At 42.7% G+C, this 42,806-nt stretch carries 41 protein-coding genes and 1 tRNA gene (1 of these 42 only partly in view); 14 read left to right on the plus strand and 28 right to left on the minus strand.

The features are described from left to right. Positions 1 to 417: the 5' end (the start) of a beta-N-acetylhexosaminidase gene (nagZ, locus tag GX654_05150; protein NLD36240.1), read on the minus strand. 666 nt of this gene lie to the left of the window's left edge; 417 of the gene's 1,083 nt are visible here — the first part of the coding sequence; its start codon is at positions 415 to 417; the stop codon falls past the left edge of the window. Positions 418 to 559: 142 nt separating this feature from the next. Between nagZ and GX654_05155 the strand changes: the two genes are divergently transcribed. Continuing rightward, a complete protein-coding gene (locus GX654_05155; GenBank protein NLD36241.1) occupies positions 560 to 1,468 on the plus strand; it encodes an NDP-sugar synthase in 909 nt (302 codons plus the stop codon). Positions 1,469 to 1,788: 320 nt separating this feature from the next. Next, positions 1,789 to 3,474 carry a DEAD/DEAH box helicase gene (locus GX654_05160; GenBank protein NLD36242.1) on the plus strand — a complete coding sequence of 562 codons (1,686 nt, stop codon included), beginning with the start codon at positions 1,789 to 1,791 and terminating at the stop codon, positions 3,472 to 3,474. Positions 3,475 to 3,525: 51 nt separating this feature from the next. On the opposite strand, the gene GX654_05165 is transcribed toward GX654_05160, so the two are convergent. After that, a complete protein-coding gene (locus GX654_05165) occupies positions 3,526 to 4,482 on the minus strand; it encodes an alpha/beta hydrolase (protein NLD36243.1) in 957 nt (318 codons plus the stop codon). 71 nt (positions 4,483 to 4,553) lie between these two features. Next, positions 4,554 to 5,690 (minus strand): MFS transporter, encoded by a 1,137-nt coding sequence (locus GX654_05170; GenBank protein ID NLD36244.1) that lies wholly within the window; start codon positions 5,688 to 5,690, stop codon positions 4,554 to 4,556. A gap of 280 nt (positions 5,691 to 5,970) precedes the next feature. Here GX654_05170 and GX654_05175 point away from each other — a divergent pair, with 280 nt between their 5' ends. The 5 genes from GX654_05175 to GX654_05195 are packed head-to-tail and all read left to right on the plus strand — an operon-like array spanning position 5,971 to position 10,082. Further along, positions 5,971 to 7,650, plus strand: coding sequence for an alkaline phosphatase (locus tag GX654_05175; GenBank protein ID NLD36245.1), 1,680 nt, complete (start codon positions 5,971 to 5,973; stop codon positions 7,648 to 7,650). Positions 7,651 to 7,705: 55 nt separating this feature from the next. Continuing rightward, a complete protein-coding gene (locus GX654_05180; protein ID NLD36246.1) occupies positions 7,706 to 8,188 on the plus strand; it encodes an RNA polymerase sigma factor in 483 nt (160 codons plus the stop codon). Beyond that, positions 8,181 to 8,753 carry a hypothetical protein gene (locus GX654_05185; GenBank protein NLD36247.1) on the plus strand — a complete coding sequence of 191 codons (573 nt, stop codon included), beginning with the start codon at positions 8,181 to 8,183 and terminating at the stop codon, positions 8,751 to 8,753. Before GX654_05180 ends, GX654_05185 begins: the two co-directional genes overlap by 8 nt. A 2-nt stretch (positions 8,754 to 8,755) precedes the next feature. Continuing rightward, entirely contained in the window at positions 8,756 to 9,091 is a 336-nt protein-coding gene (locus tag GX654_05190) for a hypothetical protein (protein ID NLD36248.1), read from the plus strand. 52 nt (positions 9,092 to 9,143) lie between these two features. Further along, positions 9,144 to 10,082 (plus strand): hypothetical protein, encoded by a 939-nt coding sequence (locus GX654_05195; protein NLD36249.1) that lies wholly within the window; start codon positions 9,144 to 9,146, stop codon positions 10,080 to 10,082. 228 nt (positions 10,083 to 10,310) lie between these two features. On the opposite strand, the gene GX654_05200 is transcribed toward GX654_05195, so the two are convergent. Both GX654_05200 and GX654_05205 read right to left on the minus strand, forming a co-directional pair. Further along, positions 10,311 to 10,475, minus strand: a complete 165-nt coding sequence (locus tag GX654_05200; protein NLD36250.1) for a hypothetical protein — start codon at positions 10,473 to 10,475, stop codon at positions 10,311 to 10,313. Positions 10,476 to 10,569: 94 nt separating this feature from the next. Continuing rightward, positions 10,570 to 10,830 carry a hypothetical protein gene (locus GX654_05205; protein ID NLD36251.1) on the minus strand — a complete coding sequence of 87 codons (261 nt, stop codon included), beginning with the start codon at positions 10,828 to 10,830 and terminating at the stop codon, positions 10,570 to 10,572. A gap of 234 nt (positions 10,831 to 11,064) precedes the next feature. On the opposite strand from GX654_05205, the gene GX654_05210 reads away from it, so the two are divergent. The 3 genes from GX654_05210 to GX654_05220 all read left to right on the plus strand — a co-directional run bounded on the left by GX654_05210 (position 11,065) and on the right by GX654_05220 (position 12,591). Then, complete coding sequence (locus GX654_05210) at positions 11,065 to 11,943, plus strand: hypothetical protein (GenBank protein ID NLD36252.1); 879 nt, start codon at positions 11,065 to 11,067, stop codon at positions 11,941 to 11,943. Positions 11,944 to 12,064: 121 nt separating this feature from the next. Beyond that, positions 12,065 to 12,403: a hypothetical protein gene (locus GX654_05215; GenBank protein ID NLD36253.1), complete on the plus strand. Its 339-nt coding sequence runs from the start codon at positions 12,065 to 12,067 to the stop codon at positions 12,401 to 12,403. Further along, positions 12,391 to 12,591 (plus strand): addiction module toxin, HicA family, encoded by a 201-nt coding sequence (locus GX654_05220; GenBank protein ID NLD36254.1) that lies wholly within the window; start codon positions 12,391 to 12,393, stop codon positions 12,589 to 12,591. The genes GX654_05215 and GX654_05220 overlap by 13 nt, the downstream gene beginning before the upstream one ends. Before the next feature lie 265 nt (positions 12,592 to 12,856). Here the strand turns inward: GX654_05220 and GX654_05225 are convergent. The 7 genes from GX654_05225 to GX654_05255 all read right to left on the minus strand — a co-directional run bounded on the left by GX654_05225 (position 12,857) and on the right by GX654_05255 (position 19,489). Then, a tRNA-Leu gene (locus tag GX654_05225) sits at positions 12,857 to 12,944 on the minus strand. Between the two features lie 140 nt (positions 12,945 to 13,084). Next, on the minus strand, positions 13,085 to 14,146 hold the full coding sequence (locus GX654_05230; protein NLD36255.1) for a CehA/McbA family metallohydrolase: 1,062 nt from the start codon (positions 14,144 to 14,146) through the stop codon (positions 13,085 to 13,087). Between the two features lie 18 nt (positions 14,147 to 14,164). Next, positions 14,165 to 15,859 (minus strand): hypothetical protein, encoded by a 1,695-nt coding sequence (locus GX654_05235; GenBank protein NLD36256.1) that lies wholly within the window; start codon positions 15,857 to 15,859, stop codon positions 14,165 to 14,167. Beyond that, positions 15,834 to 16,592 (minus strand): ABC transporter ATP-binding protein, encoded by a 759-nt coding sequence (locus GX654_05240; GenBank protein ID NLD36257.1) that lies wholly within the window; start codon positions 16,590 to 16,592, stop codon positions 15,834 to 15,836. The genes GX654_05235 and GX654_05240 overlap by 26 nt, the downstream gene beginning before the upstream one ends. Beyond that, positions 16,585 to 18,096, minus strand: coding sequence for a transglutaminase domain-containing protein (locus GX654_05245; GenBank protein ID NLD36258.1), 1,512 nt, complete (start codon positions 18,094 to 18,096; stop codon positions 16,585 to 16,587). The genes GX654_05240 and GX654_05245 overlap by 8 nt, the downstream gene beginning before the upstream one ends. A gap of 229 nt (positions 18,097 to 18,325) precedes the next feature. After that, on the minus strand, positions 18,326 to 18,982 hold the full coding sequence (locus GX654_05250) for a histidinol phosphate phosphatase domain-containing protein (protein NLD36259.1): 657 nt from the start codon (positions 18,980 to 18,982) through the stop codon (positions 18,326 to 18,328). A gap of 6 nt (positions 18,983 to 18,988) precedes the next feature. After that, entirely contained in the window at positions 18,989 to 19,489 is a 501-nt protein-coding gene (locus tag GX654_05255; protein ID NLD36260.1) for a bifunctional nuclease family protein, read from the minus strand. Between the two features lie 130 nt (positions 19,490 to 19,619). Between GX654_05255 and GX654_05260 the strand changes: the two genes are divergently transcribed. Next, entirely contained in the window at positions 19,620 to 22,175 is a 2,556-nt protein-coding gene (locus GX654_05260) for a hypothetical protein (protein ID NLD36261.1), read from the plus strand. 19 nt (positions 22,176 to 22,194) lie between these two features. On the opposite strand, the gene GX654_05265 is transcribed toward GX654_05260, so the two are convergent. The 6 genes from GX654_05265 to GX654_05290 form a co-directional block, all read right to left on the minus strand. After that, on the minus strand, positions 22,195 to 22,518 hold the full coding sequence (locus GX654_05265; GenBank protein ID NLD36262.1) for a hypothetical protein: 324 nt from the start codon (positions 22,516 to 22,518) through the stop codon (positions 22,195 to 22,197). Positions 22,519 to 22,570: 52 nt separating this feature from the next. Next, on the minus strand, positions 22,571 to 23,185 hold the full coding sequence (locus GX654_05270; protein ID NLD36263.1) for a class I SAM-dependent methyltransferase: 615 nt from the start codon (positions 23,183 to 23,185) through the stop codon (positions 22,571 to 22,573). Between the two features lie 303 nt (positions 23,186 to 23,488). Continuing rightward, positions 23,489 to 24,103, minus strand: a complete 615-nt coding sequence (locus GX654_05275) for an HAD-IA family hydrolase (protein NLD36264.1) — start codon at positions 24,101 to 24,103, stop codon at positions 23,489 to 23,491. 162 nt (positions 24,104 to 24,265) lie between these two features. Further along, positions 24,266 to 25,159, minus strand: coding sequence for a hypothetical protein (locus GX654_05280; protein ID NLD36265.1), 894 nt, complete (start codon positions 25,157 to 25,159; stop codon positions 24,266 to 24,268). Further along, positions 25,156 to 26,079, minus strand: a complete 924-nt coding sequence (locus GX654_05285; GenBank protein ID NLD36266.1) for a site-specific DNA-methyltransferase — start codon at positions 26,077 to 26,079, stop codon at positions 25,156 to 25,158. Before GX654_05285 ends, GX654_05280 begins: the two co-directional genes overlap by 4 nt. A gap of 676 nt (positions 26,080 to 26,755) precedes the next feature. Further along, positions 26,756 to 27,460: a FadR family transcriptional regulator gene (locus GX654_05290; protein ID NLD36267.1), complete on the minus strand. Its 705-nt coding sequence runs from the start codon at positions 27,458 to 27,460 to the stop codon at positions 26,756 to 26,758. A gap of 239 nt (positions 27,461 to 27,699) precedes the next feature. Here GX654_05290 and GX654_05295 point away from each other — a divergent pair, with 239 nt between their 5' ends. Next, entirely contained in the window at positions 27,700 to 30,198 is a 2,499-nt protein-coding gene (locus GX654_05295; protein ID NLD36268.1) for a pyruvate ferredoxin oxidoreductase, read from the plus strand. Further along, on the plus strand, positions 30,195 to 32,264 hold the full coding sequence (locus tag GX654_05300; protein NLD36269.1) for a CoA-binding protein: 2,070 nt from the start codon (positions 30,195 to 30,197) through the stop codon (positions 32,262 to 32,264). The genes GX654_05295 and GX654_05300 overlap by 4 nt, the downstream gene beginning before the upstream one ends. A 307-nt stretch (positions 32,265 to 32,571) precedes the next feature. Here GX654_05300 and GX654_05305 read toward each other — a convergent pair whose 3' ends face one another. From GX654_05305 to hisA, 10 genes are all read right to left on the minus strand, one after another. Further along, complete coding sequence (locus GX654_05305) at positions 32,572 to 33,633, minus strand: transcription termination factor Rho (GenBank protein NLD36270.1); 1,062 nt, start codon at positions 33,631 to 33,633, stop codon at positions 32,572 to 32,574. Between the two features lie 211 nt (positions 33,634 to 33,844). Beyond that, positions 33,845 to 34,603, minus strand: coding sequence for a hypothetical protein (locus GX654_05310; protein NLD36271.1), 759 nt, complete (start codon positions 34,601 to 34,603; stop codon positions 33,845 to 33,847). 44 nt (positions 34,604 to 34,647) lie between these two features. Next, positions 34,648 to 36,282, minus strand: a complete 1,635-nt coding sequence (locus tag GX654_05315; GenBank protein ID NLD36272.1) for an ABC-F family ATP-binding cassette domain-containing protein — start codon at positions 36,280 to 36,282, stop codon at positions 34,648 to 34,650. A gap of 218 nt (positions 36,283 to 36,500) precedes the next feature. After that, positions 36,501 to 36,932 (minus strand): cyclic pyranopterin monophosphate synthase MoaC, encoded by a 432-nt coding sequence (gene moaC, locus GX654_05320; GenBank protein NLD36273.1) that lies wholly within the window; start codon positions 36,930 to 36,932, stop codon positions 36,501 to 36,503. A 21-nt stretch (positions 36,933 to 36,953) separates the two neighbouring features. Further along, the gene (locus tag GX654_05325; GenBank protein NLD36274.1) at positions 36,954 to 37,313 is read right to left on the minus strand and encodes a molybdenum cofactor biosynthesis protein MoaE; all 360 of its coding nucleotides are present in this window, start codon (positions 37,311 to 37,313) and stop codon (positions 36,954 to 36,956) included. Positions 37,314 to 37,322: 9 nt separating this feature from the next. Beyond that, a complete protein-coding gene (locus GX654_05330; GenBank protein NLD36275.1) occupies positions 37,323 to 38,603 on the minus strand; it encodes a glutamyl-tRNA reductase in 1,281 nt (426 codons plus the stop codon). After that, entirely contained in the window at positions 38,600 to 39,442 is an 843-nt protein-coding gene (ccsB, locus tag GX654_05335) for a c-type cytochrome biogenesis protein CcsB (GenBank protein NLD36276.1), read from the minus strand. Before ccsB ends, GX654_05330 begins: the two co-directional genes overlap by 4 nt. Positions 39,443 to 39,449: 7 nt before the next feature. Continuing rightward, the gene (locus GX654_05340; protein ID NLD36277.1) at positions 39,450 to 40,118 is read right to left on the minus strand and encodes a bifunctional precorrin-2 dehydrogenase/sirohydrochlorin ferrochelatase; all 669 of its coding nucleotides are present in this window, start codon (positions 40,116 to 40,118) and stop codon (positions 39,450 to 39,452) included. A gap of 155 nt (positions 40,119 to 40,273) precedes the next feature. Further along, positions 40,274 to 41,431, minus strand: a complete 1,158-nt coding sequence (locus GX654_05345) for a radical SAM protein (GenBank protein ID NLD36278.1) — start codon at positions 41,429 to 41,431, stop codon at positions 40,274 to 40,276. Between the two features lie 2 nt (positions 41,432 to 41,433). Then, complete coding sequence (hisA, locus tag GX654_05350; GenBank protein ID NLD36279.1) at positions 41,434 to 42,213, minus strand: phosphoribosylformimino-5-aminoimidazole carboxamide ribotide isomerase; 780 nt, start codon at positions 42,211 to 42,213, stop codon at positions 41,434 to 41,436. Positions 42,214 to 42,436: 223 nt separating this feature from the next. On the opposite strand from hisA, the gene GX654_05355 reads away from it, so the two are divergent. Then, positions 42,437 to 42,806 (plus strand): TrpB-like pyridoxal-phosphate dependent enzyme (locus GX654_05355; protein NLD36280.1); only part of this gene is annotated, 370 nt, incomplete at its 3' end.

The following is a 42,806-nucleotide window of genomic DNA, read 5'->3' on the forward strand; positions in this document are numbered from 1 at the left end:
TTTCACATCCATTACCGGGGCCAGATCCATATTAAGCCCCACCATCCGCATCTCTTTTGCAGTTATCCTGGCAAACTCCTTTGCCATCTTTAAGGATTTTGAGGATTCACCGATCGCCTCATTACCGGGGAATATGGTAAAAGGCCCTTTAAGCCTGGCGACCATTCCTCCCTCCTGATCAACTGCAATTAATATGGAATTACCATGATATTTCATAGATGCTGCCTGTATGGATCTGCACAGCTCTGCTATCTGAACAGGGTTATCTATATTCCTTTTAAAAAGGACAATACCTCCAATATTGTATTCCCGTATCAGTGACTCTGTCTCTTCATCGAGATATAAACCTGGCATCCCGATCATAAACAATTGACCTATACAGGAGTCAATCTCTGAGTTATCAAGGATGGTGTTCATTTAATGGCCTCTTTAGTATTAATCCTTTGACATCGCACATAATTACTTATAATCAGATACCGGCAAATGCAACAGATATATTTTTTAATGTCATTCCCAGGCTTGACCGGGGAATCCAGGGCTTTTAAAAAGGGTTTAACCAATGAAAGCAATGATAATGGCAGCAGGTTTTGGTACAAGGCTTAAGCCCCTTACTGACCATATCCCAAAGGCGCTTGTGCCTGTGCTTAACAGGCCCATACTCGAAAGAAATATAGAGTATCTGGCCGAATACGGGATAAAGGATATCATTATAAATGCCCACTATCATATGGAGCAGATGGAATGCTATATAAAAGGATGTAAAATACCGGGTGTGAACCTTTCAATAAGCCTGGAGCCCGATGAGATACTTGGCACAGGAGGTGGGCTTTCAAAGTGCAGACCATTTCTAAAGGATGATACCTTCATACTTATTAACAGCGATATCCTTACAGATATTCATCTTGATCAGGCCATAAAAAGCCACATGGGATCAGGGGCTATTGTAACCATGGTGCTGCACGATTTCCAGCGTTTTAACCAGGTAGAGGTTATAAACAACACTGTTACGAAAATACATAGGGATATTGCACCGGGCAGGTTTGCCTTTACAGGTATACATGTGCTCTCGCCTCATATTTTTGATTGGCTTCCGCCAAAGGGCTATTCAGATATAATCTCTGAATGCTACACACCCATGATAGAATCAGGCAAAACAATAAACACCCATATGGCAACAGGCCATTACTGGCATGACACAGGTACTATTGAAAGTTACAAAATGGCAAACAAAGACCTCCTTGAGGTTGAAAACAAAAGATTCATTAAAGGTAAAAATACCTGTATTGATCCATCGGTCAAACTCATAAACTGGGTTATAATCGGTAATAATGTTTGCATAGGTAAAGATACAATCATAGAAAATTCAATAATATGGGATGATGTCGCCATAGGAAAGGAGATGTACATTAAAGACAGTATTGTTATATCAGATGATGTAATTATACATACATCTCAGGGTAGCAGGTGAAGAGATAGTCAACATCGTTATACTGGGCAGACACTCAGGTCCGCCCCTGCGGCTTTAACGACCAATGGCAGCAAGCAAATCCTTTCCAGATTATAACAGCAATTATGAAAATATTTTTAATAAGAGCCTTAACCCGAATAAAAGAGATCGGCGGAAAAAATCCGAATAATGATAAAAGACAGATCAAGCGATTATATCTTTGCTTAAAGACATTTATAATGTTATAAACCATTTTATTTATTGGATATTAGACCCTGATTTTATTGGAACTGGTCCAGTGGAATCCGGGTTTTTTTATTTTCTGAAAGGAACAGTGTTAAATGATTTTTGAAGATTTACAATTGAAAGATGAATTGTTGCAGGCCGTAAGCGAGCTTGGATATACCACCCCTACCCCCATACAGACAGATGCAATCCCGGAAATTATCAGCGGTGAAAGAGACTTTATAGGTCTTGCCCCCACAGGCACCGGAAAGACCGCCGCCTTTGGTCTGCCTATGATTCAATTGATAGACTTTGACCTGAAACAGACACAGGGGCTTATACTCTGCCCTACCCGCGAACTCTGCGCCCAGATCACCGGCGACCTGAAAAAACTGAGTAAGTATGTAAAGGGCGCAAAGATCGTTGCCATTGCTGGCGGGGCAAGCATGGAAAACCAGATCAGGGATATTAAAAAGGGTGTGCAGATTATTGTTGCCACACCCGGCAGGCTGCTTGACCTTATCAACAGGAAGGTCGTCAAGCTGACTAATGTATCCTATGTTGTACTGGATGAAGCGGATGAGATGCTTAACATGGGCTTCAAGGAGGACCTTGACTCCATACTTGAATCAACACCCGATGATAAAAGGGTATGGCTTTTTTCCGCCACCATGCCTGACGAGGTAGCCCGGATTACAAGGCAGTACATGGATGAACCGGTAACAATCACTGTAGGTGGAAAAAATAAAAGTGCAACCAATATAGAACACCTCAATTATATTATTCATGAAAAGGACAGGTATCAGGCATTAAAGAGGATACTGGATAATGCACCTGACATCTATGGACTTATATTCTGCCGCACACGCATGGAGACCCAGGAAATAGCAGATAAACTTATCAAAGATAACTATGATGCTGATGCCCTGCATGGCGACCTGTCACAGGCAGCAAGAGATCATGTCATGAACAGGTTCAGAAACAGGACACTCCAGATCTTGGTTGCAACCGATGTTGCGGCAAGGGGGCTGGATGTAAAAGAGATAACACACGTTATAAACTACAGGCTGCCTGATGAACCGCAAGTTTATACCCACAGGAGCGGCAGGACCGCAAGGGCGGGTAAATCAGGCACATCCATAGTTATCACCAACCTGAAGGAAAAGTTCAAGGTTACACAGATAGAAAAGAGTTCCGGCATCAAGTTTACCTATGCAAAGGTGCCGGGCGGCTATGAGGTGTGTGAAAAACAACTCTATGCGATGATAAACAGGATGGTAGAGGTTGATGTAGATTATGAAGAGATAGCCCCATTTTTACCACCAGTGTTTGAAACCCTTGAAGGACTTTCAAAGGAGGAGCTGATCCAGAGGTTTGTCTCTCAGGAATTTAACAGGTTTCTTACCTATTACAAAGATGCACAGGATATTAACGCCCCTTTAGGAAGGGCAAGGGATGAAGAGAGGGGTAAAAAGAGGTCAGGGAAGGAACAGGGAAACCTTAGCCAGGGTAAATCCAGACGTCTTTTTATAAATGCAGGGGCGCTGGATGACCTTACCAAAAAAAACCTTGTAAAATCCATTTGCAGCATAAGCGGGATATCCTCTCAGAAGGTAGGCTCCATTGAGATCATGAGGGAGTTCTCATTTGTTGATGTAGATGCAGCCGTTGCAGACAGGGTGGTAAACTCCATGAAGGGTGCAGAGCTGGATGGCAGGGAGATAAATATTGAATATGCAGAGAAGAAAGGCAATAAAGACCGGGGCGCATCTAAGGGTAAAAAGTTTAAGAAAAAGAGATAAGCTGTAGAGATGGGTTTAAAACCCGTCTCTACTCCAGTAAGAGGCAAAACCTTATTTTAAAGCCCTTTTAACCGCATTATCCCTCTCCGCGCTAAACCTTTTTACTACAGATGCAGAGATAATGGAATCAAACCCGTGTGTGGCCCCAGGGTATACATGCAGCTCAGTCGGGACACCTGCCTGCAACAGCCTCTGTGCATACTCTATATCCTCATCAAGAAACAGGTCCAGTTCGCCCACAGCTATATAGGCTGGCGGCAGGCCCGATAGATCCTTTGCCCTTGATGCAGCAGCATATGGAGATACAATGCCATCTTTTATCGAATCACCTAAGTATGCCTTCCATGCAAAGATATTCTTTTCACGATCCCATGTACGCAGGTCTGTTATGGCATGGCTTGAAGGAGTAATGTTACGATCATCTATCATGGGGTAAATGAGGAGCTGAAATGATAATGCTATCTCTCCCCTGTCCCTTGTCATAATTGCAAGCCCTGCTGCAAGCCCGCCACCTGCGCTCCCTCCTCCTATGGCCACCCTTGTTTTATCTATGCCCAGGCTTTCCGCATTATTTACCATCCATTTGAGGCTCGCATAACAGTCTTCAACAGGCGCAGGGAATGGGTTTTCAGGCGCAAGCCTGTAGTTTGTGGAGACCATAACACACCCGGTATTTACACACATCGAGCGCATGGTGTAATCATCCGCTGTAAGGTCTCCAAGCAGATACCCTCCGCCATGTATCCAGAGCATGGCTGGTCTTTTCCCAGTTTCTGCCTCTGGTGTATATACTCTTACAGTAATATCCGGTGCACCCTTTGGTCCGGGGATTGATAAATCCCTTGAACTGACACCTTTTACAGCAGGCATCATCGATACCATCCGGCCAAATATCTCATCACTCATCTTCCTTGCTGTATCGAGATCATCAAAATTTAAAGAGCCATCCGCAGGGATCATCTCAAGCGCCGGGGCAAGCTCCGGGTCTATCCGTTTCATAAGATCCATAACTATTCTCTCCTCTTTTAGATTCTAACCTTAAACCGTAAACCTCACACCGTAGACCTCAAACCGTATTTTTATACCTCTTTCAATTTCCCCACAAGCATACACGCTGCGACAATAATCACCCCTGTACCGAGTATGCCTGCCTGAAAGCTCCATCTATCTGCTATTGCACCTAAGACTATGGGTGAAAGCCCCGGTCCTATGATCCCTGACATGCTCATCAGTATGCCCGTAAAGACACTGCGTTCACTCAATGTTGTAAGCCTTGATATGGCAACTAACCCAGCAGGGAAAAACACAACACTGAAGGTCGCCTGAAGGAATAATACTGAGCTTAAGAGCCAGGGGGCGCTGATTACTGCTATAGCTATTGTTGTTATTCCCGCTGCAAACAGCAGGACAAAAAGCAGTTTTTTGAGGTTGAACCGGTCTATAATAAAACCCACTGAGATCATGGCGATAAACCCACCGATCCTGGAAATACCGAATATGGTGTTGGCAGTCTCTATCGGGATCCCCCGCTCCTTTACCAGGAACAGGGGAATAACATTGAATATACCCATGCTGGCAACTGCGCATGAACTCCACAGTGCGGTCATGATCCAGAAATCCTTACTTTTTACAATCTCCATCATACCGCCCTTTTCTATCTTTTCCGGTCTCGGGTCAGGGGATGTAACATGGAGTATGACACCAAGTATCAGGCATGCAGCGCTCATGATCAGAAAGATATTTTTCCAGTTCATTACAGAGATGATCATGGTAACCATAAACGGGACAGTAAGCATGCCGAAGCCTGCAGCAGTCTCATGAACGGATATTGCCTTACCCCAGTTGTCACGGCTGAAGACCGCGGTTATGAGAGGTATTCCGCATGGTAGGTAAATGCCTGAAGCGAGCCCCAAAAGAAAAGCAATTGAGGCAAAGGATACATAGGATGTGGCAAAGCGCATTATAATAAAGGCAATGGTCATACCGTAAAAGGAGACCAAAATGGAGCGTTTGTAACCTATCTTAAGTGACATGAAACCGGCATAAAAGACAGATATGGTATTCCCTATCCAGAAACAGAAAAAGAGAACGCCTGCCATTGCATGGGTAATGGCAAATTCATCCTCTATCAGTGGCATCAGTGGTGAGGTGATGGATTTAGCGATAAAGTTCACATACCACAGTGTCCAGAACAGGAGTAAAAGAAAAATCTTCATAAAAATACTCAAGAATGAATTGACGAAAATTAAAAAGCGCTAATTTTCACCACGGAGGACACGGAGGTCATGGAGAGCTAATTTTTTATGTTTTACTCCGTGCTCTCCGTGCTCTCTGTGGTTAAAACAAAATCTAATTTTTTACGTTATTGTACACTTATTAATAATAATATCTTTATTAGTTGACCCTGTATCTCTTTGCAAGGATATTTATGGGGTTGACATAATGAATAATAATTTTATTTAATGAATCATTTTAAATAAGGAGAATATTACAAAAATGAATGTAAACCGGTTTTATCTTTTCACTGTTCTTTTACTTACGCTTTCTATTTCAGGGTGTACAAGTCATATTACTATTACTGGTAAAAATCTTGAAAACACGGAGAAAAAATATAAAAATGTCATAGTCATGGTGCCTGATGGCTGCTCCATGAGCATACAGACACTTGCCCGCCTTTATAAAGGCGCGGACATAAACCTTGATAAACTCCTTACAGGTTCGGTTAGGACATACTCTGCCAATTCTGTTATTACTGACTCTGCTGCTGCTGCCACTGCCTTTGCAACAGGCCATAAGACCACATCAGGATTTATAGGCGTAGCGCCCCGCGCCAAAGACCTTTTGCCCTGGGTTACCCCTGAGGTCCCTCCATATTATCCCATTCCAACTATCCTTGAGGGGGCTAAATTATCCGGGAGATCAACAGGTGTTGTTGTGACAAGCACAATACCCCATGCAACCCCGAGCGGTTTTGCGGCCCACTCATCATCACGCTTTATGCCGGATGACATCATGGAACAGATGGTTCACCAGAATCTGGACGTGGCATTTGGAGGGGGCATGGTTCATCTTTTACCTGAAGGAGAATCATTTAAAACAGATGATGGAAAGAGCTGGAAAGGTACCAGAAAAGATACAGAGAACCTGATGAATACCCTCAAAGAAATGGGCTACAGCATCATAAGCAGCAAAGATGAACTGGCTGAAGTTAAAGGCAAAAAGGTATGGGGTCTTTTTAATGGCACTGACCTTGTACCAGACATAGACCGGGATGAACTTAATCCCACGCAGCCATCCCTTGCAGAGATGACAAAAAAGGCGATTGAGATACTTACAACCAATGAAAAGGGTTTTCTTATGGTGGTTGAGGGGAGCCAGGTAGACTATGCAGGCCATGCACATGACCCGGCCTATATGGTGACAGAGTTTCTGGCCTTTGATGAGGCTGTAGGTGTTGCTGTGGATTTTGCAAAAACGAATAATGACACAATAGTGGTGATCTTTCCTGATCATGATACAGGCGGATTAAGCATAGGTAACAACAGCGAGATGGGGCGCAAATACGGGAATACAACGGTTGATACACTTATAACGCCTTTGAAAAAGGCAACTACTACTATTCAGGGGCTGCTTGAACTTGCATATCAGGATAATACATCTACCACAGAAGAGATAAAGGGACTTTTTAAAGACAAATGGAACCTTGACCTTACCGAGGTCCAGGCAGAAGAGATATTAAAATTCAAGAAATTTCCTTATGGTGTTGCAGATTATATCTCAAACAACTTCACAGTAATCGGCTGGACAACAGGAGGCCATTCAGGCGTTGATGTGCCCCTGTGGGTTTACACCCCGTATGATTATACTCCGCTCAGGGGAAACATAAACAATACAGATATACCCATTAACCTTGCAAAGATGATGGATATTGACCTTAGAATGATAGGTGATGAGCTGTTCGTCGACGCACAAAGTGTATTCCCTGATTCAAAGATTACAGAGGATAAGACAGGGCGGATCTTCGAGACAGGTAAATTTAAAATCCCTGTTAATAAAAATATTGTGATGAATGGGGATAAGATTACAAGTACAAAGGGTGTCTCGGTCTTTATCAGTGAGATAAACAAATTTTTTATACCCAAGGAGATGGTAAGGGTAATAGAGGGTAAAAAATAGGATTAAATAATTAACCGGATGTAACCTTTTGGCCTTTTAAACGTTAAAAAAGCAAATGGATAATTTTCAGGACTTTTACAGGAAGCAAAATAAAAGCCTGTTTTCCTATCTGATGCGGATGACAGACGACTATTATTTATCCATGGATATAATGCAGGAGAGTTTTTTACGCTGTTTTGAGAGGTACAGGGATAAAACCCTTAATATCTCATTGCTTTACACGATAGCGCGCAACCTGTTTATTGATTTTACGCGCAGGGAAAAAAGAAAGTCGCCGCTTGAACAGGATACAGCGGATCAGAATGCGGACATTGAGAATGAATACAGGGTTAAACAGGAATACAGGAAGGTTATTAACGCAATGAAGAGGCTTGAAAAAGATGAAAGGGAGATACTGGCACTGACGCTGAACGAAGAGCTGAAATACAGGGATATTGCTTCCATAATGGGGATTAACGAAGGTAATGTTAAGATCAGGGTGCACAGGGCGCGTTTAAAACTGAGGGAATTTTTAAGTGAGGGGAATAACCATGAATGATTCTATCAGCCTGTATATTGATGATGAACTGAATCTTGATGAAAAGATAGATTTTGTAAAAAGGATACATGATGAGGAGCAGTTCTACTCTGAGGCTGTTGACCTCCTTGTGCAGGAAAGACTGCTTTGCTCTGATGTTGTTGAGGAGATACCGCAGATATCTCTTAAAGAGAAATCTAAAATATTCAATCTCCAGTTCCTGCGCCCCTATTTCAGGGTAGCGGAATTCGGGGTTGTTGCTGTGCTTCTGGTTATATTTATTGCAGTCAGGGTCCCTGTAAAAAGAGAGGTGGTTAGAGTTGAATCCGTCTCAAAGAGATTTGTTGTCTACATGCCAGATTCTCAAAATGTGCAGATTGCCGGGAGTTTTACAAACTGGAACAGTGTGCCCATGAAGATGGTCGGCCCCAGCGGTTACTGGGAGATAGAACTGGATGTGACCAGAGGAGAGCACAAATATGTATTTATAATAGGGGATGACAAAAAGATAGCTGACCCTACCATATTGTTAAGAGAAAGGGATGATTTCGGCAGCGAAAACAGTGTTATCCTGGTGGAGGCATAGGTATGAAAATAAGCCTCCTTATTTTTTCAGTATTTTTGTTATGTTCCAATGGATGCGCTGTTCAGCAGTATAAAATAGTAAATAATGAACTCCGTATCTATCTTAAGGACAATGATGCTGAAAAGGTCTATTTACATACCTCCCTTGATGAGTATGCCCCGCAGGAGGTTATAAAAGATGAGTCAGGGCTGTGGGTTTCAGTTCTTCCGGCTGATATGGAGTTTAAATATTTTTATATGATAGACGACAAAATGTTTGTTCCTGAATGCAGCATGAATGAAAAGGATGATTTTGGTTCAGTCAACTGTGTTTATATCCCCCTCCTGGGGATGCAGTGATCATCTTTCAATTCGTTTTCAGGAATTTACAGGTTTAAATTGTGAGGATAAAATGGATATAGCAAAAATTATTTTAAAGGGTCTGTTCCTGGTACTTCTACTACCTTCGGTATTAGTAGCTGATGTACTGGATGATGAACTCCCTGCAAATACCCCTGTTCAGATAAAAGAGAGGGCAAGGGAGGTTATCAACCTTGGGGTTGAAAACCAGGGGGTTATGAAGATGACTAAAGCAATGGTTCAAAACAAATTTACTGAACAGCAGATGGTCAGGGCCTATGATATTATTGGAGAGGCCAAAAAAAACGGGGTTCCTGTCGAACCTGTAATGAACAAACTGCATGAGGGTATAGTAAAGCGTGTACAGAGCCAGAACATCATCATGGCAATGGAAAAGGTTAGTAAAAGATATCAGAGCGCAGCCCAGTATGCATACAGCATGAGTGACAGTGAAGAAGAGACTGATGCGCTGACAGGAGATATTGCTGAATCACTTGCTGCCGGTATGACAGACAATGATATAGAAATGATAGGCGAGATGCTGGATCAGGCTCAGATTCAACCAAAAGAAAAATCACCGCTTAAAATGCAGACCCTTGCTACAGTAAAGACTATGACGCGTACAGGTGCAGGGTCAACATCGGTTGTAAATACTATAAGGGCAGCCCTTAAAAAGGGTTATGATCAGGGTAAAATGAAGGGTCTTGAAAAGGCATTTGTCAATCAGGTAAGAGGGAATCATAACCCTTCAGATATAGCTGAGGCCTTGACCAGAGGGATAAAGGCGGGTGTATCACTGGATGAAATGGGTCGGCAGGGCTATATGAATTCTGCCGGATCAGCAGGCGCTGGCGGTTATGGGACTGGTTATGGGGCAGGTAATGGAGCGGGCATGGGCGGCGCAGGAGGCATATCCGGCGGTTCCGGTTCCGGAGGCATGGGCGGTTCAGGACATGGTTCTGGCGGAGGTGGCGGTAGAGGTGGAAGATAGAGAAATCTATAGATATCGTGATTAATATGCCGCCCAGATGTGGCTGATATATTAATAGAAAACATACCATCAAAAAAATAAAGCCCCGTGGGAGCGGCATTTATTCAAGTGAATAAAACAATGGTGGAAATAACTGTAGGGGCGAATAATTATTCGCCCCTACAAATGTTCTATAACCTGGTCTTTAGATTTATTTCACAATATTTTGAACAGTAATGAACTAAAAAATCAATTCCCACCTGGCCCTGGTGATGGGGGAGATGGATATCCGCTCCCATCAGGTATACCGTCACCGGAGTTGGGTGCAGGCCCCGGCCCGTTTCCTGCATTGGCAGGTGTAAAGGCAAAAATCGTAAACATTGAAATTACAAAAACCATAATCATCTTTTTCATTTTGCTCCTCCATTATAAGTTATTAATAAAAGCCAGGAGTATCTCCTGGCCATTTTGATGAATCGTTGTAATATAAGCTGACAAGAGTAAGCCGCTATTTACAAGATCCATCGCGTTTCTGTATCCTGTCCCTGGTCATATCCCCTGTACCGCTTTTTACTGCTGTGCCCTTGTTTGTATTAAGGCGTGACTGTGTCCGTATCTTTGTCTGGCTCTTAATCTGACTCTGGGTAACAGCCCCTTTACCCATTGACCCGGAATACATTTTCCCATTTCCACCCTTTCCGCCTGCAAAGACAAAAGAAGAAAACATAAAAACTGCTGCTGTTGAAAATACCAATAATTTTTTCGTCATTTTTAGACCTCCTTGATCTCTATTCGGCACAGGATATTTGTCTGTACCTGTAAAAGCTTTATTCTGGCTATATAACGAATGAAGTTCTGAAAGGTTACAGACTTTTTCTGGGTCGAACCTGATGGATGATTTTAGTTTAATTTTCTTGACACATATTAACACCCGGCCTATGTTCATAACCATATTATCGGTGTTCCTATCACAGAATAAATAAAATCAAATCAGGAGGGTTACATGATGAAAAGGGTACAGAAATGGGCCATTGTAGCAGGTTTGTTTATGACTATTGGGTTCAGCGCTTCTTATGCCTCTGCTCAAACCGAATGCACACGGGATAATTTAAAGGCCATCACAGGCCAGTTTTTAGCATCCATTGAATCGCACAAACCAGCGGACGCTCCCCTTGCCTCAAATGCAAGGTATACAGAAAACGGCTTAGATGTGGCAACAGGCAAGGGCACATGGGAGACAGCAGGAAAGGTGATCTTTAAACGAACAATGGTGGATACCAAAAAATGTGGTACACACACCCAGACTATTATCGAGGAAAACGGCAAGCAGATCCTTTATGGTATAAGGCTCAAGGTGGAAAAAGGCAAGATATCAGAGATAGAGGCCATTGTTGTGAGAGGCAAAGAGGTACTTGATACCAAGGCCATAATGGATACAGTAAATCAGGACTGGGAAGACCCCCTTCCGCCCCAGCAGCGCAGCTCCCGCCTCGCAATGATAGCGGTAGCAGATGATTATTTTGAACTGTTCGTAAAGGATAAAAAGCGTGTGGTATCTGACCTGGCCTATTCAGGCTTCTGTGACAGATGGGAGAACGGCGCAATAACAACAAAGGGTGGCATGAACCAGAATGTTATAATGCCCAAGCATGACTGCTCACCAGAGGGTTTTGCCGACATGACCGAAACCCATGGCAAGAGACGCTTTCTTGTGGATGAGGAGACAGGTGTTGTTGTTGCCTATATGCTCTTTAATAATTCATGGCCTGATTTCCATATGTTCAAAATTAATAATGGCCTTGTTGTATGGATCCAGGCATATTTTGAATACAGCAAGACATATAAGACCATGGGTTGGCCTGATGAGCCTGCGTGCGAATAATTAAGATGGTCGGGGATAAACCCCAATGTTGTTGGATTAAAATTATTGATCGTCATTCCCCGACTTAATCCTGTTTAAAGCGGATGTTGACATTTTACACGTTTTTAGGGAGCAATAAAAAATGAAAGTAAAGGTTGAGTTTACCGCTACACTGCCCATTAAAATATTAAAAATAAAGAAATGGCATGTTGCTTCATGCCCTATTCTGGATGTTTTTTCACAAGGTGACACAGAAAAAATTGCCAAAAAGAACCTTTCAGAAGCTCTATCTTTATTTTTCAGGTCTTGCTTTGAAAGAGGCACACTTGATGCTGTTTTAAAACAATGTGGTTTCAGTGTTACAGAACCCGAAAACTCCCAAATAGAACAGAAAAGCAGTATTGTAGATAGAGAGGATTACATAAATATACCGATACCCTTTCTTGTTACTCAAAACCCACAAGCAGAATGTCACGTATAACACCAGTAAAATGGAAAACCCTTGAATGTATTTTTTTAAAAGATGGTTTTCTATTTGAAAGACAAGAAGGTGACCACCGTTCCTATTCTAAGAAAAATGTATTAAGACCGATTGTCATTCCTTCATATAACGAAATTGATGTTGATATAATTAAAAGCAATATGAGAACAGCCGGAATGACAAGATAACGATACTTTGAATTATTAATAAAATGTAGATGATTCTTGTATCTTTTTTATACCTTTAAACAAGCCTATCTGCACCCCTTTTAAACTATTTCCTGAATAAAGGGTATCAATCGGGTAACAGCCTAATAATCTGCTTAATACTGGAATATAACTTTCTGCTTACTTTTCTTACTTAATGATTTTTAAACTGCTTACTATGTGCTTACTTTTAGATTCAGGGAAATAAAAAAGGGTTAAAGCAAAAATGCTGAAACCCTTGTCTTTATGGTGCCTAGGACGAGACTTGAACTCGTACGGGACTAGGTCCCGAGGGATTTTAAGTCCCTTGCGTCTACCAATTCCGCCACCCAGGCAATTATAAAGGGCTTTTTTAATAATATGATGGAGTTATGTCAAGCTATATTTGATATCGTCTAAATTCTTTTCATCTTTGAACATTGAATCTTAGATCTTTGAGCTTTCACCTTTGAGCTTTCAGCTTTGAGCCTTGAGCTTATCTTAAATACACCGGGTTGGTAAATATCCAGGGCCGCCATCCGAAAACAGAGACATACTTATAGACCTCCACCCTGTAGACACCCTTTTCCTTTACACGGTATACCGCCTCCATGCCACGATGTTTATAAACCGTTTCACCATTCCTTATAACCCTTATCTCTCCCTTTGATGGGAGTTCAATGACAAGGTTTCCCGTGCTCCTGAATTTATCTTCCTCACCCATCAGGAGGTCTGAGCCATCATCAGACAAAAGATAGAATTTAAAACCCCTTGCAGGGGCCAGCCTGTCATTAGCAATAAATAGCCGCCCTGCCTTCATGGCGTCATATATATCGGTCTTTGCAGCGTTAAAATCCTTATAAAAACGTTTTTTAAGAAATATATGGATATTAATGGAATTAAGCAGAAACCCATATGAGAGAAATGTTGCCCTGACAAACCAGAGTTTAAACACGGTCCCGTGTGCATCAGACCCGCCAACAGCAACAACCTTTCTATTCTGGCAGAGTTTATCCCAGTAGCTTAAAGTTTCACGGCTTGGCCCTTTAAGGGCCAGTACCTTGAAACAGATATGAAACAGGCCATGGAATACAGATTTTATACGCTCCTTCCATCTTGATGAAAAATTCCAGATACATATGCCGGTAAAACCTGTCACTGAAAGGTCATGCCACCTGTAGGCAATGGATTTTTCCATGAAGGGCATGCCCTTTTCAAAGGGGTGTGCCATAAAACCGAAACCTCCCTGTTCATTTACCATGTCTATCACCTTCTGGGGAGATGCATCTTCATTATCAGGTATGGCCTTTATGTCATATGCAAGGTAATGGTGGCTATCTTTACCTATCTCAGCCCCTATAAGAAGAGCAAATGGCCCGGTTCCATAGAGCCCCTCATCATCAAGACTGAAATTCTCATTCATATGACCGTGATCATTGAAACAGATAAAATCGATCCCGTTTCTGGCTGCCTTTTCAGCTATTTCAGTATAACTGCCCCTGCCATCAGAATGGCTTGAGTGAACATGTATGTTACCCACATACTCATGATTGAACATAAGAAGATTCCCCGGATCCTATTCAAATTTCTTAAGCGCCTCAATTCCCATTTTCATGGGTTTATATATAGTAAATAGAGTTATTGCAATCACAAGAATAAATGAGCCTGAAATCATTACCCATTCCCCGGATGTAATTGACCTCTTGTAGAGATCCGCGCTGAAAAAGATGTATACAGGCCCTGCCTCAAGCATGATGATAACAGACATGTAAATAGCGCTTAAAATCATGTAAACAAGCCCGCCGAAACCTGTTGAGACCTGTGTGATATTCTCATATTTGAATCTTGGATAGAGGGCGCCCAGGCCTATACCAAGAGATACAATGGCAAACACGCTGAAAAACATGGTGACCGAGGAGAGGATCATCATGAATGTTGAAACATCAAGAAGCCGGTTGGTTGCAATTATGAGTATCTCACCCAGTGCAAGCATAGGGAAAATATAGATAAGGTATTTTCCTACAAGGAATCTTTTTATGGAGAGAGGCGATTTTCGTATGATCCAGAAAGAGCTCCCCTCAGCACTCACAGCAGGGAACACAAACCTTACAGATATGGATGCAAGCACAAAACTGGCTAAGCCAAGGTTTAAAAAGGCCACTGTGTTTTGCAGAAAGTCGAGCCTTATGGCGCTTCTTTCAAGGGGGAGGACACTGAAATTATACAGATAGACCGCAACAAGGGCACCAAGGAGCAAAAGCTGAGACCACTGGGTATTGTCCCTGAAAAATATACGCACATCCTTCTCAAGTATCGCCCCGGTATCATCTCCCATTGGTTTTTTCATCACCCTTACAGCCATATCAAGAAACCCCTTCCCGGCCCTTCTCCTCTTTGCCTCCTGTGATTTTGAGAAACCGTTAAAATAGACTGAACCTGCAACCCATATATTGATCACCATAAGTGCAAGGGCTGTTGACCATAGCAGCATTATATTAAAAAGGTTACTCTCTCCTGCCCTGCGGCTTATATGGCTCCATAGCACATCGGTGATCCAGTTTGTGGGCAGAAACGGGTGGTCAGGGGCCTCAAGCACACTCACATACTGCATTATGCTGAAAAAGGCATCAGGGTCAACCAACCGCTCAGGTCTGATGAGCCTGAACATCAGGTAAAGGGTTATTACAGCAAAGACCATGAATATCATGATAATGTCCCTTGTCTTCTGGGCAGGGAATATGCTTACCATGATTACAGTAATAAAGATACCTGCTGCCGAGGCAATGATGGAGAGGGCTAGCCCCAGGTGAAACAGGTCAAAATAGAATAAAAATCCCGGTTTAAATACCCATCCATAGGCCATCATGACAGGGAGCCCGAATATGATCACCATCCATGAACTGTCAAACAGGGTAAAGATCACCCTGCTGATAAAGACCTCTCCAAGGCTGGCAGGCGATGAGTGGCACAGCTCAAGATCATTTGAAAGATAGAGATTGGAAAGTGAGGTAATGATATTGCTGAATACAAGCAGGCTGAAAAAGGTCAGAAAGACCATTGAAAGAAGATAATTAGCCAGTATATCGCCTATGATCTCTGTTGATCTGAAATAGGAAAGCACCCGTGATGACAGCACAAACATGAGAGTCCAGAAAATAAGCCCCACTGCAAGCATAACAAGAGCCTTTTTCCTGGCACCAGGTTCTGCTGAGGAGATACTGTTCTTTAAAGCCAGTATCCTTACACTAAGAAGCAGAAAGAGATTTTTCATGTGCGAGCATTGCCCCTTCTGTAAGTTTTAAAAATACATTCTCAAGGCTGCCGTCCACACCGGCCTTTCTTTTAAGCTCATCCGGGCTTCCAATAGCTATTATTTTACCAGACTGTATTATTGCCACCTCGTCACAGATTTCCTGGGCAATATCAAGTGAATGGGTAGAGACAAAGACAGTCTTGCCCCTGTCTGCCTCATTTCTGAATATATCCTTGACCAGCCTTGCGCCCCTTGGGTCAAGCCCTACCATGGGTTCATCAACTATCAGCACCTTCGGGTCATGCAGCAGGGCAGAACACATGACAAGCCTCTGTTTCATGCCATGTGAATAGCTCTCAACCAGTTCATCAGACCAGTGGCTTAGCTCAAAGATCTCAAGGAGTTCCATAATCCTCTTGTCAGGATCCATAACCCCTTTCAGGCCGTAAAGCCCCCCTATAAAGCGAAGGAACTCAATACCTGTGAGCTTTTCATATATGAATGGCCTGTCAGGTATAAAACCTGTTATCCTTTTTATCTCCTCCGGGTATTCGTTTAGATCCATATTATTGATGATGATCCTGCCCTCTGAAGGCTGTAGAATACCTGCCATCATCCTCAGGGTGGTAGTTTTTCCTGCGCCGTTTGGCCCCAGGAATCCATAGATAATACCCTCCCGCACCTTGAGGCTGACATTGTCAACAGCCCTTAAACCTTTGTACCTCTTTGTAAGGTTGGTAAGTTCAATTATATTCAAAGTCTATTACCTCGATAGCAAGTTTTCCGATTACAGCCATGATCTCTACCTGTTTATCTATATTCCCCCTTAAAAGGGTTATATGCGAAACATCCGCAGGAAACTGGTTCATGGTGGGGTCAATTGTAATCCACTCCCCTGTATATACCTCGACCCATGCATGATAATAAAAATTTTCCCTTGTATACACAAGGCCTGTTGATATCCTTGCAGGGATACCAACAGCCCTTAAGAGGGCAGTTAATAGGATTGCATGCTCATTGCAGTCGCCTGTCATTGTCTCAAGCACCTCTGTTGCGCTGGGGATACTTATAACAGGCCGCTTTTCTATGTTGGTATAGACCCATTCCATCATCTTTTGGGAAAGGATAACAGGGTCTTTAATATTTCCTGCTATCTTCTGTGCTTTACTGATAATTGCATCCTCATCACTCTCAATATTGTATTCAGGGGCAAGATATTTTTTCATATCTGGCTCTTCAACTGTATAGGGAACCCTGTAACCGGCCCTGAAGGGCCCCTCTTCTACTGTAACACTCAATATACCATTTATGTATTTCTGTCTTTCTCCTGAAATGTCTGCAAGGTCAAATCCTGTATCTTCAATGCCTTTAAGCCGGATTGTAAGCCCTTTTAATCTTTTTGTGTCAGGAAGTTTTTTATCCGTGCGCACAACAGTAACTTCATAGAAGTCTTCTACCCCATCTTCAATATTTAAAGGCGCATTGGCAGGGCTGGATTTTACCATTGTTAACCCCATTATACTCTGCTCTTTAAGAATATCACCATTCATATCGAACCAGAAATTGAGCCTGGCGCCCATGACCTCCCCTTCTACCATGAATGTATCATACTCAATATTATTAATTTTGATTTTTTCTCTTGAAATAACTTTAAAGGTGGCCTGCCTTTGCATCATGGTTGCCGGATCAAAAAATGTCGTATTAAAACTTTCACCAGGAACAGGTTTAATATTTCTAAACATATGATCAAGTCCGCTGCTTATTACAGGTGTCTCATTCAATCTTATCTCCTTTACTTTACCTCTTCTACCTGTTCCGGTAGTTATTTTAAGCAGATTCCCCTCGACCTTTCCCGTGATCCTGTAATTTATGACACCCGAATTCATCTTGAAAAAGAAATTTTTAAGTCGGAAACTCTCATCTACACTGGCCTGTGTAATGGTGTAAAGCCCCTTTTCAAAACCCATAAGGTTCAGTTTAAGGAACAACTCATCCTGTATGTAGTAACCCCCTTCAAAGGGTTTAAGGGCGGTTACAGCATACCCTACCTTTTTATTATTAAGAAATATCTCCTTCCAGTCCTGTCTTGCCTCACCGGCCTTAACATTAATAGCAGCAGACTGAACAGGATCATTGTAAAGGTAGTGTTTCCTAAAAAGGATGGAGAGCATCACTACCCAGAAAATTACAATCAGTATGCCTGTAAGATTTAAAATGTTTCGTTTCTTTCCGATCATATTAGTACTGTATTTCATAAATTCAATGTCATATGAAATATAACGTTATCATTCACCACGGAGGACATCCGCCTTCGCTGAATCTATAGCGGGACAGGCGGAGAGCACGGAGAAAAGCTTTATAAATAAATCTCCGTTCTCTCCGTGGTTAAAAATATATTATCGTATTTCCTTATAATATATGCGTATAATGATGTGAGTCAAGGCGGTATTCTTTTCTTCTTTAACAGGGCCTGAATGCAAAAGGCTAAATTTCATATCCCGCTTTTTCAACCAGACTGCGTGAATTCGCAAGCATTTTAGATAAAAAACCATCAGGTAGCCCTGCGCCCTTTATAACCTTCTCTGCAAAGGCATCTGTTATAATATTCCCAGGTTCATGGCAGTCTGAATCAAGAACCATTTTAGCGCCATTTTCCAGAGCAAGCCTTGCCACATGACCGTTTGTAAGGCTGTGGCCTGACCTTGATGTTATCTCAAGAAAAACACCCTTTTCTGCTGCAAGCATTACCTCTTCAGGTGTTATTAAACCTGGATGAGCCAGTATATCAATGCCCGCCTCTATACCTGCGAGGTTTGTACCGGGAGCAACCGGTTCCACAATGGTCTCACCATGCAGAACGATTATTTTTGCGCCCAGAGCCCTTGCCTCTCTAACAAGGCCGGCAATCAAAGGTGGAGGGACATGGGTAATCTCTATACCGGGTATGACAGTAACAGACTGTGCCCTGTTCAGTTCATTCGCAACCCTGATTATCCTAGGGATAGTAAAATCCACATTTGACTGGTCAGCATGGTCAGTTATAGCTATAGCCCTGTAACCTGCTGCCTCATATCTTCTTGTAAGCTCCGCAGGTATAAGCACACCATCGCTGAATATTGAATGTGAATGAAGGTCTATCATCATTTTTTACATCTTGTATTTGCCGAAGTCTTCGGGATTGAGGTTTTCAAGTATCTCCTGCCACTTCTTGCCCTCTTCGGTCTTTACCTCAGGTTCAGCACTCATAAGATCAATATGCCTTGACTTGTCTATAACCTCTTCAGAGACAAAAATCGGGGCATTTACCCTTAGTGAAAGGGCCAGTGCGTCACTAGGCCTTGCATCTACCTGCATCAGGCCTCCATTATGAGCAATGTGAATAAGGGCATAGTAGACATTATTTTTAAGATCGCAGATCTCTATCTTTTCAACCTTTACATCAATCATATCGAGTATATTTTTTAATAGGTCATGGGTCATGGGTCTGTCAAAATCTATCTTTTCCATCTTGCTGGCTATGGCTGTAGCCTCCATAAGCCCTATCCATATGGGCAGTGTCTTTTCACCATAGACCTCTTTCAGAATAACAATCGGACTGTTCGTTATCGGGTCCATTGTCAGCTTGGATATGGTCATTGGTTTAAACATTATTGTCTCCCTTGAAATTATTTTGTTTTCAGGTTAATCATATTCTTGTACATAGTATTATGTTTGTCAATATAACTTTATTTTATGACCAATATGATAAACATGTTTAAAGGAGAAACAACACCGTGCCATGAATAAATTAATCAATAATGATAACTTCCCCTATTTTTTTGATTATAAACCCGGTCTTTTCCTGTGGTGGTTCTTCTATCGTCTTGTTGGAAGGGTCAAGCTGGATGAAAACTTCAAGAACTCCTTGAGGGCAATGCAGAAGGAAGGGACTATCGTTTATGCAATAAAACATAAAGGGCTCCTTGATTTCCTGCTATACCATTTCACCCTTAAAATGAGGAGCCTCCCATACCCCAGGATAGCCTTTGGTATGGACCTTTCACTGATACTGCCCGCATTGACACTGATAAAGGTAACTTTGTCACGCATATCCGCATTTCTGCGCTCAGGAAGGGATCAAAATCCATTTGATTCCCACTTTTATGAAAATGCTTTGCGAAGAAAAACCCCTTCGCTTGTTTCACTCCTTGACCCGGCTGGTTTTCTCAAATCATTTATCTATTCTGAGACCGATAATCTTTTTTTTCTAATAGAGCAGCAGAAAAAAACAGCTACACCCATATTCATTGTCCCACAGCTTATCCTCTTTAAACGATCCCCTGAAACACAAGGATTCAGGCTGAAGGACATATTTTTCGGTTTCAAGGATAACCCGAGTACATTAAGGAAGGTAATACTTTTTTTCAGGCACCCTAAATCGACCTTCATAGATTTTGCAGAACCAATTAATCTTAAAAGTTATCTGGAGGATCAGCCTGAAGGGGTATCTACTGACCAGATAAGCCTGGAACTTAAGGATGAGCTGATAAGGAGGATAGACAGCCAGAAGAGGATAATCCTTGGCCCTATCATGAAATCACGTCAGCAGCTCAAGGAGATTGTCCTTAAAGACAGTGAGATAACCGCCCTGATAGACAAGATCGCCGGCAATGACAGGAAAAAGATCAGGGCAAAAAGAAAAATGGCAGGAAAGTACTTTGACGAAATAGCTGCGGATTACAACAGCTCATATGTAAGCCTTTTCCGTGTAATCCTGAAGTGGCTCTGGAAAAAGATTTTTAATGGCATTGATACGGTCCCATCAGAGCTTGCGGTTATAAGGGAATGGGCAAGAAAGGGGCCACTCATATATGTACCGTCACATAAAAGCCATGTTGATTATCTGGTGCTGAATGATGTTCTCTATGACTTTAATATGCATATCCCGAGGATCGCAGCAGGCCAGAACCTCTCATTCTGGCCAATGGGCTATATATTCAGAAAGTGCGGTGCATTCTTTATCAGGCGATCATTTCAGGGTGCAAAACTCTATTCAGAGGTCTTTTCACGTTATATAAAGGCCCTGCTCCAGGATGGTCACCCTATCCAGTTCTATATAGAGGGGGGAAGAAGCAGGAACGGCAAACTGGTTCAGCCAAAAACAGGTTTTTTATCCATTTTGATGGATGCCTATGAACAGGGTTACTGTAAAGACCTGATATTTGTCCCAACATCGGTGCTCTATGACAGGGTGGTTGAGGAGGGGTCATATCTGAAAGAGCTGAGCGGGGCACAAAAGGAGAGCGAGAATTTCAGACAGGTGATAAAGGCGCGGCGGTTTCTTAAAAGCAGCTACGGCAGGATATATATCCGTTTTGATAAACCCTTTTCCATTAAGGAATGGATGCAGGAGCAACCATCTGGTGATTCACACAGGGATCAGCTTGCTGCCGGCATAGCCCATTCCATTAACAGTGTAACGCTCATTACCCCGCTGGCAATTGTAAGCACTGCAATCCTGACTTCACACAGAAAAGGGTTTTACATGCCGGAACTCAGGAAAACAATTGAACTCTTCATTTACCTTGCAAAAAGGGTAAACGCCCCGGTATTTGAGGGGCTTATTGATATTGATAATTCCATAAATGAGGCAATTGCCTTGTTAACAGAGTGGGGGGTTATTGAACTGGTTAATGACCCACAGGGAGGTGAAAATCCATTTTACTTTATTCAGGATGATAAAAAACTTGAGCTGGAATATTACAAAAATACCATTATCCATTTTTTTATAGACTATTCCTTTGTAGCAATATCCCTGCTCAGCCAGTCAGATGAAGATACAAGCCCTGGAGTAGCCCTCTCTGTATTCAATTTTCTGTCAGACACCTTTACCAATGAGTTTCTTTTTGCTTCTGCCCTGAAACCGGCAGAGAGGTTTAATTCAGTAACAGCCTCTTATATTGAAAAAGGTTTTATCAGAGATATCCCTGAAACCTGTAGATTCAGGGTGACAAGGGCAGGGTTTGACAGGCTTCCATCTATTGCTGCCCTTGCTAAAACCTTTATTGAATCATACTGGATAGCCGCAAATGTTATCATGAAGGGGAAGGATACAAAGATATCAGGAGAAAACCTCCTTAAAGAGACTATATCCACAGGGAAAAAATATTATAATTCCGGGGTAATAGATCATATCGGTTCAGTATCCCGTGTCAATTTCCAGAATGCCATTGCCTATATTAATAAAAACATACTGCCTGCTGAAAGGGCTAAAATAGATGATATGGTTACAGATGATATTACCCTTTCAGGGTTTATCAAAAAACTCCATTCTTTTGGCAAGGTTAGCGCATAAGTTATTTACTGTTTTGTTTTTACTCTTTCTTTTTAAAGGTGAGGATCTTTCCGGGTTTTTTATCATTGTTACTGTTTCCAGTATCATTGTCTGCCTCGTTTCCCTCTAACCGGAGAGGTTCTATCTTTTCAAGACGCATGCTATTACCGCCCATTGTAAAAACCTCACCATTTATATACTCCTCACGCAGAATCCATGTGATAACCTGGTGGGGTATTGTTAAAAGGAGAAATGTCACCTGGTACCAATCCTTTTTAATATCTGGCTCTATTCGCTCTATCCTGGCGTATACCCCGGGCTCATCCTTGAAGTATACCAGGACAAGATCACCTTCAATATTCATGTTAAAAAATACCTCGATTCTAATTCGATCATTATATCCTCAACACCACCCGTCATTCCAAGGCTTGACCGTGGAGTCCAGTTTTCATTACCCAAAACCAATTTACATAATGATTATTCATTAACCATATCCGCTTTTCATTCATAACAGTTTTACAGGCCAAGTAAAGTAAAAATATAACATTAATGCCATCCTTTTCTCCTGTATGGACAAAGTTATTATTCTGAAATGTCTCAGCGGTTTTACCAACCACAAGCAGGATTCCATTTGGCTTTAGATGTAAAGCAGCGGTTTCAATGGCCCTGTTCAGGTCATTATATGTGGCCATGTAATCTATGCTGTCTGGTATTGCAACAACATCGAACATGCGGCCAAGCCTTATATCCCGCATATCACCTTCAATATACTCAATATCAGGATGAAGCGCCCTTGCCATTGAAAGCATCCCCTGGCTCAGGTCCACACCTGTAATTGTAAAATGCTTTTTAAAAACCCTGTCAATGCCACCTGCGCCGCTCCCAAGGTGCAGCATTGTTAAAGGCGTAAACGGACAATGGCTTTTAATCAGAGATACATAGTGACCCGCCTCATCTTCATATTCATCCGGGTCAGAAAGCAGACCATCTACCCAGGCCAGTTCATTATATGTAATCCATTCTGATGTCATAATTTCATTTATCCTTACTATTTAGTGTCCATTATAAACTGTCGTTTTTGGATTTTCATCCTCCTTAGCAGTGCTACTGCGGATGATAGGCAAGCGGTCAGCCGTCAGCATTCAGCTTTCAGCTTTCAACAAAAGGCATTCAAAACAAAGAGTTGGCTGACTACTGAAAGCCCCATCCAGATTTTACCTCTTTCTGGATGGACACCATTTATATTTTGTAGGGGCGGTACCCCCGTGTCCGCCTAATTGTATAGCATAATAACCTTTTATGTAGGGGCGGTACCCCTGTGTCCGCCCGGTTTTTTAATTCGGGTTCTCAAGTATCCGCATATCAACAAGAATATCCTCGATTTCTTGTGGACCTTTTACGCGATATGCCATTAACCCCATTTCCCTGGCGCTGTTTATATTGAGTTCATTATCGTCGAAAAAGAGAACTGATGCAGGATGGCAGCCAAGACTGCTTAATACATGTTCAAATGCATCTTTGTCAGGTTTGAGTTTACCCATTTCATGAGAGGCAAAGTGGTAATCGAGCATCTTTTCAATGCCCATCTCTTTCATAAGGCGTGGCCAGTGCAATTCATTTGAATTACTGAAACAGGCAAGAGTTTTGTGGCTTAATCTATTAAGGAGATCCGGTACGCCCGGATATAACCCGCTTGGCCAAAGAGTAAAGTTATCAATAAACTCTTCGATTCCAACAGGCAAATTCATCTCTTTAATAATATCAGTAGCGAATTGCCTGGCGGTGGTATCTCCTTTTTCAAAAGAACGCACTGAAGGAGACCGTAACCATGCCTCCCACATTTCGCTTTCATTATAAATATTTTTCGTCCATTTGATCATGGTAGGAACACCTGTTAGTTCAACCAGAACCCCGCCTAAATCAAATAGAATAATTTCTATAGTATTCATAATACTTTTGTTCCTTATTTTAAATTGCAAAACCTTCCTAACAAAACTCTATCGATTAAATGTATGTTGGGCTGATTACCTAGCCTGACTGATAGCGTTTTCTTACGAAAAACTTAATTCCCAGCAGCCTTTCAGTTAAAAGCGAGTCATTATTGTTTTATTTTATTCATGAAATTTCCATACATCGTGAATAAGGAAATTATCGAAGGTCTTGATTTGGTCTTTGAGTATCTCCTCGCTTGTCATATTAGGACGTATATCAAAGTAATAGACCCCATCTAAAGGATTAAGTTTGATTGTGTATCCTTTGAAATGCCCTGGTAAAAATGTAGCATTGATTCCATATTTTCCTTCCTCGCCTTTTCTTTGGACATCATTTAGAAAAATTGCAAAGTGCGGTGTATTTGTGTCAGTAAGTTTGTTATATAGAAATTTATCAATGAATATTTTATCGACTCGATCTTTGCTTGATGTTTTAACAGAGCCAATAGCTTTAGTGATATCATCAACCTTGATTATCAAGTCATGTTGGTAGCTCATGGTGAATGCTACATCGCCATTAATTTTGACAGGAACAGAAATAGTTCCAGATGTAACATTAATGCCTACTTCCTTTATAATTAAACGGATAAAATGTTCAAAAAGGTCTCCATTAATCTTTCTGGCAGTGTTTGATCTGTTGGCTGGAAGTGCATCTAACGCTGCACCTATTGACTGCTGACAGGTGTAAATATAGTTATTCAATAATTTTCTGTTTTTTTCCAGTTTTGACTCTTGGCTCTTAATGTTACATAGAATATTTTTAAATGCTTTTTGACATGATTCAAAATCTTCAAATGAAAGCATAAGATTGCTATTTATTGGTCTTGTAACATTATATGTGCCATCCTGTTTATATTGAAAGAACCTATAATGAGTCTCGTTTCTCGAAACAATAACTGCCTGTAATTCTGTTTTTATAAACTCCAAATACAGCAGGCAAAAATCTGTGTAATCCGATATGGACTGAAAATTCTCTTTATCTGTTGCCCTTTTTAAAATGTTTTTTAGTTTCATCGAATAGAATTCCTTCTGTTTTCATTTTCCCTGTCGATGGTTACCCATTCGTCTATTGTTTTATATGGAACCCTTTCTAAACGTTGTATGGCCCATTCATTATACTCATGAGATAGATCACAGCCGAGCCATCTTCGTCCCAATTGTTCAGCAACAACAATGGTTGTGCCAGATCCCGAAAACGGATCAATGACAAGATCATTTGGATTAGAAGAAGCTAATACCAACTTTCGCAACAGCTCTTCTGGTTTTTGAGTAGGGTGTGGTGTTTTTTCTTCCATACCATTACAAGTAGTCGGAACCTCAATAATATCTTTGGGCTTCGCTCCTTTTGGGTGTGGAAACCAAATGTCATTACGTTTGCCGTTGTTACCATACTGGCTTGTCTCAGCCTGTGGATGAGATGGATACTTTAGTGTATGTCTACTATATGGGATTCGTACATCATCTATATTCATAGTGAACTGAGAACTTTTTCTGAGATGAAGAATGCTTTCATGTGACCTCCCCCAATCTTTGCCCAGGTTGGCTTTATTCTTATAATACCAGATTATCCACTTGCACCCTTTAAAATATTTCATAGAAGGGTGTTTCAGATCAGCCAAAATTTCTGAAAAACCACAGATATATAATGTTCCCGATTTTTTTAAGACGCGAGATGACTCACTAATCCATTGCATAGACCATTCGATATATTTTTCCTGGCTTTCAAATTTATCCCAATCGGCTTTATTGATGTTGTATGGTGGGTCTGCAAAGATGAGATCAACAGTTTCACTTGAAAGACTTTTTAACCATTCGATACTATCTCCTTCATATAAAATGTTATCTTTACACTTATAAACAGGATAGAAAGTGGTACAATTTTGCAATGGTAAAAACTCACCTCGTGTTGGGATTTCAAAAAGAAGTGGTTGCATTATTTCTTGTTTCAGTTTTTTAACAGGCATTAATTGTCCTTTTAACTTCAATACACAATTGGTTTACCAGCTCTGGTTATCTTTACATTTTGAATGTTATATTAAAAGACGAATTGGATATTTCCAATTAAAAGTTTTTTAGCGTTAAAGAGTTGGAATAATAACTGTTTGCATTTTATTTATCAATCATAAATACTCCTGATTTTTATGAAGAAAATCATTTCTCACGCAAAGTCACAAAGCCCACAAAGTTAAGAAACATAAAAATATTATGTAAAAAGCATTTGATTTTCTTAGTGTCCTTTGCGTCTCTGTGTGAGATATTGCTTTAATTGCTTTTGCTTTTCGCCTTAGCTTGACGCCAATGCGCCTGCGCGGAAATGTCGCACTATGCATCTTAAGTCAACAGTATTGAGAGTAAATCCTTCCCTTACGAAAATCACAGAACTTAACATTTTAAGAATACTCGGTATTATATTTATTTCTTTGTGTACTTAAGTTGACTCCAGTTTTTTACTCTGTGCTCTCCGTCTCATTAAATTGTTGAAGTGGCAGGCTAAAATTGAACCGCAAAGACGAAAAGGGCGCTAAAAAAACAAAAATTATGTTCTTTGGTTTTATCATAGTCTTTTGCTGAAAGCTGAACGCTGATGGCTGACCGCTTGAAGCCAAGAGCCTACAACCCCTTTTCAACACATATCTGGAGCAGCACTCCAATATGGTTTTCCATGGCTTTTGCGGCCTCTTCAGGGTTGCGGTTTTTAATTGCCTCGAATATGGTTATGTGCTGATCAAAGGTCATTTCATCCAGTTTCTGATCCTTTATAAGGGTAGGGAAGGCGAGATTCATGCCGTAATACAGTACATCATAAAAGCTCTTCATAAGGTGCACATGAACTATATTTTTTGCTGCATAGGCGATATTCATGTGAAAGCTCAGTTCATTATCAAGGTCCCTTTCGAGGCTGTCCCTTGCATCAAGTAGCCTGTTAAGGCTCTGTTCTATTATCTTGATATCCTCTTCAGTGGCCCTCCTTGCTGCCAGCGCTGCGCTGCTTGATTCAAGCACAAGCCTTACCTCAAGGAGGTCAACAATGGTGAAATCCTGGCCGTTCAGTAACTGTAAAAGGGGTTTTTTATTCTTTCGGGTATCTTCCCCCATCACAAATGTCCCGACACCCCGTCTACTTTCTATTAACCCCTGGTCAATAAGTTTCTGGATGGCCTCCCTTACAGTCGGTCGCCCAACATTAAGCATCTGGGCCATTTCCCTTTCTGAGCTGAGTTTTTCCCCTGAACGTATTTCACCCCTGTAAATCATGTCCCTGATCTGTGAATAGACCTTGTCAGACACCTTTACTGATCTGATTGGCTTAAGCATATCTTCCTCAAATGGTTTTAACTGGTATTACCACGTTACCAATTTCAGGTCAATCGAAATTCTAACAGGGAGCTTTATTGCTGTAACCTCTATAATTCCTTGACTAATCAAAATCTGGCCGGTATTATTCAAAAAACCTTGTGTAATCTTACCGCATTACCACAAAGGATAAAATAAAGACTATGTGATATTGTTTATCATTCTTAATAAAAAGATCAACCAGGGAGGAAAACAAGAATATGAGCGCCAATGAAATGAAAAAAATGTGCACTGATGAGGCAGGAAAAGAGTATGTGCTTCAGGGCAACATGGCATTTGCAGTCGGCTGTGTTAGATCAGGTATACACGGTGCTGACGGATATCCGGGTACACCCAGTACAGAGGTTATAGACAGGGGTTTAAGTGAAGTCCAGGATATGATCAATGTGGGCTGGTCTGTTAATGAGGCTGTTGCAGTGGGCGTGGGTTTTGGTTATACCCTTGCAGGCGCTGATGTTGTTGTAACCATGAAGATACCAGGGCTCTTTCAGGCAGGTGACCTGTTTACCAGCGCATCATTTTTTCAGGATAAGAGGGGCGCTCTTATCTATTATATAGCAAGTGATTTCACACCCAGCTCAACACAGCATCTTGTTGATCCAAGATACCTGTTCAAGACATGCATGCTCCCTGTTATTGAACCAAGGACACACCAGGAGATGATGGATGCGCCAGGCCTTGCAGCAGATATTGGCAGAAAATACAATACCCCTGTTGTTATCCTTGCAAGCAGCGGCCTTTGCCACAGTGAAGGTCTTGTAAGGCTGAATGAGATTAAAAAACGTGATCTTGTTGAGATGCCTTCCAATCTCTCCCGGTTTAATCTGCTCCCGGCCATGGCAAGGGAAAATTATGACTCGGTTATAGACCAGAGGATGCCCGGCCTTGAAGAGCTTGTGGAAAACTCGACCATGATTGAGTGGACAAAAGCTGGCAGCAAAAAGGGTATTATTACATACGGTATGAATACAGCCTATGTAAAGGAGGTTCTTGATCTGTTTAACCTTGATGTGGATGTGTTGTCCATCCCAATGACAAATCCCCTTCCAATAAAACAGATCAGAAAATTCTATGACGCAATTGATGGAGATGTATATGTGATAGAGGATGGTTACAAATACCTCCAGGAGGAGTTGGAAAGGGCGGGTATGAAGGTAGTCGGCAAGGAAAAATATACAAAGATTACCGAATGGTCACCCGCTCTTATAGCCGAAAAATTCGGTTTTGATATAGCAAAGCCAAAGGAAAAGGTAAAGCCTGTACCAAGGCCGCCCATGATCTGCGCCGGCTGCCCCTATACACTTTTCGGGAATGTAATAGCAAAGATGAGAAAACAGGGCAAGATAGAGAATGTCTTTGGTGACATAGGCTGCAATGCACTATTATACTTTATGAATGCCCTTGAAACAGGTCTGGCAATGGGTGCGAGTGACAGCCAGAGACAGGGTTTTATATTAACCAAACCGGACAAGGCAGCCAAATGCATAAGCATTATCGGTGACAGCACAGAGTGCCACTCAGGTATGGATGCCACACGTAACGCAGTATACAGAAGAATACCAGGTGTCAAGGTTGTGCTTGATAACTACTGGACAGCAATGACAGGCGGACAGCCGGCGCCCAGTTCTCCTGTTAACCTTGCTGGTCAGGAGAGCATGTATGACCTTGTAAAGGCCCTTGAGGGAAACGGCAACAGGGTGCTTGTTGCAAGCTCCTACGATAGAAAAGAGATACAAAAGACCATGAAAGATGCCCTTGAATTTGCTGAAAAGGGCGAGTTTGTTGTTGTTGTAATAAGAGGGTGCTGTGTTAAACAGCAGCCGAACTCCAAGAAGGCGATACGCCTCAAGATCAACCACGATAAATGTAAAAAGTGTTATTCATGCCTGATGTGTGCGGGTATAGAAAAGGGCGTGGATGAATTCCCGTTATACAATACCCTCTGTTCAGGGTGTGCAGGAGAAAACCCCGCATGTCTACAGATGTGCCCGTTTGATGCCATTGAGTTCCTGGCTGAAGGTGAAAACAAGGCCGCCGAAGCCGGAAGCTTTCCAACCCCGCCTGAACTTGTTATGCCAAAGTACAACATAGCGGATTTTCCTGAAAGGCTTACACTTGCCATAAGGGGTGTTGGCGGGCAGGGTAACCTCTTTTTTGGCAGGGTTATGACACAGCTTGCATTTGTCGCAGGTTATTCTAAAACAAACATAGTAAAGGGCGAGACCCACGGCATGGCCCAGATGGGAGGCCCTGTTATAAGCACTTTCTCATGCGGTAAGGTGCACAGCCCTGTGCTATTCCCGAAAAGCGCTGACTGTATTATCACCATGGAGGTAAGCGAGCTGTTAAGGCCTGGTTTTCTTGAACTGTTAAGGGATGGCGCAACAATACTCATATCAAAAACAAAGATAGTGCCGCCTGTAATTACATATGAGCAGTATCCCACTGAGGCGGATATTTCAAAGGCTGTTCAGGGTTTCAAGGTGGTTGAGGTGGATATACTTGCAAAGGCGGTTGAGATAGGCGACCCCACAGGTAAGATAGCAAATGTGGTTATGATTGGCGTAATGAGCATACTTCCACCATTTGACAAATTCCCTGTTGAGCTGTGGCTAAAGGCTATAAAGAATGTCAGCCCCAAACCCGCTATATGGGCAGGCAACTACGCTGCGTTTATGGCAGGAAGGAATCTTATATGACAAAAAAACTCTACAAACTGCTTTTTCACCCTGAAAGTATAGCGGTAATAGGGGCGAGTAATGAAAAGCTCAAGACAGGCGGAAGGGTAACAGATAATATCAAATCCAATGGATACACCGGAAAGCTATGGGCAATAAACCCTAAAGCGCCCGATGTAATGGGGCTCCCCACATTTAAGAGTGTGGCTGATCTGCCATCTGCCCCTGATCTCGCATATATTGCCATTCCTGCCCCGTTTGTAAGGGCAAGCCTCGAAGAACTGGCCGCTAAAGGTTCAAAGGCGGTTATTATACTTACCGCAGGTTTTGGCGAAAAGGACCAAAAGGGAAAGGATGAGGAAAAGGTATTCCTTGAGATAGCCGAAAAAAACAATATGACGCTGATTGGCCCTAACTGCTCCGGCTTTTTAACTACATGCTATTCAGGTAAATTTGCAGGGCTTATCCCCAGGCTTAAAAAGGGGCAGATAGATATCATTAGCGGCTCAGGCGCAACAGTGGATTACCTGATGGAGCAGGCCACCATGAGGGGGCTCTCATTCAGTAATGTAGTAAACATGGGTAACTCCATACAGATCGGGGTAGAGGATATATTTGAACTTGTTGATGAAAACTACGGCCCTGAAAATTCAAGGCTCATCCTCATGTACATGGAATCGGTCAAAAAACCGCAGAAGCTCCTCAAACATGCAAGGAGCCTTACCAAAAAGGGATGCACAATAGTCGGTATAAAATCTGGTGTTACTGCTGCCGGAGAAAGGGCCGCCGCAAGCCACACAGGCGCAATGGCCTCACCTGATACAGCAGTGCAGGCGCTCTTTGATAAGGCAGGGATCATAAGGGTACAGAGCAAGGCAGAGCTTATAGAGATTGCCTGCACCTTCAATGCCCTTAAAGGGCTTATTACCGATTACAGGGTATGTATTGTTACTGATGCTGGTGGCCCTGGTGTTATGCTTTCAGATGAACTGGGCAGGCAGGGGCTCAAGCAGCCTGTTCTTACCAAAGAGACACAGAGGCGGCTCTCAGAAGTGCTTCCTCCAGAGGCAGCAATCGGAAACCCGATTGATACGCTTCCAAGCCGCACCCCTGAACAGATGGAGAAAATATTCACAATACTGAATGAGACAGAAAAGGATAATATAGATGTGATTTTTGCCATTACAGGCAACTCAGGCATGACAGACAACTGGAAACTGTATGAGGCCATTATGAAGGGCATGGATGGAGGTTCTATCCCGGTTATTCCCATTATCAGTTCAGCCAGTACATGCCGTGATATGATTGATAAATTAAGGGATGCTGGCAGGATAATATTCCCTGATGAGGTGCCTGTAGGAACAGCCCTTGGCAGACTGAGTCGCAAACCGGTTTTAGCTGAACCAATGGAGCTGCCCGCTGATTTTGATAAAGTAAAGATAGAGAATATCCTTAAAGAACAGGGTGAACAGCTTGATCCTGATACTGTAAAGGGGATCATGGCTGCATCCGGTCTCAAACTCCCGTTCCAGGCGGATGTTTTTGATAAGGCAGACCTTAAAGCCGCTTGTGAAAGGGCAGGGTACCCACTTGTCATTAAGGTAATTGGCCCGCTTCACAAGAGTGATGTGGGCGGTGTAAAGATTGGCATTGCAGATTATGAAAAGGCCGTTATCGCATTTGATGAACTCCTGAAAATCAAAGATGCAAAAGGGGTACTCGTGCAGCAGATGATAGAGGGCACAGAGGTAATACTCGGCGCTAAAAAGGAGGAGAGGTTCGGGCATCTCATCATGTTCGGCCTTGGCGGTATCTATACCGAGGCACTCAAGGATGTAAGTTTTGCCCTTGCTCCACTTGGTTTAGAGGGAGGTATGGCCATGATCAACAAAATCAAGACCCTGCCGATATTAAAAGGCATAAGAGGACAGAAGGGTATATCTCTTGATGTGCTGGCAGATTACCTCGCACGCTTAAGCCTTCTGGTGCATCACTTTCCACAGATAGAGGAGATAGACCTTAACCCGGTGAAGGGTTATGGAAAAGATCTCTATGTTGTGGATGCACGGATAATAAAAGGAAAATAATACATAAAAAAGTTTTAGCAATGTAGGGGCAGGCCAGCGTGCCTGCCCGGTACTGACGATTCATGTCTCCAAAAACAGGGAGGACACGCAGGTCCGCCCCTACAGTAACTGGGTGTCATCCCCGCACAGGCGGGGATCCATTTTCTCCTAACAAATATAGACTCACGCGTATTGACGTCAAGCTAAGGCGAAAAGCAAAAGCCTGAAAATGTGTCTCACACAGAGGCACGAAGAACACTAAGAGAATCAAAAGCTGTTTGACATAATATATTTTGTCTTTTAACTTTGTGGCTTTGTGTGAATAATTTTATTTCAAATATTCAATAAGCGCAGCCATTGCATCTGTCTCGGTTTTGCCCGATAATGCCCTTCTGAGGCTCACCATCTCATTATATTCCTCCTGGGTAAGCAGGAGATGCTCCTTTCTGGTGCCTGATTGCTGGATATCTATGGCAGGCCAGAGCCTCAGTTCAGCGCATCTGCGGCTCAGTACCAAATCCATATTACCTGTGCCTACAAATTCCTGATAGATAATGTCATCCATCCTGCTGCCTGTATCCACCAGTATTGTGGCAAGGATTGTAAGCGACCCGCCATTATCAATATTTCTTGCCGCTCCAAATATCCTCCTGGGCATCTCCATTGCGTTTGCACCAAGCCCGCCAGTGAGTGTGCGGCCATAACTTTTGGTATCAGCGTTGAATGCGCGTGATAAACGGGTGAGCGAATCTATAAATACCACTGCATCTCCACCTGCCTCTGCAATGCGCGTTGCGATATTAATTGTCATCCTGGTCATGCGCAGGTGCTGGGTAATACTCTCATCAGCGGAGGATGAGAGTACATGTGCCTTGTTTAACGCACGTCTAAAGTCTGTAACCTCCTCAGGTCTTTCATCCACGAGGAGCACAAAGACTGAAACATCCGGGTGATTTTTTATGATGGAACCGGCCATGTGTTTAAGTATTGTTGTTTTACCTGACTTGGGCGGGGCTATTATAAGGCCGCGCTGCCCCTTGCCGATAGGCACAATCATATCAAGTGCCTTTCCCATGACATCATCTGGCCCTTGTGAGATATGGAGCCTTTCAGATGGGCTTATACTCACAACATCTTTCAGCGAGACGATTTTTTCGTATTCTTCAAAAGGCCTGCGATTGATTTTTTCTATTACATCAAGCTTCAGATTTCCCTTACCGGCTTCATTAATTGCAGTCGGACCTTCAAGATAGACACCTTCCTGGAGATTGTATTTATATATAAGGTCAGGGGCGACAAAGACATCATCTGTGCCGGGTTTAAAATTATTTTCAATCGATCTTAAAAAACCATATTTTCGTTCAAAGAGTTCAAGATATCCTGATGCCATAACTATATTTTTACCTTGTGTGATATATTATTAGTTTGTTTAAACAGTTACCATAAAATGGGTATGAATATCAAAATTTATTTATAGTATAACGCAGGATAGTAAATTTTATTCAGCTTGCAGCAAAAGCCCTTTTAAGCTCGTTTTCAAGGGGTCGTATAACTTCATATATCCGAATAATATCCCCTATTGTGTCAGGTTATCATTTCTATTATTCAAGCCCCGGAAAATTGATATACATATGGCATCCGCGCCACAGAGGTATGGGCTTTTCATCAGGGGTATCAAATTTCTGTTCATCGTTTGCCATTGCAACAGATGCGAAAAAACCTGTACTGCTTATGGCTAAACACTGCTTTTCTATCTCTTTAAGATTCTCAGGTATCTTTGCATGGTCTTCAGGGTATCGGGCTGCCCTAACAACTACATATTCCGGCCCTTTTGTCTCACCTATAAACCATATAGAGGGATCAATCTCAGGGTTGCCCTGAAATGACATAAGCTCATACCCTTTTTTTTCAATATACTCCCTCACTACCTGAACAGCCATGTCATGGAGCTCAAAAGAGGTCATCTCTATCTTTTCATCAGTTACAAAGGAGACAGGATTAATGGGGTTTTTTGTTGATGCATCAATAAGCCCCCAGCCTGGAATATCAGCTATCCATTCATCTGCCTTATCTGTCTTTCTCATGGGCATGATACAGGCATGGCCCTTGCTTTCCTCTGCAACAGCGAAGAGAGAGTCATAAGTTCCCGGGCCATACACATTATTGTCCACATCCTCAACATGAACAAAAAAGAGCTGGTTTCCCAACCTGAAAGAGAGGTGCTCCATAAAGGGCGGGTAGGGGTGGGCCTTAAGCCATGACACTGTACCCTGCGGCCCCTGGTTATCTATATGTAATGCCGCACACTTCCAGCATTCAAAAAATTCCGGTGACATCATCTCCATTGCTATATCAAACATATTTTACTCCTGTTCTGACAAGGATTTACACATTAAAACCTTGATTATAAGGCCCTGTGATCCGTGCCTGTTTTTGAAAGATAATACTCATACCCCCCTTTATAATGGGTCATTTCACCGCGGTCAATCTCAAAAACATGATCTACCAGAGAGCGTAAAAAAAACCTGTCATGGCTTACAAGTGCAATTGTGCCGCTGAATCCCTTTAAAATCCCAAGAAGTATCTCACGCGACTGGATATCCAGGTGGTTTGTGGGTTCATCAAGGACAAGAAAATTCACAGGGCGTGACAGGATGGTGGCAAGAACCACACGGCTTTTTTCACCTCCCGAAAGACTCTTTATCTGTTTATCTACAGTATTTCCTGAAAAAAGAAAGGCTGCAAGCAGGTTTCTTACAACACCCAGGTTCTCATGGGGCATGGCTGCCTGTAGTGTCTCAAGCACTGTTTTGTCAGGGATGAGTATATCCATTGAATGCTGGCTGAAATAACCTATATTCACATTTGCCCCGATATTGAGTCTCCCGCCTGAAGGCTCTGTCTGGCCCGCAAGGAGTTTTAAAAAGGTGGACTTGCCTGCCCCGTTAACACCCACAACAGCAATCTTGTCCTGACGTCTTATAAGGCCTGTGCAATTACTGAACACGGTTTTTGGCTCCTTGCCGGGTGTTTCCCATATCTTGGTGAGATTATCAAAACCTGCCACATCCTCGCCTGACCTTGGTGTCTCCCTGAACTCAAACCTTATAACACGCTGGTATTCGGGGATCTCGATTCTCTCTATCTTTTCAATCTTTTTGATGCGTGACTGCACCTGTGCCGCATGGGATGCCCTTGCCTTGAAACGGGCAATAAATTCCTCCTCCTTTGCAAGCATCTCCTGCTGACGCCTGTGGCTTGCAAGGAGCTGTTCCATCCTGATATCCCTCTCTCGGACATAAAAATCATAATTCCCGCTGTATGTTGTAATGGTTTTATTGGCAACCTCAATTATGCGCGACACCACCCTGTTCATGAAATCATGGTCATGACAGGTCATGAGAATGGCCCCTTTATATTCATTGACAAGCCACTCTTCAAGCCAGAGTATGGACTCTATATCCAGGTGGTTCGTTGGTTCATCAAGAAGCAGTACACCGGGGTTCATGGTAAGTATCTTTGCAAGGGATATCCTCATTCTCCATCCCCCGCTGAATGACTCAACAGGCAGGTTATGTTCATCAGGGCTGATCCCAAGCCCGGTAAGGACTGTCTGGGCGCGGTTCTCCAGGTCATAGCCCCCGCGGTGTTCAAACTCTTCGCATGCCTCACCATATTTTTCAAGCAGGCTGGCCATTGCATCATCATCCATAGCGCGAGACATGGCAGCCTCCATCTCTTTCATTGCTTTACCAAGCTTAACCACATCGGATGCAGCAGACATAACCTCAGAAAGGGCTGACCCGCCTTTCATCTCAACAGCATCCTGTGAAAAATATCCGATGGTTATTTTTTTGGCGAAGATGATATCACCGGCATCAGCCTCCTCCGCACCGGTTATAAGCCTGAATATTGTAGTTTTTCCTGCCCCGTTCGGGCCAACAAGGCCGCTCCTGGTGCCAGGCAGTATCTGCATACCGGCATTCTTAAAAAGTACCTGGGTGCCGTGCTGCTTTGAAATGTTTGAAAGATGAATCATGGTTCTACCCTAAAAAAGAGGCAGGACTATCATAATGGGCAACATTAATGCAAGAATAAATCAGGAATGATGGGAAAAAGTTGACCTGAGAACTGTATTTCATAAAATTAAAGTCAAATGACAAAAATCTAAATATCTAACCACGGAGGACACGGAGAGCACGGAGAAAAGCTTAATAAAAATCTCCGTGAACTCCGTGTCCTCCGTGGTAAAAACTATTATTCCTTCTTTTTATAAACAACATGTATATCTGTAATCTTTGTGCCGGGGTACTGGCCGTCCTTATCTTTCTCAATATACTTTACTGTATCCCATATGGTGTTAAGCGCAACAGAGACCCCTATCAACGCCTCCATCTCCACACCTGTTCTAGCCTTTGCTATTACAGTACAGCTTGCATCTATATAGGTATCACTCACTTTATATTCAACGTTGACCATATCAAGGGCTATCTGATGACAGTGGGGTATAAGCAGGTGGGTCTGCTTGGCAGCATTCATGCCGGCCACCTCTGCAATAAGAAGAGGGTCTCCCTTTTTCACCTTTCCTGCCTTTATTGTCTCTATTGTTTTATTTGAAAGATACAGCCTGCCAGAGGCCTCAGCCGTTCTTTTTATCACCGGTTTTTCAGTAATATCAACCATTCCCATAATAATAACCCCTTTTAAAAACTATGAAATAAATATCTCTTCTTTACTTACAGCCTGTTTCTTAATCCTGTTTACCGCCTCAATTAGTGCGGCAAAGACGTTTTCCCTGATATCTCCGCCAATTGCCACAAACATCAGTTCATCACCCACCTTAAGGTGCCCTTCATTCACTTCAACTAAAACTTCAACTATCCCCGGCATACTCTTAATATGAGCTATCACCTTATTGAGTGTCTCCATATCATATTTGACATTTACCGCACTGATATCCCCCCCCTTTCTTGAAAAACCGCGTACAATACCAAGGTGGCTTGCTATCATGCCTATGCCGTCAGCCTTTTCATGATTTTTGATCCTGTTTATTATCTTTTCTATTTCCATAATGGTTCCCTATCTCTTTTCTTTATCCAGATTAAAAAGCCTTTTTGTAATATCAATAAATGTGTCCTTTGATGACCTGGAAGAGATACGTTTTAATGCCAGGATCGGGTCATTTATCATCTTTTCTGTTAACGACAGCGTTAACGTCTCTATAACCTCAATCTGCTCCCCTGTAAGCCCATGAAGCTGAGGCATGCTCCTCCTCAACTCTGCCATGCGTATCTCTTCAATCTTTTCCTTCAATAGCACAATAGTAGGGACAACATCAAGGGTAGAAAACCAGTTTCCGAATTTGATCACCTCTTCTTCGATAATCCTTTCTGCCCTTAATGCCTCCTGCATCCGCTGGGCACTGTTCTCATTAACCACCTCTTTCAAATCATCAATATCATATAAGAAGATGTTTTCAAGGCTGTTCACCTTTGGCTCTATATCCCTTGGAACAGCAATATCGATTATGAAAAGCGGACGATTTTTCCTTTTTCGAAGGATTTTTTTGATCATATCAGCGGTTATAATATAATTCGTGGCCGCGGTTGAGGATATTACAATGTCTGCATTGACAAGCTGCTCCTCCATTTCATCAAAAAACGCGGCCTTTCCACCGATGTTTCGGGCAAGTTCTACAGCCCTTTCAAAGCTTCTGTTTACAACATTAATCTCGGTTATCCCGTTACCAACAAGGTGTTTTGCGGCAAGTTCTGCCATTTCGCCTGCCCCGATAAGCAGGGCTCTCCTGCCTTCAAGCCCATAAAAGATCTTTTTTGCAAGCTCAACCGCTGCATAGCTGATTGAAACAGCAGTCTCCGAGATGCCGGTCTCTGTGCGCACCCTCTTTGCAACCTGGAATGTCTTATGCATGAGCCTGTTAAGTATAACACCCGTTGACCTTCCTTTTACCGCAGCAAGCCTGAATGCCTCCTTGACCTGACCCAGTATCTGGGGCTCACCGATAATCATTGAATCAAGGCTTGATGCTACCCTGAAGATATGTCTTACAGCATCCATATCTTTATGTATATACATATGAGACATGAGCCTTTCAACAGACATTCCGCCTGCCTGTGCCATCAGATCAATAATAACCTTTTCTGCCTGCACCGGGTCACTGGCAGTACAGATGGTCTCAACACGATTACAGGTTGAGATAAATATGCATTCACTAATAATATCTGATCCCCTCATCAGTGCAAGGGTTTCAGCAGGATCAACCTTATCCCCTGAAAGACATTCCCTCAGTTCTACAGGGGCAGATTCATGGTTCATTCCTATATTTATGATACTTATCATGGCAGTTTTGAGCTCCCGCCAAAATCACCAAAACTGTGATAACTGTCAAGCAGGAGGCCTCCTCCCAGAAAGGTGAAGATCAGCATCATAAAACAAAAAATAGACATTATGGCTGATCGTCTTCCCTGCCATCCGACAGCAAGCCTCTCATGCAGAAGAATCGCATAGCAGATCCAGGTGATAAGAGACCAGACCTCTTTAGGGTCCCATCTCCAGTAACTGCCCAGTACCGCTTGTGCATATACAGCGCCTGTGATCATGCCTATGGTAATAAGAGGAAAACCATATACAAGGGAATAGTGGTTTATGGAATCAAGGGTTTCAAGTGAAGGGAGCCTTTTAAAAAGGTTACCCCTTCTCTTTCTTTTTATCTGCCGCTCCTGTACCAGGTACATGACTGATGATACAAAGGCAATAGCAAATATGCCGTCACCAAGGAACATTGGTATAACATGGATCAGGAGCCACAGGTTCTTTAAAACCGGGGGCACTGTATCAGGGATATGGGGTAATGCTGAAGAAAGTATCATTAAAAGTGCAGCAACAGGGGACACAAATGACCCCAGCACCATTAACCTGAATTTTACCTGAAATAAAAGATATGCACCTATAATACTCCATGCAAAAAATGCCAGTGACATCTTTAAATTAACAATCGGGATGGTCCCGAGCGCAATATACCTGTAGATCAGGAACAGAGTCTGGAATAAAAACCCTGCAAACATAACCCAGTATGCATATCTGAAAACAGAGCTGCTCTGCCTGATTATATAAACGATAAAACCGCCTGTTGCGAGGATGATCAGAAAAAGGGCTATACCGGATAAAATATGTTCCATTAGAGCCTCACACCTTCAGGTAATCCTTGATGTCTTCTATTGAAATATCCTGTCCCATGATATCAGACAGTAATTTAGCCGCCTTTTTATGATTGTCTGCCCTGATCGCATCCAGCAGGCCGGAATCCACAATAGAGTGAAACACCCGGCTGTTATCCTTTTGATCGGATGACCTGGAAAGCACTGATTCCCTGACCTTACCCATCATACGCAGAAACAGTTCATACTCAGGGCCAAACAGGGATGAAAGCTCTGCCCTGATCTTTTTTGCAAGGGCGGGGCTCTTTCCTGAGGTGGAAACAGACACGACAAGGTCTCCCCTCCTGATAATGGAAGGGACAATAAAGGAGCAGTCAGCCGGCTGGTCAACGGCATTAATAAGCATACCCTTTGCCTGTGCTGCTTGAGATATCCGGTGGTTAAGCTCAGGGTCATCAGTTGCTGCTATCGCAAGAAACCTGTCCTTTAGAAATACCAGGCTGAATTCCCCGCCAAGGTATTTTACCCTGCCGCTATCAACCAGGGTTTTAAGTTCAGGAGACAATTCACGGGCAACAACACTGACTGATGCGCCATACTCAATAAGCGTTGCAATCTTTCTACCTGCAACAGAACCGCCGCCTACGACAAGAACCTCTCGACCTCTTAAATCAACCATAATAGGATAATATGCCATATTTTTTATATCTCCTGAGACTATAGGCTTGACCCCCTCGCCCTGCGCCTTGCGCCCCTCTTATTGCCTTTCATTCAACGTTCAAAGTTCAATGTTCGATGTTGGATGTTCGTTTTTTTCCCTGCGCCCTGTGCCTTATGCCTTGCGCCCCTCTTTTATATATACTGATCTACCATATCACTGATGGCCTGTTCAAGCCCGGATTCACCTCCCTGCCTGCGTATTTCAGATATCATATTTTCAATCCTGTTTCTTGTTACAGGGTCATTATACACCTCTGTTGTGGACCTGTATGCCCCTCCCCTTCTCCCCACCCGGTAAACCATCCTCTCATTGTCCGGCATATCCTGGTAAATTTTTATTACACCGAGCATTTTCTCTTTATCCTGCGGAAAGGTGCCATTTACCTCTTCAAGCAGGTTCATGATATGGTCGCTTGTGAGCGTGCTTGTAATATTATCAAGTGTCTCTATAAAGAGGCGTATCTCTTCTGCTATCCCATCATCTGTCTGTTTTTTGAACTCGCCTGACCTCACCTTTTCTATTAAGGGCACCCTCTCAGGGATTCTCAGGCTCCTTAGCCTGATAAAATGGGGATTAATCTGGTTGAGCACCTTTGCTGTGGCCTCTGCATGCTCTTTCCACATCGTTTGCCCGCCCAGGCCCGGCATTACATATTCGGAAAGCTCCATACCTGCTGCTATAACCTTTTTTCCTGCATCAATCTGCTGCTCTGATGTAACACCCTTTTTAATAAGCTTAAGGAGCGGATCATACCCTGTTTCAAGACCGACATGTATTCTGTTAAGGCCTGCCTTCCTTATTCTTACAAGCTCTTCCTCACTCTTTTTTGCGATTGTCCGTGATCTGGAGTAGGTGGTTATGCGGGTTATCTCCGGGAAATTTACCCTTAAATATTCAAGCACCTCGACAAGATCATCAGTCTTCATAATAAGGTTGTCAGCATCCTGCAGAAAACAGGCACTGGTGCCATAATACATCCACATAGCCATGCTTCTAAAGCTCTCTGACCTTCCCGGGTCATTTAAAACAGTGCTTATAACCTGTGAATTTGCGTGACCCCCATAACCGAGCCTGAATGAGACCTCTTTTATGCTGTCATATATCTCCCTGGCGGTTTTTATGTCATCCTTGATCTCCTGAACCTCTCGCAGGGAGAATTTCCTACCCTTATATACAGGGCAGAACATGCACTGATTCCAGGGGCAGTTTCTTGTGATCCTTAATAAAAGGCTTTTTGCCTCATTTGGCGGTCTTATCGGCCCCTGTTCAAAACTTAGCTGTTGTATCATACCTATGATTTCCTTAACTTATCCAAATAATTTTTATGCCACCTGACCACCTCACAATAAGGCACATCCCCGCCAAATATATCAAGGCTGCTTCCGATTGTAGCATGCACCCTGCCCTTTCCAAGTTCAAATATGAGATCCATGTCCGATAAACTTTTTACACCCCCGGCGTATGTTACAGGTATGGGGCAATGTTCGCCAAGTATTTTCACAAGGGGCTCCTCTATACCCTGCCTTTTACCCTCAACATCCACACCATGGATTAAAAATTCATCACAGTATTCTGAAAGCCAGTTAAGGGTATCCTTATCAACCTTTAAACCGGTAAATTTCTGCCACCGGTCAGTCACCACATAATAATCACCATCCCTTTTGCGACAACTCAGATCTATTACAAGCCGCTCCTTTCCGACTGTTTCGACTATTTTTTTCAAATGGCCATCATCTATCTGGCCCTGGGTAAAAAGGTAAGATGTCACAATAACATGGCTAGCACCTGCCTCAAGATATTGCTTTGCGTTATCAGGGGTTATGCCGCCACCGACCTGAAGCCCGCCCGGAAACGCCTTTAAAGCTGATAGTGCCGCATCATGATTGCCCTGGCCAAGTGATATCACATGCCCACCCTTCAGGTTATCCTCTTTATATATCCTTGCAAAATAAGAAGGCGAAAGCTCGGTTTCAAAATTTATCTTTGTGGAGTTTTCATCATTGGTCAGGCTACCGCCTACTATCTGTACCACCCTGCCATTACGCAGATCTATGCACGGTCTGAACCCCATCTGAAAATTACCCCCCTTCGTAAGTATCTGAAACACTGTCAAAAAACAGCTTCAGGTTGACTACCATACTATATTAATCAAGTCATCTGAAAAAGTATTCAGCCATTGACATATAATTTTTCATCACTTATACTCCCCCGGTCAAAAGAGGCAAAACAAGGCATCAAAACAGTTATGTATTGTAACTGGTCAATCTGACAACCAAAAAAAAGAGGAGAATAAAATGAAATCAAACACCATCTTTCTGAGCCCGGATGAAATGCCAAAACAGTGGTACAATATCCTGGCAGACATAAAAATGAATCCACCTCTGGGCCCTGATGGAAAACCTGTGACCCCTGAGATGCTGGCCCCTGTATTTCCCATGAACCTTATTGAACAGGAGGTCAGCACTGAAAGATGGATAACAATACCTGATGAAGTAATGAATATTTATTCCATATGGCGTCCTTCACCCCTTATCCGTGCTGTAAACTTTGAAAAGGCACTCGGGACACCTGCAAAAATATATTACAAGAATGAAAGCGTTAGCCCGGCAGGAAGCCACAAACCCAATACTGCTGTGCCTCAGGCATACTATAACAAGATATTCG

The organism is Desulfatiglans sp., assembly GCA_012513605.1.
Classification (GTDB): domain Bacteria; phylum Desulfobacterota; class DSM-4660; order Desulfatiglandales; family HGW-15; genus JAAZBV01.

Coding starts and splice junctions, on each gene's coding strand:
- GX654_05210 (NLD36252.1), top strand. CDS start 11,065: ATGATGAAAAGGGTACAGAAATGGGCCATTGTAGCAGGTTTGTTTATG.
- GX654_05160 (NLD36242.1), top strand. CDS start 1,789: ATGATTTTTGAAGATTTACAATTGAAAGATGAATTGTTGCAGGCCGTA.
- GX654_05155 (NLD36241.1), top strand. CDS start 560: ATGAAAGCAATGATAATGGCAGCAGGTTTTGGTACAAGGCTTAAGCCC.
- GX654_05340 (NLD36277.1), bottom strand. CDS start 40,118: ATGGCATATTATCCTATTATGGTTGATTTAAGAGGTCGAGAGGTTCTT.
- GX654_05165 (NLD36243.1), bottom strand. CDS start 4,482: ATGGATCTTATGAAACGGATAGACCCGGAGCTTGCCCCGGCGCTTGAG.
- GX654_05205 (NLD36251.1), bottom strand. CDS start 10,830: ATGACGAAAAAATTATTGGTATTTTCAACAGCAGCAGTTTTTATGTTT.
- GX654_05235 (NLD36256.1), bottom strand. CDS start 15,859: ATGAAAAATCTCTTTCTGCTTCTTAGTGTAAGGATACTGGCTTTAAAG.
- moaC (NLD36273.1), bottom strand. CDS start 36,932: ATGGGAATGGTTGATATTACTGAAAAACCGGTGATAAAAAGAACGGCT.
- GX654_05285 (NLD36266.1), bottom strand. CDS start 26,079: ATGCAACCACTTCTTTTTGAAATCCCAACACGAGGTGAGTTTTTACCA.
- GX654_05215 (NLD36253.1), top strand. CDS start 12,065: ATGAAAGTAAAGGTTGAGTTTACCGCTACACTGCCCATTAAAATATTA.
- GX654_05195 (NLD36249.1), top strand. CDS start 9,144: ATGGATATAGCAAAAATTATTTTAAAGGGTCTGTTCCTGGTACTTCTA.
- GX654_05270 (NLD36263.1), bottom strand. CDS start 23,185: ATGACATCAGAATGGATTACATATAATGAACTGGCCTGGGTAGATGGT.
- GX654_05265 (NLD36262.1), bottom strand. CDS start 22,518: ATGAATATTGAAGGTGATCTTGTCCTGGTATACTTCAAGGATGAGCCC.
- GX654_05170 (NLD36244.1), bottom strand. CDS start 5,690: ATGAAGATTTTTCTTTTACTCCTGTTCTGGACACTGTGGTATGTGAAC.
- GX654_05310 (NLD36271.1), bottom strand. CDS start 34,603: ATGTTTGATATAGCAATGGAGATGATGTCACCGGAATTTTTTGAATGC.
- GX654_05300 (NLD36269.1), top strand. CDS start 30,195: ATGACAAAAAAACTCTACAAACTGCTTTTTCACCCTGAAAGTATAGCG.
- GX654_05290 (NLD36267.1), bottom strand. CDS start 27,460: ATGCTTAAGCCAATCAGATCAGTAAAGGTGTCTGACAAGGTCTATTCA.
- GX654_05315 (NLD36272.1), bottom strand. CDS start 36,282: ATGATTCATCTTTCAAACATTTCAAAGCAGCACGGCACCCAGGTACTT.
- GX654_05190 (NLD36248.1), top strand. CDS start 8,756: ATGAAAATAAGCCTCCTTATTTTTTCAGTATTTTTGTTATGTTCCAAT.
- GX654_05325 (NLD36274.1), bottom strand. CDS start 37,313: ATGGAAATAGAAAAGATAATAAACAGGATCAAAAATCATGAAAAGGCT.
- GX654_05175 (NLD36245.1), top strand. CDS start 5,971: ATGAATGTAAACCGGTTTTATCTTTTCACTGTTCTTTTACTTACGCTT.
- GX654_05220 (NLD36254.1), top strand. CDS start 12,391: ATGTCACGTATAACACCAGTAAAATGGAAAACCCTTGAATGTATTTTT.
- GX654_05250 (NLD36259.1), bottom strand. CDS start 18,982: ATGATAGACCTTCATTCACATTCAATATTCAGCGATGGTGTGCTTATA.
- GX654_05275 (NLD36264.1), bottom strand. CDS start 24,103: ATGAATACTATAGAAATTATTCTATTTGATTTAGGCGGGGTTCTGGTT.
- GX654_05305 (NLD36270.1), bottom strand. CDS start 33,633: ATGGCATCAGGATATCTTGAACTCTTTGAACGAAAATATGGTTTTTTA.
- GX654_05200 (NLD36250.1), bottom strand. CDS start 10,475: ATGAAAAAGATGATTATGGTTTTTGTAATTTCAATGTTTACGATTTTT.
- GX654_05180 (NLD36246.1), top strand. CDS start 7,706: ATGGATAATTTTCAGGACTTTTACAGGAAGCAAAATAAAAGCCTGTTT.
- GX654_05185 (NLD36247.1), top strand. CDS start 8,181: ATGAATGATTCTATCAGCCTGTATATTGATGATGAACTGAATCTTGAT.
- GX654_05230 (NLD36255.1), bottom strand. CDS start 14,146: ATGTTCAATCATGAGTATGTGGGTAACATACATGTTCACTCAAGCCAT.
- hisA (NLD36279.1), bottom strand. CDS start 42,213: ATGGGGTTCAGACCGTGCATAGATCTGCGTAATGGCAGGGTGGTACAG.
- GX654_05295 (NLD36268.1), top strand. CDS start 27,700: ATGAGCGCCAATGAAATGAAAAAAATGTGCACTGATGAGGCAGGAAAA.
- ccsB (NLD36276.1), bottom strand. CDS start 39,442: ATGGAACATATTTTATCCGGTATAGCCCTTTTTCTGATCATCCTCGCA.
- GX654_05330 (NLD36275.1), bottom strand. CDS start 38,603: ATGATAAGTATCATAAATATAGGAATGAACCATGAATCTGCCCCTGTA.
- GX654_05345 (NLD36278.1), bottom strand. CDS start 41,431: ATGATACAACAGCTAAGTTTTGAACAGGGGCCGATAAGACCGCCAAAT.
- GX654_05280 (NLD36265.1), bottom strand. CDS start 25,159: ATGAAACTAAAAAACATTTTAAAAAGGGCAACAGATAAAGAGAATTTT.
- GX654_05255 (NLD36260.1), bottom strand. CDS start 19,489: ATGTTTAAACCAATGACCATATCCAAGCTGACAATGGACCCGATAACG.
- GX654_05245 (NLD36258.1), bottom strand. CDS start 18,096: ATGAAATACAGTACTAATATGATCGGAAAGAAACGAAACATTTTAAAT.
- GX654_05260 (NLD36261.1), top strand. CDS start 19,620: ATGAATAAATTAATCAATAATGATAACTTCCCCTATTTTTTTGATTAT.